This is a genomic window from Acidiferrobacter sp., from assembly GCF_054609335.1.
Genome location: NZ_JBTRWP010000022.1, coordinates 1 through 48,626, shown reverse-complemented (window position 1 = coordinate 48,626; position 48,626 = coordinate 1). Strand labels below are relative to the sequence as shown.

Sequence of the window (48,626 nt, the reverse complement as noted above, 5' to 3'; positions counted from 1 at the left end):
TTGATTTTATGGTGCCGGTGAGACGAATCGAACGCCCGACCTACTGATTACGAATCAGTTGCTCTACCGACTGAGCTACACCGGCGTGGTGGCCCGCTACTATAACCGTTGGTCCGCGGAAAATGAAGGCTTCAGCTCACCGTCTCGGCGGCGGGGCGCAACCGTACGATCACCTCCACCCCTTCCACCTCCGTCCCCTGAGGTAAGGGCGGCAGACCGTCAACCGACATCGTGTGCTCTTCGATATCAAAGAGCTCGCCGGTCTCGACGTTGTAGAAGTGGTGGTGGGGCGCGGTATTTGAGTCGTAGACCACCCGGGCCGGGTCGATCACAACCTCACGGATGAGGCCCTTTTCGGCAAACACTCCGAGCGTATTGTAGACCGTGGCCTTGGAGACATGCGAACCGTCGCGGTTCACCAGACGAAACACTTCCTCGGCCGCCATGTGTATCCGCCGATACAAAAGGAGCCGCGCGATATCGACACGCTGCGCCGTGGGGTTGATCCCACGGTCCCGCAAAAGGTCGGCCAGCTCCTGACTTGTGTGGTCCTGAAAGGCTCTCACAGGCTCATTTTAGCACAGGCGTATCCTGCGCGCCCTCTAACCGCCGGTCGAGGCGGTAGGGGGCCGGATCGAGCGTCCCGTCGCGTTCAAGAACAAGGTCGGCCGCAAGCCGCGCCGAGGCGGGCGCGAGCACGATGCCATTGCGGAAGTGCCCGGTGTTGACGATGAGCCCCCGGATCTCGGGGTGCTCCCCGATGAAGGGGACACCCTCGGGGGACGAAGGCCGCAGACCCGCCCACTGATGGGTAACCGGGTAGGCGGCAAGCTCAGGGCAGATATCGTAGGCGGCGGCAATCAAATCTTCCCGCGCCGCCTCGGTCGTCTCCTTCACAAAGCCCACGCTCTCCATGGTGCTGCCGACCAGGACCGCCCCATCGCGCCGCGGCACGAGGTAACGGGCCGCCTTCAGGATCATAGGCTTAAGAAAGCCCGCTGGCGTCTGGATGACGATCATCTGACCCCGCATGGGGCGCACGGGTAAAGCGAGCCCGTACCGCTCCAGGAGGCCACGCGTCCACGCCCCACCGCACACCACGACCTGGGAGGCGGCCACCGTCTCGCCGTTGGCCACGATGCCCGTGAGGCGCGTGCGCTCGCGCGTGATGCCCACGACCTCGGCCTCTTCATGGACGGCGACCTTGAGCGCGCGAAGCTCAGCCTCCAAGGCTTGCAGCAGGCGCGGGCTGCGCACCTGAGCTACCGCCGGCATCCAGAGGCCCGCACCATCGATACCGCGATCGGGACAAACATCAGCGAGACGATGGGACTCAAGCGGCACCGCGAAGCGCTCGGCCCAGCGCCGCGCCTCGGCCCCCTCATCCTCGCCCAGACGCATGAGACCCGAGGGCGTCCATTCCGGGTCGATGCCCGTAGCGCGCGCCAGGGACTCGCAGAGAGCCGGATAGGCCGCCATGCTGGCCTTCGCCAGATGCGTGACGGGATCCGGGTAACGCCATGGATGCAGGGGCGACAAGATGCCGCCCGCCGCCCACGAGGCCTCGCGCCCAAGGCGTCCCTGATCGAAAAGCCGGATTTCGTGACCGGCCAAGGCCAACTCGCGGGCGGTCAGGAGGCCTATGACGCCGCCCCCCACGACCACAATGGGATGGGTTCGCACAGATGTCTTCTCATATGAGAGCCCCCGCCAGATACCCTCGGGGGAATGGGGCTTTGGACCTTTGCCTTATTCCTTTGGGGTCCCCAGTCTTACGAACGACGCACGGCGACCCGCTGCAGGGCCTTGGGAAGCGAGAAGACCACGGTCTCGACGGGCCCCTCCTCTTCCTCGACCAAGTGCGCACCCCACTCCCCCAGCCGGCGTATGACCGCCTGCACGGCGTGTTCGGGGGTCGAGGCCCCCGCCGTGATGCCCACGGCGGCGCTTTGTGTAAACCACCCGCGCTCGAGCCCCTCGGCCCCGTCCACGAGATGCGCCGGGACACCCATGCCTTGGGCGAGCTCGCGCAGACGATTGGCGTTGGAGCTGTGCGCGGAACCCACGACCACCACGACATCGCAGTGGCCCGCCAAAGCGCGCACGGCGTCCTGGCGGTTTTGGGTCGCATAGCAGATATCATCGGTGCGCGGGCCGCGGGCCTGCGGGAAGCGCGCGCGCAGCGCCTCTATGAGGCGCGCGGTGTCCTCGACCGACAAGGTGGTCTGCGTCACATAGGCGACACGCTCCGGATCCTGCACCGCCACCGTGGCAAGATCGTCCTCGGTCTCGATCAGATGCACACCGTCACTGACTTGCCCTAAGGTCCCCTCGACCTCCGGATGCCCGGCGTGCCCAATCAAAAGACATTGGTAACCGGCCTGCCGCCAGCGGACGACCTCCCTGTGGACCTTGGAGACCAAGGGACAGGTGGCGTCAAACACTGTGAGCGCGCGCTCGCGGGCCTCCTCGGTCACGGCGCGAGCGACGCCGTGGGCACTGAACACCACGGGCGCGCCTGCGGGCACATCCGCCAAATCCTCGACGAACACCGCGCCTCGGGCGCGCAGACCCTCGACGACAGTCTTGTTATGAACCACCTCGTGCCGGACATACACCGGCGCCCCAAGCTCCTCCAACGCACGCTCGACCGTCGCTATGGCCCGTTCCACCCCCGCACAGAAGCCCCGTGGGTTTGCGACATAAATCCTCATACTTGCCCCTCGGGCGCTCAATGGCCCCCGACTGCTACAACATCGACATCGAATATCAGATCGTGGCCGGCCAAGGGATGACTGAAGTCAACCTCGACACCGGTCTCCGCCACCGCCACCACCTGACCCATGGCCTCATGGCCATCAGGCAGTGTAAAGCTAAACGCCATTCCGGGGATAAGATCAACGTCCGTCGGAAAATCCCCCCGTGGCAGGATCTCGCGGGCCTTGTCCTCTTTGTCCCCATAAGCGTCCGCAGCGGCCACGAAGAAGCGCCCGCGCTCGCCAGCGGCCAGCCCCAGCAGGCAGCGCTCGAGGCCCTCCGGCAGGTCGCCCTGCCCTATGACCACCTCCCACGGCGCCTCATCGGGCGCGGTGCCCTCGACGCGGGTCCCGTCGGCGAGCGCCAACTGAAACCGCAGCGCCACATGTGAGCCTAGGACAATCCGCGACATAGGCCTCTAGTTCCTGCCCGTTGTCCCGCGCCGCCCGCGCCAGGCATCGACGCCGAGCAGCAGGGCCCCGATTGTGATCGCGCTATCAGCCAGATTGAAGGTGTACCAGTGCCAGGCGCCGATGTGGAAATCGATGAAATCCACGACCTCACCCAGACGCACGCGATCGGTCAGATTGCCGAGCGCACCTCCCAAAATCAGCATGAGCGCGATCGCGGTCAGCCGGTCGCGGCGGCCACCACGGACAAGGAAGCTGATGATGCCAGCCACGATGGCCACCGCCACGGCAATGAAAAAGGCGTTTTGCCAACCATCGGCGTTGCTCAGAAAACCGAAGGCGGCGCCGCGGTTATAGATGAGTGCCAGATTCAGAAAGCCGGTGAGATGTACGGACGCCTGCGCCAGATACCGTACCGCCAAGACTTTGGTCCACTGATCGAGCGCGAACACGGCCACCGCGATCAGGAGATAGCCGAACATCTAGGCGTACCTCCGGGGCTGCCCGATACCGGTCAAGCTGGCGTGACAGCGCCCGCAGAGCTCGGGGTGATCGGCCAGGGTCCCGACCTCTGGCCTATGATGCCAACAACGCGCGCACTTGGCATGTGCTGAGGGTTGGACCACGGCGAAGAGGTCGTCCCGTTCGGTCGCGGTCGCCTCCTCCGGGCGCGCAGCAAGCGCGTGCAGCCGCGCCTCCGAGGTGATGAAGACATAGCGCAGTTCCCCGGCAAACTCGGCAAGCCGCGCATGGAGATCGGGTCCGACATAGAGATCAAGTTCGGCGTCGAGCGAGGAGCCTACGGCACCGCTCACCCGCAGCCGCTCGAGCTCCGGCCCCACCGCCTGGCGCAGGTCGAGCAGCAAGGACCAGAAGGCGAGATCATCGGCGGCTGTGGCCGGGCCCTCGAAGTCGTGCCAGGTGCTCAAGAAGACGCTTTCGGTGCGCGCGCCTGGCATGTACTGCCAGACCTCTTCGGCCGTGAAGCTCAAGACCGGCGCCATGTGGCGGACGAAGACCTCGAGCATGCGCCAGAGCACGGTCTGCGCGGAGCGGCGTTCGCGACTCCCCGCAGGCGAAGTGTAGAGCCTGTCCTTCAGGACATCGAGATAAAAGGCGCCAAGATCGACGACACAGAAATGATGCAGCCTCTGGTAGACGATATGGAACTGAAAATCTTCGTAGGCCTCGCGCACCGAACGGTCGAATTCCGCGGCCCGCGCAAGCGCCGCTCGATCGAGCACCAGCAGATCGTCGAGCCCCACGGCATCGGTGTCGGGATTGAAACCTGCGAGATTGGCGAGCAGATAGCGCGCGGTGTTCCTGAGCCTGCGATAGGCCTCGGTGACGCGCTTTAGGATCTCGGGCGAGAGCGACATCTCGGCGCGGGTATCGGTCGCCGCGATCCAAAGCCGCAGGACGTCTGCGCCCAAAGACTTGGTGATCTCCTGGGGCTCTATGCCGTTGCCCTTGGACTTCGCCATCTTCTGGCCTTGGGCATCGACCGTAAAGCCGTGGGTAAGGACCGCCTTGTAGGGGGCTTGGCCCGAGTCGGCGACCGAGGTCAGAAGCGATGACTGGAACCAGCCGCGATGCTGGTCCGAACCCTCGAGGTAGAGATCCGCGGGGCGGCGGAGTTCGGGGCGCACCGCCAGCACGCAGGCGTGCGTCGAGCCCGAGTCGAACCAGACATCGAGCACGTCGCGCAAGGCCTCATAGTCTGGGGCCTCGGGGCCCAACCAATCGGCGACCGATCGCTCGAACCACCCATCCACGCCCTCGACTTCGATGACGCGCGCCACCTCCTCCATGAGGGCATCGGTGCGCGGGTGCAGTTCGCCCGTCGTCTTGTGCAGAAAAAACGGGATGGGCACGCCCCATACGCGCTGGCGCGAGATGCACCAGTCGGGCCGCCCGGCGACCATCTGCGCGATGCGCTGCTCGCCCCATGAGGGGATCCAGCGTACCTGCGCTATCGCCGCCAAGGCATCAGACCGCAGGCCCGCCGCCTCCAGCGATATGAACCACTGGGCGGTGGCCCGGAAGATGATGGGGGTCTTGTGGCGCCAGCAGTGCGGATAGCTGTGGGTGATGGTCTCCATAGCCCAGAGCGCCTCGCGCTCGCGCAGCACATCGACCAGACGCCGTGCACCCTCGCTGACCGACAAGCCCTCCACGAAGGGCGTGCCTGGCAGGAAACGTCCATCGCCGCCGACCGGTCCTTCGACCGGCAGGCTCTCACCGCTTGCGCGCTCATAGGCGCGGGCCGCCTGGTAATCCTCTTCGCCATGGGCGGGCGCTATATGCACGAGCCCGGTACCGGCCTCCGTGGTCACGTGCGCGCCCGCGATCACAGGCACCGTGCGCTCCAGAAAGGGATGGGCGAGCCTAAGACCCGCAAGCGCCGCCCCGCGCACGGTGATATCGGTCGCCGCCTCCTGAAGTCCGTAACGCCCGGCCACAGTCGCCGCCAAATCGTCCGCCACCAGCCAATGACCGCCGTCTTTGCGCATCAGCCGATAGACAATGTCGTCGTGCATGGCGACGGCGCGGTTCGCAGGCAGCGTCCAAGGGGTGGTCGTCCAGATCGGTAGCCACACGGTCCCCGGGCGCACTGTCACCCCCAGGCGACGCCAGAAATCCGCGCCATCGATCACGGCAAACGGCACGTCGACTGCGAGCGAGCGGTGATCCGCGTAATCGACCTCGGCCTCGGCCAGGGCCGACCGGCAGTCGATACACCAATGCACGGGCTTTTCACTCCGATAGACATGTCCGCGCGCCCGGATGCGGGCAAGCTCGCGCACGATATCTGCCTCGATGGCATAGTCCATGGTGAGATAGGGATGCACGAAATCCCCGAGCACGCCCAGCCGAATGAAGTCGTCCCTTTGCGCTGCGACCTGGCGGGTCGCGTAGTCGCGGCAGGCCTTGCGGAAGGCGCGCGCATCGACGTCGCGCCCGCAGCGCCCGACGGTCTTCTCCACAGCCAGCTCAATCGGCAGCCCGTGACAGTCCCAACCCGGGACATAGGGGGCATCGAAACCGGCAAAGCCCTTGGCCTTGACGATGATGTCCTTCAGGACCTTGTTCACCGCATGCCCGAGATGGATGCTGCCGTTCGCGTACGGGGGGCCGTCGTGCAGGACGTAACGCGGATGACCGGCATGGAAGGCGCGCACCCGCTCATAGAGACCGAGTCGCTCCCAGGCCTTCACCTGTTCAGGCTCGCGCGTAGGCAAGCCCCCGCGCATCGGAAAGTCCGTATGCGGCAGATTGAGCGTGTTCTTGTAGTCCGCCGTCATGATCCCCGTATTCCCCGTTTGGCAAAAAAGCTTTGCGCCGACACTCGGTCTTGATCGATCTGCGCTGCAAGCGCCGCAAGCGACGGGAACTTACGCTCTTCGCGCAGTCGCTCGAGGAACCGCACATCCAGGCGCCGTCCGTAGAGATCACCCGCGAAATCGAGCAGATGGACCTCGAGCAATACCCGCCCCCCGCCCACCGTCGGCCGGCGCCCGGCATTAGCGACACCGGCATATTCCCGCCCGTCATCGGTACGCGCCACGACTGCGAACACCCCGCTCACGGCCGGCGGGTCGGGCATCAGGATATTGGCGGTGGGGAAACCAAGCAGCCGCCCGCGGGCATCCCCGGCCACCACCCGCCCCTGCCATCCGTAGGGTTCCCCGATTAGCCGCTCGGCCTCGGGCATGTCGCCGCGCGCGAGCGCCTCCCGCAGGCGCGTACTGCTCACCCTCTGCCCGGTCTCGGTGAAGGTGGCCGTCGACTCGACAAAGAAGCCATGGCGCCGGCCCGCATCCTTCAGGAGTGCGAAATCCCCGGTACGACCGGCTCCGAAACGAAAATCGTCGCCGATGACGAGCCCGCGCACGCGCAAGGCCCCCACCACGACGTTCTCCACAAAATCGATCGCCGAGAGATCCGCAAGCAATTCATCGAAGCGCAACACCATCACGAGATCAATACCTGCATCCCGGAACGCCCGAAGCTTTGCGGACAGGCGCATGAGGCGCGGGCGCACCGTCGCACGCGCGAAATACTCTTGCGGTTGCGGCTCGAAGAGCATGAGGAGCGAAGGCGCGCCGCACTCCCGGGCGCGCGCCTTCAGGAGCCCGACCAGCTGCCGGTGACCCTGATGAAAGCCGTCGAAATTGCCAATGGTGACGACCGCCCCACAATGACGGGGATGGACGTTGTATAGCCCCCGAATACACTCCATGCCGACGCTAACCGAAAGCGAAAAAGCTTAACGTATCGCGGAGAACGGGTCCAGACAGGCGGCGCACAGATGACCCGCCCGCAGCCCTGCGCACCCCCACCTCCTGCCCACCGACGGAATTCACGGCCGCCCGCCAAGGCGGCGGCTCAACAGGCCCAATCCGGGTCCATCTCCTCGATCACCTCGCGCAAGGGGCGGCGCGTGGCGTAATCCTCGCAATAGCTGTGGTAATACGCGAGGCGCAATTCCGGGAAACGCCAGCAGAGATAACCGTCGCCGGTATCGAAATCGACGAGCCAGAGACCCTTCACGACCGCCCCCAAGCGGGTCATCTTGCCCACCCAGCGCTTCACGACGCACGCGTAATCCTCCTCCACCTCATAGAGCGCGCCACTCCCCGGGGGGAGCGTCGACAACAAGCGGCGCAGAGGCTCGAGCTCCCGGTAGGTGCCGTAGGTGATGCGCCGCACCAAAGGAAAAAGCTCCTCGGCCTCGGCGAGGGTAAAGACGCGCGAATCTCCGGGTGACCCGATCTGCCAAATCGCCGCTGTCATACGTCGTCCGCACCTATCGACTGCAACCGTAACGCCTCGGGACGAACCCCCAAAAGCCACATCACTGTAGCATAGACGGCAAGTCCCGCCGCAATCCACGCGCCCAACATCGCCGCCCGCATCGCGCCCGAGGCCGCCTCGTAGACCTGCGGGGCGCGGTTGGCAAAGCTCAGCACAGCCCCCATGATGGCGCTCGCCACGCTAACCTGAACCCACAGCCGCGCCCAACCGGGTGTCGGGCGATAGATGTGCCCGCGCCGCAGGCCGCGATAGAGGAGCCACGCGTTCAATAGGCCTGACAAGGAGGTCGCCAACGCAAGTCCGGCGTGCTTCAAAGGCCAGATCAGAATCAGATTGAAGGCCATATTGGCGACCAGCGCGATCGTGCCGATCTTGACGGGCGTGCGGGTATCCTGCCTGGCGTAATATCCGGGCGCCAAGACCTTAATGAGGACGAAGGCCGGCAGACCGATGGCAAAGGCCACAAGCGCGCGGCCCGTCATGGCCGCATCGAAGGCGCTGAACGCACCATAGCGATACAGGGTAAAGATTATCGGCATGGCCAGCACGATCAGGGCGACCGCGGCCGGCACGGCGATCACAATGACCCAGCGCAAGGCCCAGTCCAGGGTATGCCCGAAATCCTCCCCCGAGGCCTTGGCGTGCTTGGCGGAGAGGTGGGGAAGGATCACCGTGCCCAAAGCCACACCGAATATCCCCAAGGGGAACTCGAGCAGACGATTGGCGTAGTAGAGCCATGAGACGCTGCCTGTCACAAGAAACGAAGCGAGCATGGTGTCGACGACGAGATTGATCTGGGCGATGGAGGAGCCGAAGATACCCGGCAGCATGAGCGCGAAGACGCGACGCACCCCTGGGTGCAGAAACGAGAAGCGAAGGCGGGGCAGAAAACCCGCCCGGCGCAGAAACGGGATCTGAAAAAGGAGCTGCAAGACACCGCCTATGAAGACCCCCCAAGCGACCGTGACCGCGGGGCTTGGCGTACCGGGCGCGACGACACCGGCGGCGACGATCAGGCTTAGGTTCAGGATCACAGGGGTAAAGGCGGCGGCCGCGAAGCGTCCCCGGGTATTCAAGATGCCGGCGGCCATGGCCACCAACGAGATAAAGAAAAGATAGGGGAAGGTGATACGCAGAAGCCGCACCGCCAAATGGTATTTGGCGGGCTCAGCCAAGAAGCCGGGGGCCAGCACCCAGATAATGACGGGTGCGGCCAGCACCCCGATCGCCGTCACCCCCATGAGCACCAAGGCGAAGCTTCCGGCCATATGGTTTATGAAGTCGCGCGCCTCGGCGTCGTTCGTCGCGGTGTCCTTATTGAGGTGGGCGGCGAACACCGGCACGAAGGCCTGCGAGAACGCCCCCTCGCCGAACACCCTGCGCAAAAAACTTGGTATGCGGAAGGCCACGAAGAAAGCGTCGGCCAAGGCCGTGGTCCCAAGCAGGCGCGCCAGCAGGATATCGCGCACAAAACCCGTGACCCGCGAGACGAGTGTCATGCCTCCAGTGGCGAAAAGCGAACGAATGAGGCGGTTGGCCACCCGTTTCCTCTCCTTCAAGAATCCCGGCCGCGCCCGCAGGCGCAAAGCCCGCGAGTATAACGCCCCGCGCCGGTCCCACAAGCCACACGCCCCAAGATGCTAGGCGGATCGCAGCCGGCGCGGGAGAAAAACCCGGTCGCGACCCCGAGCCCCACGCCAGCCGCATTGACAAGCCCCCGGTGGCGCGGCATAGTGTGCCGCTTTTCAAACCCCTCTTCCCAGGAGCAGGCTTTTGGCGAACACAGTTCAGGCAAAGAAACGGGCACGGCAGGCCGAGATCCACAGGCAGCGTAACGTTGCGTTCCGCTCGCAGATGCGCACCGCCATCAAGAAGGTCCTGAAGGCGGCGCAAGACAAGGATACCGCGGGCGGCCAGGTCGCGTTTCGGGAGGCAAGTTCAGTGATCGACCGCGGCATCTCGCGCGGCCTCGTGCACCGCAATACCGCCGCCCGCTACAAGAGCCGCCTGAACGCCCGCCTGCACCGCGCGAGCGTAGGCTAGGAAAGAATACCGGCCCCGTTTGCGGGCCGGTTCAGACGATCACGAGGTTATCGCGATGGATGACCTCGGGCTCGCCCTGATACCCCAGTACCTGCTCGATCTCCTCGCTTGGCCGTCCTATGATGAGGCGCAGTTCCGCCGCCGCGTAATTGACGAGCCCGCGCGCCACTTCACGATCACCGGGCCCCACGCACGCCACCATCTCGCCGCGCGCGAAGCCCCCCTCGACACCCCGGACCCCGACCGGCAGCAGGCTCTTGCCGCCGTCCCGTAAGACGCGCGCGGCCCCCTCATCCACCATGAGGCGACCACACACCGACAGGCGTGCGGCAAGCCACTGTTTGCGTGCGGCAAGCCGCGTGGCGGCCGGATACAGGTAGGTCCCGAGGGGCTCGCCCTCCAGCACTCGGAGGAGCACATCGGGCTCCCGTCCGGCCACGATCACCGTAGCCGCCCCGGAGCGCGCCGCCTTTTGCGCGGCGGTGAGCTTGGTGCGCATACCGCCACGGCCCAGCTCCCCGGGATTGCCGGCCATGGCCATATAGACGGGATCGCCGGCCGGGGCCACGGACACGAGGCGCGCGGCGGGGTTGACCCGCGGATCCTCCTCGTAGAGGCCCGATTGGTCGGTGAGGATGATGAGTACATCCGCCTCAATCAGATTGGCGACGAGCGCCGCCAGGGTGTCGTTGTCGCCGAAGCGGATCTCTTCGGTCGCGACCGTATCGTTTTCGTTGATGATCGGCACCACGCGCAGCGACAGCAGCGCGCGCAAGGCGCTCCGGGCGTTCAGGTAGCGCTTGCGGTCGGCCAGGTCATCATGGGTCAACAAGACCTGGGCCGCATGCTGGCCGTGCCGCGAAAACGCCGTCTCGTAGGCCTCGACGAGCCCCATCTGGCCGAGCGCCGCCAGGGCCTGCAGCTCGTGGAGCGCGCGTGGGCGTTTCTTGACCCCAAGGCGCTGCATACCGCAGGCCACCGCCCCAGACGACACCAGCACCACGTCCCGCCCTTGGGCACGCAGCCGGGCCAGCTGTGCCACCCAGCCTTCGAGGGCCGCCCGATCAAGCCCGGCGCCGTGGTTGGTGAGCAGACTGCTGCCAATCTTCACCACCAGTCGCCGCGCGGGCTTCAAATCGCTACGCATCCTCGGACTCCGCCCCTGCGGCCTCACCGTCCGGGTCCAGCGCTACAGGCCCCAGGGCCTCGAGGCGCTGCATCAGTCGACCCATGAGCGCCGAGCACCCGAGTCCCTTGATGGCCGATACCGCCGCATAAGGGCCATCCCAGCCGAGCGCCGCGCGCAAGGCCTCGACGCGCGCGTCGCGCTCGGCCGCTGGCCACAGATCCACCTTATTGAAGACCAGCCAGCGCTCCTTGCCACCGAGATCGTCACGGAAAAGCCGCAACTCCTCCTCGATGACGCCCACGTCCGCGGCCACATCAGCCGCGGGGTCGAGAGGGGCTACATCGATAAGATGCAAAAGCAGCCGCGTGCGCGATAGATGGCGCAAAAACTGTGTGCCAAGCCCCGCACCCTCGTGGGCACCTTCGATGAGCCCCGGGATATCGGCGATCACAAAGCTGCGCTGGCGCTCGACGGTCACGACGCCGAGTTCCGGGTGCAAGGTGGTGAATGGGTAATCGGCAACCTTGGGCCGCGCCTCGGAGACGGCGCGCAAAAAGGTCGACTTGCCGGCGTTCGGCAGGCCCACGAGGCCCACGTCGGCCAGCACTTGAAGTTCCAGGAAGAGTTCGCGGGCCTGCCCCGGGGCACCGGGGATAGTCCGGCGCGGGGCGCGATTGGTGCTGCTTTTGAAGCGCGTATTACCGACCCCGCCGCGACCGCCTTGGGCCACACAGAGTCGCGCGCCATCGCGGGTCAGATCACCCAGGAGCTCGCCGGTCTCGGTATCGCGCACGAGCGTGCCGATAGGGACTGCGACCAACAGATCGGACCCGCTGCGACCCGAGCGCTGACGCCCCGACCCGCCCTCACCGTTCGGCGCACGAAACTGCCGGGTGTAGCGGAAATCCGCCAGGGTATTGAGGCCGCTGCGGGCCTCGAAATAGATACTGCCTCCGGCCCCGCCGTCCCCACCATCGGGCCCCCCGCGCGGCACGAACTTCTCGCGACGGAAGCTCAAAGCCCCATTGCCCCCATCGCCCGCATGGACATGGATGGTGGCCTCATCGACGAACTTCATGTATCCCTCCCCGAAGACGTCGGGGCCGCGGCAGTGAAGTCCTTAAGGAGCCGAGTCGACGCTGACCGTCTTGCGACGCTGCGGTCCCTTGACCTCGAACACCACGTGGCCCTCGGCACAGGCGAACAAGGTGTCGTCCTTGCCGATACGAACGTTGCGGCCAGGATAAAAGCGCGTGCCGCGCTGGCGAACGATAATATTGCCGGGATTGACCTTCTCGCCCCCGAAGCACTTGATACCCAGACGCTTCGATTCGGAGTCGCGACCGTTGCGTGAACTACCGCCTGCCTTCTTATGTGCCATGACCGCTCCTTACGCCTGCGCCGACTGTTCGCTCTTGCCCGCTATGGCCAAGATCTTCAGTTCCGTATAGTTCTGACGGTGACCGGCGTGCTTGCGGTAATGCTTGCGCCGACGGGTCTTGAAGATCCGGATCTTCTCGCCGCGGCCGTGACTCTCGACACGCGCGGTGACCGTCTCCGACAGGGCCGGGGCACCGACGCGAACGTCCGCGCCATCGGCGATCAGCAGGACCTTGCCCAAGGTCACATCCTGACCCACCTCGACAGGCAGCGTCTCGACCCGTACGGTCTCGCCCACTGCCACCCGATATTGTTTACCACCTGTCTCGATCACCGCGTACATGCGTTCAGTAACTCCCCAACCGGCTTTGTTCTTGAAGGACCGGCCGGGTAGACCGGGCGGCCCGTTAAAAGCGGCGATTCTAGTGGCTTTGAGGGAACGGGTCAATGCACCTGGGGCGCCGGCTGCCGCAATGACGGCGACCGCCGGTCAGTCGCTTGACAGCGGGCGTCGTTCCGGCAGAGCATGACGGCGCCTTATCATAGGGGATTTCATGTCTACGCCTGCGCCCGTCGGCCGCCCGACCTTTGACCTCGATGACATCCACGCGCTCATAAAAACCGAGAGCGCGGCCATGGATCGGGAGATCGGCAAGCGGCTCGACTCGGAGATCGTGCTGATCAACCAGCTCGGGCGTTATATCATCCAAAGTGGTGGGAAGCGCCTGCGGCCGGCCGTGCTTTTGCTCGCCGCCAAGGCCTGCGCCTATGAAGGTGCGGGCCATATTACCCTCGCCACGGTCATCGAGTTCATCCACACCGCGACGCTCTTGCATGACGACGTCGTGGACGGCTCGGCCATGCGCCGGGGGCAGGCAAGCGCCAATGCCGTGTTTGGCAATGAGGCGAGCGTGCTCGTGGGGGACTTCCTCTACTCCCGGGCCTTCGAGATGATGGTGGAGGTCCGGAGCCTACGGGTCATGGAGATCCTCGCCCGCGCTACGAACACCATAGCCGAAGGCGAGGTCATGCAGCTCATCAACTGCAACGACCCCGACGTCGAGGAGGCGCAGTATCTGGCCGTGATCCGCAGCAAGACCGCGAAACTCTTCGAGGCCGCCGCCGAACTCGGCGCGGTCTTGGGCGGGATGCCGACGATGGAGCCGGTCTTGGCCACCTACGGCCGCCACCTGGGGACCGCCTTTCAACTCGTCGATGACGCGTTGGATTACGGGCGACACAACGCGCGGCTTGGCAAAAACATCGGTGATGATTTGGCGGAAGGCAAGACCACACTGCCGCTCATCCACGTCCTGCGCACCGGCACTGAGGCCGAACGGGCGCTCGTCCGTTCCGCCATCGAACAAGGCGGGCTCGAGCGGATCGACGGTGTCGTGGCCGCCATTGAATCCACCCAGGCGATCGCGTACACTTGCGCGCGGGCCGAGGGCGAGGCCGATATGGCACGGGCGGCGCTCCAACCTTTGCCCGACTCCCCGTATAAACAAGCGTTGTTGGATCTGGCCCATTTCTCCGTTCATAGGGACCATTAACGGCCCTGAACGGCATATCGACGGGGTGTAGCTCAGCCTGGTAGAGCACTAGCTTCGGGAGCTAGGGGCCGGAGGTTCGAATCCTCTCACCCCGACCAATTTTAGAGAGCGTTGCCTATTCGTGAAGCTCCTGGTCGATCTTCTGGTGGCATGGGCCCTTTGGTTACTGGTCCGCCGCCTGTTCCGTTCGCAACCCCCTTTGCGTAGCACGTCACGGCCCACGCCCGTGCGACGGCGTGTGCGTGCCGCCGGCGACATGGTGGCCTGCGCCCATTGCGGCCTCTATGTACCGCGCGCAGAAAGCGTCTCCGGGGGCCCTGAGGCGACCTTTTGTTGTCTCGAGCATAAAGAAGCCGCCGCTCGGCGCTGAGACTTTGCTATAGTGGCCAAACTATGCTAATTCAGAGGCTATGAGCGCTACTCATAATGCCCTGGATCTGGCCGCAGACGGCGTAGAGACACCGTTGCTCGTGCGCGAACAAAACTGGCTCCTCTTGAGCTACTTCAACGGCTATCGCTTGGCGCTCGCGCTGCTTGCCTGCATCGCCGGCTTCTGGGCAGGCGCTCTCGCGCCCTTTGCCAGCACCGACCCCCAGCTCTTCCTTGTGGTGGCCCTGGTCTACGCGGCCATCTACCTCGTGGCGATCGACACCACGCGCCGTAGGCTCGCGGACTTTGAGACCCAGGCCACCGTACTCGCCTTCTGCGATGTGGTGGCGCTCATCCTGCTCATGCACGCAAGCGGCGGGGTCGGGAGCGGGACGGGCATCCTGCTCCTTGTATCGACCGCCGGAACAAGTTTCCTGCTGAACCGGCGCCTGACCATCTTTTTCGCGGCGCTCACGACCATAGGCGTGCTCCTGGAAAGGGCGTGGCCCTACCTTACGGGCTCGCAGAACGGGTTGCCGGCGAGCTACTCGCAGGTCGGCCTCTTTGGTCTCGTGCTGTTTGCAACCGCAAGCCTCGCCCATCTCGTCGCCGATCGGCTCCGCCTGACCGAGGCGTTGGCCGAGAAGCAAGAAATGAGCATCCTGCACCTTGGACGCCTGAACGAACAGATCGTGCAACACCTCCAGTCGGGCGTGCTCGTGGTCGGGTCCGCGGGCCAGATCCAGCTTGCCAACAAGACCGCCCAGACCTATCTCGGGCTTACGCCCGGTGGCGCGCAGCCACCCCTGCAGACGGTGGCCCCGGCGCTCTACGAACAATGGGACGCGCAACAGCGCGACAAGGCCAGTGGGCGCAGGCTCTTCTTGTCGTCGACCGGTTACTCGCTCCTGCCGCGATTTAAAGATTTAGGGCGCGACAAGGCGGCGGGTATGCTCATCTTCCTGGAAGATACAACGATCGTGAAGCAACAGGCGCAGCAGCTGAAAATGGCGGGGCTTGCACGGCTCACCGCGGGCATAGCCCACGAAATCCGTAATCCCTTGAGCGCCATCACGCATGCCGCGCAACTCCTGACCGAGACCCCCGATCTCCCTACCGAATCACGCAGCCTTGCGGCCATCATCGACGATCAGGGGCGACGCATGAACACCATCGTCGAGAATGTCCTGCAGCTCGGACGGCGTGACCGCACGAACGTGACGCGTTTTCCCGTCCACACGTGGCTTGCCGAGACCCTACCGGCCGTGGCCACCGCACTCAATGTCCCCGCCAAGGCGCTGAATCTCGTGATCGAACAGCCACAGGCGGTGTGCTTCGACACCGATCATCTGTTTCAGATCATCAACAACCTCTGTCACAATTCCCTGAAACACAGCCCCCCCTACAAAGACACGCCCTTCGTGAAGCTCCTGGTCGGTGTCGACGGCGAGGGCCACAGCGTACTCGATGTCATAGACTGGGGCGAAGGGATCAAGGAGGCAGTGGCTGAACGCATCTTCGACCCGTTTTTCACCACCACGGCGCGCGGTACGGGGCTTGGCCTCTATATCGGGCGCGAGCTCGCCGAGGCCAACGGCGCGCGTCTCGAGTACCGGCCGACAGCCACGGGCTGCCAGTTCCGCCTGACCTTTGGGCGCCTCAACGACTGCACGGACGCGGTGTTCACCTCATGAGCTTACCTCAAGTCCTTATTATTGATGACGAAGCGGATATCCGCGCACTGCTCGAATTGACGCTGGGCCGCATGAATATCGAGACGCGCTCCGCCGGAGACGTCGCGTCAGCCTTCGCGCTGCTCGAAGAATACCGCTTCGACCTCTGTCTCACGGACATGCGCCTGCCCGATGGCGACGGCCTCGACATCGTCCGCCACATCGAAGAGCACCACCGTGGGCTCCCGGTTGCGGTCATCACGGCCCACGGCAGCATGGAGACGGCCATCGCCGCCTTGAAGGGCGGGGCGTTCGACTTCGTCTGTAAACCCCTTAATATCAACGAGTTGCGGGCGCTCGTGCGCAGCGCCCTGAACCTCTCTAAACATGCCCCAAGCGATGGCTCGAACGCCGCCGCCAAGCTCCTCGGCGACTCCCAGACTATGAAGGGCGTGCGCGCCCTCATCGAGCGGCTCGCACGCGGTCAGGCGCCGGTCTATATCACAGGCGAGTCAGGCACCGGGAAGGAACTTGCAGCGCGCCTCATCCATGACCTCGGGCCGCGTGCCGGCCGGCCCTTCGTGGCCGTGAACTGCGGGGCCATCCCCGAGCAGCTCATGGAGAGCGAATTCTTCGGGCATAAGAAGGGCAGCTTCACCGGCGCCTTCAGCGACAAAGACGGGCTTTTCAAGACCGCGAGCGGTGGCACCCTGTTCCTGGACGAGGTCGGCGACCTGCCCGTGCCGATGCAGGTCAAACTGCTGCGCGCCATCCAGGAGAAGGCCGTGCGGCCGGTCGGAAGCCAACAGGAAATGGCCGTCGACGTGCGTATCCTGTCGGCGACCCACAAGAACCTCCATGACCTCGTGCGCACGGGCGCCTTTCGCCAAGACCTCTATTACCGGCTGAACGTCATCGAACTCGTCATCCCGCCCTTGCGCGAACGCGTCGAGGACATCCCGACCCTGGCAGCACACTTGGCCTCCAAGCTGTCCACGGGACGCTCGTTGCCGCTCACGCCCCAGGCCCTGGCGGCACTCACGAAATACGCCTTCCCAGGCAACGTCCGTGAGCTTGAGAACATCATGGAGCGGGCGCTCACCTTATGCGAAGGCGACGAGATCGGCGTCTCGGATCTGCGACTGCCGGGCCAGACAGACTTCGACCCAACCGAAGAGGCGATGCAAGGACCCATGCTCTTCGAGGGCTCGGACTACACGGGCGAGCAGTCCCTGGACGAGCACCTCGCCCAGGTCGAGCGTGCGGCCATCGAAAAGGCCTTGCGCGATACCCATCAAAACAAGACCGCGGCCGCCCGGGAACTTGGCATCACCTTCAGGGCGCTACGCTATAAGCTCGAGAAGCTCGGCATCGAATAAGACCAGTGTCGACGGGCCCTTCCGGCCCAATATCGCAAAACTATCGCGCGCCACCCCTGTTCTGCGAAGCCGACCGGGACAGCTTCGATCCACCCCGATCTCCAGGCGCCCCCAACTCGACAACCACGCGCTGCACCGCGGTTACGTGATTCGCTAGCTCAGGCCCCGAAAGAGGTCTGAGCTCGTCCCCGGCGCCATCAGAAGAGCTGGCGCCAACCCGCCGGTCCCTCGGCGGGCGGTCCGCTCGCGAACACAGGCGGCGGCTGCGTAAGCTTATGCGGGGGCGGCGTACCACCGCCGCCTGTCCCCCCTGTGCCGCTCCCACTCGTGCCCGAGGGTGGCGAGTCGCCGAGCGACGAGGCCATCTGAATGCGCATGGTACCGTCGAACAGCGCGAGCGCCGGCGTGTAAGCCGTGCCATAGCCCACGAGAATGGGGCCCGTCACAAAATTGCCCTGCGCATCCTGGAAGGTATCCGACGGGAACTGGCCCGAGCCCAGCTGGTATAGGTAGAGGTAGGCCTTGGGCTCAGCGCAGGGATCCGACGACGTACTGCTCGGCGGCACGGTGACAGGCAGCATGACCGCGCCGTTTACGACCAGGGCGCTGGCGGTGATCGCCGATCCCGTAGGCAGGCCTGCGATATTGGCGTCGGCCGTGTAAGCCCCATTGGTCGCATTCCACACATCGCCGCCTGCGCTTGGATTCGTGCTCACCATGGTGGTCCACGCCGGCTGCCAGCCTGAGGAACCCTCTTGCAAGAGCGTAAAGCGTGTGGCCGACTGCAGGCGGAGATACTCGACACCGTTGTAGAACACACCGCCTATGGACGTAAGCCCGGATGTCCCGCCCGAGGTGGTGGCCGAGGTCCCGAAGTTGGCCGCCACTGAGGCATTGCTCGAAGCATCATTCAGTGCGGTCCAGGTGCGGCTCGACCCGAAGTTCGAGAGACCGCCTCCGCTTGCAAAGGTCGACGCCTCCCAGACATTGGACGATCCATCACCCACGAACATATTCCCGTTGGGGTCTATATAGGGCTGCGTGGTCGCCGAAAACGGCAGGGTGTAACTGGAGCTCACCCCCGTGCCGACATCCGTCACCACCATACTACTCGTGACCGTGCTTCCGCTCGTGACCGTGAGCACGGTCGCCATGTAGGCTGTGCTCGACGACGGCATCGACCGGAACACGGTCGGGGTAATTCCTGGGTTCGGTTCGGTCGCGTTGCTCGTATCGACCTCCCAGGCCTCGCTATTCAGTGTCGCCGCAGTGGTGGTACCGGACGCTGTGCCAGAAGGCGCGTTCGTGAGCTGCAGAGCGTATTGGACCAGCCCCTGTCCGGCGACACCTACGATATAGGTGTGCCAATTGTTGTTTGCGTCCTTGGCATCCACAACGCGGACGCCGCCACTCATGTTCGAGTTCTGCCAGAACGACGCATAGTTCTGCAGATCCTGCAGCATGATGCGTGGCATCCAACCCCACACCAAGGCCCCCGTGGTGGCGTCGGCGGCATACACAAAGCCGTCGTTGTCGCCAAACAACACGACGGGCTCGCGTCCCTGCTCGTTTTGCGCGTAGGCCACATAGCTCGAGTCGCTCAAGAGGCCGCCGCTGTCGGGTGCCCCCAGATAGAGCGCCGGGACCGACGCGGTCATGCCCCAGTACCAAGCAGCACCCCGCCCTCCCAGATAGCTGTCATTGTTGTAGGATGGGTTGATCGTGTAATTGATAATATCGCTGACCGTGAGCCCGGCCGGCAAAGTACCGAAGGCACTTGCGTTCGCGTTATTGTTCATCGCGCTCAACTGCGTGATCGGCCCCAGGGTAGCCGGAGCGACCGCAGGCCCCGTCGAGTAGAGCGCCGAGGACCGCTGAGCGCCATTTTGCGCGGTGGTCGTGGTCGTCCCGAGCTGACCCTCGATATCCCACGAGGGTGTTGTTGCAACGCTGCCGTTCGCTTGGATCGCGTAGGCGAGCAGATCACCCTCGCCGAGCTTCGGCGTGCTTGTGACCATGTATTCGAAAGAGTTCGTCCCGACACTCGTGCTCGATCCCCCGTTGGCGGCGTATACCTGCGCCTCGATACTGTTCAAAATCGCAGCGAAGGCCTGCTGGAATTGCGCCGGACTCTGGGCGCTGTAGGGCAGCACCGGATTGCTCGCAGTCCCGCCCTGTCCGGCGGTTGCCAGTTGCTCAAGGACATTATAGCCCGCCCGCGCCTCAGCCGAGCACGACGGACCGGCCGAGGGCGGACAGTTGATATTGGGCCCTATGCCGAGGACATAAGTCTTGATGCGCCCGACCCCGTTGCTCGAGTTGTTGTAGAGCTTCTGGACGGCGGTGATGGCCTCGTTGACGGCGTTGTCGTTACTCTGCTGCTCCCCATACAGGCTCGCGGCCGCGCTGCCCAGGGGCGGGTAGACGTGACCATGCAGACCCATGGTGGGCTGGCCATCGGTGATCAGGATCACATACTTGGGTGCGCATGCGGGCTGGGGACCACTGGTGCCCGTAAAATACTGAAGGGCGCTCTGCAAGGTCCCCGCCATCGGCGCATACTCGGAATCCGCGACGATGCTCGAGCCGGCCGGGAACTCCTCGGGTGCCAGATCCGTATTGAACTGGCTCAAGACGCTCGAAAACGATCCCACCGACACCAGCAGATCGCCCTGCCCCATCTGCTCGACTCCGGTGTAGCCTCCATAGGGGTTAGTGGTCGGCGCCGTATTGGCGTCGGTCACGGGCGGCGCGTCGTAGGCCTTGCCCCGCTGGCCATACCAGACCTCGCCGCTGTAGGGCGCGTAGCCGGCACTCGTGGGCGCGGTCGCGCGAATGCCGCCCGTCGAGCGCGAATAGACCTCATAGAGGGGCGCGGAGTTGACGATCTGATCTTCGTATTCCGTCAGGGTATAGTTCGGCGGGTCCGGCTGCGGGCCTAGGTAGGTCAGGATGTTGCTCGGATATCCCGCAGGGGCATACAGAACGTCGTTGATCTCCGGATCGTCAGACGTCGTGGCGATGTAAAGATACTGGCTATTCGCGAGATTCCGCCCCATGACCGACTCGATGTTCCGGCAGGCACCCGTGGTCACGCCGTAACAGGGGTTGTAGGCCGAGACCGGATCGACGGTCGACGGCGAAGACAGCGTATTGCCATAGCCGAAGGCCCCGTACTGCGTGACGTTGCCGTTGCTATCCAGGGTGTTATTGTTGCTCATGTAATACACCCAGGTGTCGTAAAGACTCGGCGCCTGGGCGGTCGCGTAATCCATGAGCCCCACCTGGAAGGCGTTGCTGTTCGAAGGGTTGTTGAACTCCGACCACAGGCTCTGCTCGGCGATATTGATCATCGACTCCGAGTTGTCCTGCAACGCGCTGCCCGCATTCACGGTATAGGGTGCCGAGCCCGACGGGCAGGTATCGCCATTGCTCGCGGTCGTGTTCACGTTCTGGCCCACCTTAGAACGAGGACTGTAGCCGCTCGGGATCGGATAACACACGGGCGAGGGCCATGCGAGCGGTGGAGTCGCCGTGGGCGCCAGGGGTCCGGCGTTGGCCGCCACCGTGCCGGACCCGGACATGATGGCCCCTTGCAGATTGCCCGCCATTCCCTGTGAATTATCCAGGATGATCAGGATCTGAGGCTCCTGACCCGCGGTGAGTATCCGCGCGGAGACAGTGACGGGCAAGAGACTCACAGTATAGCCAAGGCCGCAAAGAACCAAGGTCCTCATGGCCGTCCGGGCTCGACTCATAAACCCATCTAGGCTGCGCATATCAACCCCCCTCTTTGCGTATCCCGGCCTCGATCAATGTGCCGTTCAGAACGGTCTGTGTGCCGGGACGATCGCGAAATACATAAACATAGGCGTCATACAGACGATAAGGTGTGGCGGGCGAGCCCGCCTCATAACCATTCAAAAGCTGTTGACCGAGCCCCGTCGGCTCCACGACATACTCCACCGTAAAAGTCTGGCCCCCGAAGGGCACGCCATTCGCATGACCGTTCCAGCCCGTCACCACGCCGCAAGTCCTCGGGGCACACCCTTGCCAGAAGCTCACAGGCGGCCGCACGGGCTTAATCGCCGTCGACCCGGAGCTGCCGTTCACCGGCGGGTTATACCACCATGGATAGGGCGTCATGTTCAGGGTTTCGGGAAAGGCCGGCAACGCATCAAGGGACTGGCTTGCGGCGGCGAGGCCCACGTCGCTTGCCTGCAAGGCAGCGGCGGTCTGGGCGGCGTTCGAGGAGACGTCGTTGTCGAAGCCCGTGAAATCCATGAGACCCAGGCCTATGAATCCCAGGGTCAAGAGCACGAGTATGGACAAGAGCAGCGTGATGCCCCCTTGGCGCCCGCCACCATATCCTCGTCTCGCATTCATGGCTATTGATCCCATATCACATTGCGCACTGGTATAACCGTCTTCATGACGCGGTACAGATAATGTGAGCAGTCCCCGTTGAGACAGCCTGTGGTCTTGTTGGCGGGGAGCGCCTGCGGAATAGTGTAGGTCACCGCAGGCACGGCGTTCGCGAAGATTGGAATAATGTTCCCAGCGCGCGTGCCGGCGTTCGGGAGTACGCGGGTGTCGCGCACTACGAGCGCCACCTTCACGGCATCGACATTGCGGCCGGGCTGCGATGGATTGGGCGGTCCCCACGACGTGACTGAGCCCCGCGTGCCATAGCCAAACTCCACCTGCATATCCACGACACCCCGGGCAACGAGCTCGGGGGGCGGCGCCGTTCCCTGGTTATTGGCGGTCGTATACTGCTGCATATACAGGGAAGGGACGCTGTTGTAATCGTAGCTGCCAGAGACGGTGTTATATCGGTAGCCGACATAGAAATTGTCAACGGCAAAACCCGCCTGCCCGAGATCGATGAAGCCCGCGCGCTGAATCTGGGTGGGTGTGACCGTGGGGTCGATGGCAGAGAAACCACCGTGGATATTGAAGCTCGAGCCACGCGCACCGGAATTGAAGGTCACGCTCGGGGATTGGGGAGTCGTGGTGGTGATCTGGCCCAGCATACAACTCGCGTTCGGGAGTGCGACCAGAAAGATATCGCTGGTCAACAAGGACAGGCTACTGGCGACCTGCACCTGCGCTGCGTTTACGCTTGACACGTTACTGATGTAAGTCACAGGCGCGGAACCGTAGCTACCCCCGCCTGTCACCGTCTGGAGTTCGTAGGTCGACACACCGGCGTTGATCGGAGATAGGCCCGGATCGTAGGGATTGAGGGTCGCAGGCGTCGGGGTCTGAGCGCTCACCGGGGCGAGCGACAAGAGGCCGCCGCCCTGCGACTGGAAGTTGTTGGAGTAGATCTGCGTGCAATTGACCATGGGTAGACCGTAACCGGCCGATTCCACGGCCTGCGTGATCACGGTGATGGCCGTGCGCGCCTGCTGCCAGGCATTGCCCTCGGCCTTGGTCTGGGTGAAGGCGTTCGACGTGCTGATGAAGCCCTCATAGATCCCTGCGGCGGCAAGCGCTGACACCACGAGCGCGACCAAGAGCTCGATGAGCGTAAAGCCCGCGCTACCAAGCTTAGTAGCCGACCATCGTCTCGACGACATAGCTCTTGCGCCCCCCAGCCCATGTAATAGTGATCTTGGCGTCACACGGACAGGACCCCGGCGGTACGCCAGCCGCCGCTTTGATCGAGATCCGGCCGTAGCCCCCGGCGGCCGTGCCCGACCCCGGAAGCTTTTTCAGCGACTGCATCCAGGTCGCCACATTTTTGCCGGCCACTGAGGAACTCGACGGCAGGCTCGACGGGTTGCTCGTGTCGACGTCGGTATATTGGGAAATATCGACAGTATCCGCCCGCATCATGCTCACGATCTCTTGCATGGCCACGTAGGCCTGGGTCAGGCTCTGGCTCGTCCGAGAAAGGCCCATACCCGCAAGCAAAGTATAGACGACCCCCATCATCCCAATCGCGAAGATCGCCAGGGCGACCATGTTTTCGATCAAAGTGAACCCGGGCGCGCGCCCGCCGCGCACCCCGTGAGAACCGCGTTTTTTTATTGGTTTGCGCATACCGCCGTCTGCTGCGCACCGAGTGGCGCCATGATGCAGGAACGCAACTCTCCTGCCCCATAGTACTTCACAAGCCAAGTGGCGAATTTGGCGGTATCGCTCACAGTGGCGAAGGCAAGATAACCGTTCGTAATAACCGGCGCCCCTCCGTTGGGGGGCGGCGCCATGACGGTGCCATCGGGCATCAGTACCAAAGGAAATGTGGCACCCACACCCGCCGAGCAAGAAATACCACCGAAACGCTTCTTGTACGTCAGGGTCGTCATTAACGGGGCCCCGACCACGCTGCCCCCAGCCGGCGCCAGCGTGAAGCTCCAGGTGCATCCGGCTGCGCCCAACGCAGTCACGTTCATATCAAGCTGCTGGTCGGACTTCAAGGCGTAGGCCCGACCCCACTGGAGGTTCTCTTGAAACAAACCGGCCGCGTCGCGGGTGCGGGCATTCACGAACCAAGTCGAGAGATCGGGTACGGCCACGGCGGTCGCAATGGCGATCAACGCGATCACGACCATGACCTCCACCAGCGTGAAGCCGCGCCCGCCACTTCGAAAACCCCGCACAGGCGACTGCCGTAGGGGGCCGGTCCGCCAGCTCGTTGCGACAGGCACAGCCTCTCCCTCAGGGTCGGCACCACCGGCACACACCCCCGGACGACCAGCTTTTGTGGACACGCTAGACGCGCACCTTCGACTGACCATTATCCGCCCGTGATTCATGCCACTCGCGCCCAATCCGGCGCCTCTTGCTGCCCGCTAATAGGTTTAGCATAAGGACTAGGCCATACAAGCGCGCGACCGACAGACGGCGCCCCGATCCCAAAGGGCTGGCGCGGCCCCTAGAGAAATGGCGGATGTCCGCGCCTCGCGGTCCGCCGCAGACTCCAGGCTATGCGACCGTTCATCGGATTTTGCCGGTCGCAGGCCTGCCTCCTACGGCCCTTCAGTCGCGGCCAAGATCATCCCCCGTGGGTTACGACCGCTCCAAGCTCGAATATCGGCATATACATGGCGACGACCAGCGTGCCTACGATGATGCCCAATATGACCATGATGAGCGGTTCCATGAGCGTCGACATACGCGCCACAGTCTCGCTCACCTCCCCTTCATAGAAGTCCGCGACCTTCTCCGCCATGACCTCGATCGCCCCGGTTTGTTCGCCGATCGCGAGCATATGCACAGCCATCGCCGGAAACACTGCGCTTTCCTTCAGGGAGTCTGTGATGAAGCCGCCCTCCAAGACCCTCTCGCGCGCGGCGTTCACTGCGCGTTCGATAATGACGTTGTTGGAGATGCGCGACAGGGTCTCCAGGGCCTCATTGATCGGGACGCCCGCGGCCTGCATGGTGGCGAGCGTACGCATGAAGCGGGCCACCGAACCCTTCAAGATGATATCGCCCATGATGGGGAGCTTAAGCGAGACGCGATCCACCTGGGTCCGAAAACCCAGGCTCTTGCGGTAGGCCATGATGAACGCCCAGATAGCGACGATGGGCGCGAAGACCACGATATACCAGTGCCCACGCATCCAGTTCGAGATGTTGATGACAGCCTGGGTGAGCGCCGGCAGGGTCGCACCGAAGCTGTCGAAGAGATGGGCGAACACCGGAATCACAAAGATCATGAGGATCGCGGTGACAAGCAGCATCACCGTGAGGATGGACGCCGGATAGATCATCGCCGAGCGGATCTTCTTTTGCAGGGCAAGCGACTTCTCGCGATAGTCGGCAAGCCGCAGAAGAATGGTATCCAGGATACCGCCCTGGTCGCCGGCGGCGAGCAATGACACGAACAGGCGATTGAAATACTTCGGGTAGCGATTGAACGCGTCGGCTATGCGCTCGCCATCTTTGATCGGCGTGAGGATGCCTTCGAGCATCACCTTCATGCCCTTGCTGTCACTCGCAGTCGCCAATAGTTCGAAGGCCTGCACCATGGGGACGCCGGCGTTGATCATGGTCGACAACTGCCGGATCATGACCACGATCTGGGCCTCCTTGACCCCGCCTGCCCCGCTGAAGAGGGGTTTGGGCTTTTTCTTGACCGACACGACATCGAGGCCGCGCTTGCGCAGAGTGACACGCACGATGGCGGCCGATGCAGCCTCCATTTCCCCCTTCTGCGTCGCCCCCTTGGCATCCCCCCGCGGCCGCGCCTGCCACTGGAAAACCGTAACCTTGGGGCCGGCCTTTTTCTTGGCCGGCGGGGCTTCGCCGCCCGCCTTCACTGCTGTCGCCATGATGCCTTCCTCGCTGTCGCCCCAAGCGGGCGTCGTGCCGGCGCCATGCGCAAAACGGCCCTCCGGCCCGGCCGGGGGGCGCCTTTCGCGCTCAGCGATTGCGATCTCATTGCAACTTACGGTAGACGCTCGCAGCCCATACAGCAAGGTCGGACGTCGCCCCGATGGCGCAAATCCACACTCGAGCGCCCTGCGGATGAGAGGACCCGACAATCCGCCGTAATGGCCCGGACAGCCTTGTGCATCCCGCGTTTTTCAGGTCCACTAGGAACTGGCGGCCGCCCGCGCAAATACCCTTACCGAGACCCAGTGGACCCATGCTCTTCATAGAACCTCAAGCCGGCGTAGCGCCGGTTGTCCGATTCATACACCATGCCCATAAGCGCCTCGACATCAACACCTACCTCTTGACCGATCGCGTGATCCTGCGTGCAGTGCACTCGGCCGTGCGCCACGGGGTACGCGTACGCATCATCATTGCCCGCCACCCCTATGGCCGCAGGCCACGTGGGGAAATCGCGCGCCTGCGCGCAACCGGCGCCCAGGTCCGCTATGCCCCGCGGCGCTTCTCACGCCGCTATGTCTTCGACCACGCAAAATACATGGTCTCGGGCGAGCGCGGCGAGATCGGGACTGCGAACATGACTTGGTCGGCCTTCCGCAAGAACCGCGAGTACCTCTGGATCGGCCATAACCCGCGCGTCGCTCTGGCCCTGCGCACCGTCTTCCAGGCCGACTGGTCACGCAGGCCTGCGGGGCGCGGTCCGCGCGAGACCCTGATCCTCTCCCCCGGCGCGACCGCCGATCTCGTACATACCCTGCGGATGCCGGGCCGCGTGTGCATAGAATCCGAGGAGCTCGGACGCGACCGGCCGGTGCTCGCTGCCTTGCGCGCCAAGGGGCGCTCCGCCGACCTACTGCTGCCTTCGCGCCTGAACCGCTATGACCGCAGGGTCGCACGCTCTCTCGCCTCGTCCGGCGTTCAGGTCCGCTTCCTGCGCCATCCCTATCTGCATGCCAAGCTGATCGCAGGCCCCGACCGCGCCTTCATAGGCTCGGAGAACCTGAGTCCATCGAGCCTCAAGCACAATCGCGAGGTGGGTCTCGTTTTGCGGGGTCACGATGCGCGCACACTCTTCGATCAGTGCCAACGCGACTTCGGGCGCGGCGCAAGACGGTGAGATAGGAGGCTTCGGTAGCGCCACGGTCATCCCGCGCAAGCGGCTCCAGACTCTCCGAGATGGCGCGGGTCCGCGTAAAGGCTGGGTGTCAAAAGCGTGGGGCGTGTCCTGCATGACCTTACGACACCGAACAGGCGATCGGCGACTGGTCGTGAAACGTACGGCAGGCCGTCCCCACCGTTACGATTCGGGCAAGAATACCTTCCACAAGAACTGTTACAGGGCCTCTCGGGCGCGCGGACAGCGGGTTGCAAGGACCATATCGAGCCGCTCTCTTACGCAAGCTCTGCCGCCGCCTGGGCGTCCCGCCCGGCACGAGCGATGCGCTGCTCGCCCAACTTTGCCCACGCTATGACCTGACTTTGCGCACCGCCGACCTCGGCTTCACACGCGCGGCCGTCCCTTGCCCCCTCAATATCTGGGGCGCCACACACTAAAAACACCCGCGCCCGGAGGCCCCCGCCTGCCTGCACGTCAGGCCCCGCCCTGGCGTGCGCCGGCCGCCGCTAGCACCGTCGTAAGCCACTGATTGCTGAGTCGCTCGGAGAGACGATTCTGTCCCTGTCGGGCGGCTAGATTCTCGAGATCCACCCAGGCGAGCGGCTGATCCTGCTCGGCGCACGAAAACACGGCACGCGTGCGCAGTCCCGTGGCCGGATCGATCTGCCACTGCAGACATTGGGCGCAGACCCCCTTCATCATGCACTGCATGGGGCTACCGACGGTCGCTATGGCCTTCACGTCTGGCTTGAAGAGCGGCTGCAAAACGCCCTTCAAGGCCCCCTGGAAGGCCTTCAGAAGCCCCGTGGAGCCCATAACGAGAATGCGGTCGACTGCCCCCAGGGGGGTGGCGTCCGTGGGCAGATCAAGCCCACCTGCGGCGTACTGGCCGAGCAAGGCCACCATGTCGGTGGCCTCCACCGACCGATCCTGCGGACGGCGCGCCTCGATGCGCGGGCCTTGCGCCGTGCACCACACGATCTGATCAGCGGCCGCCTCGAGCCCGTTCTGGTTATCGAGCTCGGAGGCCCGAGCGAAGGCCGCCACGTAGACGACACGGTTGCCGGCAGCGCGTAGGGCCGGCCCTATATCGAGCATGACCGCCGCCCCCCAGCGCCCTGCCACCACCAGGATGGTCTGGCCCGACGGGATGTCAGTCGGCGCCCCCGTGGGGCCCATGAGGATGAGGGAATCGCCGACCTTGAGGGCACCGGCGACGCGCGCGCCCGCGCCCCATTGAAGGATCATGAGTCGCACGCGGTCGTCCTCGACGCCTGTGCCGCTCACCGTGATCACGGGCACTTGCAAGCGGGTATTGGCGACCACCGCACTGCGCGATTCGAAGGTCTGGAGCCTGAAAAACTGACCCGGCTTAAAGTTCCGGGCCGCCATGGGTGCTTTGATCCAGACCTCCGCCACCGCCGGGTTCGACTTGTCGATCGCCACCACCTGCGGCTCCAGGAGCGCGCGCATGCGCGCGAGGAAGGCGGCCGCAGACTCGTCGCTTGCGGGCCTCTGCATGGCCCCCAGGACCGCCATCACCTGCGGGAACGCGACCTTCCCCGAGGCCACGGCCTTCACCACGCTGCCGTGGAAAGCGGCGTGGGTGTCACCCAGGAAGCTCACCCGGTAGCCGTCCTGCGCGTAGGAGGTGAAGGGGCCGGTCTCCGGGGCCTTGCAGTGTGCCGCCACCTGCACCGCCTGCAGATGATCCCCGTGGGCGACGTGGCCCTCGAAATGATTGCCGTCGAGCAGGAAGGTGCCCGGATATTCACGCTCATAGATGGTGTTGGGGACCGTCCCTGCGGCCACCAGCACGGTACGCGCTGGCAGCCTCACCTCCTGATCGCTCCCCACCCAGCGACCTTCCACCTCGCGCATGCGGTGCAGGACGAGTGTCTGGACATGACCGTAGGCGTCCAGGTCCGCGCGCAGCGGGTCTAGGCCCTCGGCGTAGTAGAGCCCTTCCTGCAAGGCCTTGGTCAATTCCTCGTGGTTACGCGTATAAGCCGGCGAATTGTTCATGCCTTTGCGATAGGCGAGCGTGACCCCGCCCCACGACCGCAAGAGCGGTATGAAATTCGGCGTCTCGCCCGCCACCCGGGCGCGCTCACGCTCGGCGCGCACCGCCCGGCCATGGGCCAGGAATTCATCGAGGATCCCTTCATCCTCGGGCGGCAAGCCCTTGCGGACCGCCTCGACGCCCAGCTCCTCGACCATGATCTCGTAACGGGCCAGGATCTTGGTCACCTGTTTGATATAGTAGGTCTGAACCTCAGTTGCGGTATCGACCGCCGTCAGTCCCCCGCCTATGACGACCGCCGGGAGCCGCACCTGCAGATTGGCAAGGCTCGTCTCCTTGCCGGCGCCCGTAAGCTGCAGGGCCATCAGAAAATCACTCGCCTGACGCATGCCGCGCGCGAGACTATTCGTCATGGGAACGACGCGCGGGAGACCGGCACCCGTGGCGATACAGATATGATCGAAACCGAGCTCCCAAGCATCCTCGACCCGGATCGTCCCGCCGAAACGCACGCCGCCTGTGACCCGCATACGCGGCCGGCGCGCGAGACTCAGGTAGATGAGCTTCAGGAAGTTCTTGTCCCAACGGACCGTGATGCCGTACTCGGCGACGCCGCCGAACCCGAGCAGGATACGTTCGTCGAGGTCCTCGGCGAGATCCTTCCACGCAAACACCGGGCCCGATACGATCGCCTCCGGTAAGGGTTCGATCTTCAGGCCGTCGATACCGAGCACGGCACAGCCGGCGCGACTCAGGTAATGGGCCATGGTGAAGCCCGCAGGACCCATGCCCGCGACTAGGACCTTGCGGCCGTTGTCGGCCCCCGGAAGATAGTCGTACTGCAAAAGAGGATTCCAACGCAGCAGCAGGTCGTAGATCTCGACACCCCACGGCAGGTCGAGGACATCGGTCAGTACACGGGTCTCGATCTGCGGGATATTGACCGGGTCCTGCTTCTGATAAATGCAGCCCTTCATGCAGTCGTTGCAGATGCGATGCCCGGTGGCCGGCACCATGGGGTTGTCGATCATGACCATCGCGAGCGCGGCAATGTTCAGACCGTCGCGCCGCAGGAGATTCATCTCAGAGATCTTTTCCTCGAGAGGACAGCCGGTGAGCGTGACGCCCAAGGGGTCGACCTTGAGGCCGAGCTCCGGGACACCCTTCTTCTCCGGGAAGCCCTTGGAGCAGAAGTCGCCGTCGTGGTCGTGACAATAGAGACAGTAGTGCGTCTCGCTCTGCACGTGGCGCGCATCCATGCGCAGATCGGTCAGATGAAAACCGTCGCGCCGGCGGAACTCCGCCTGCGGACCCTCAGCCATCTCCGTCCCGTAACGTTCAACGCGATTGACGGGTACGAGGTGGGTGTGGTCGACGCGTTCGGGCAACACAAAGCTCGCCCAATCCGGGAACTGCGCGCGGATATCGCCGTCATTCAACACCATCGCGCACCACTGCGTAAGCCTTGTTACCTCGGCCTCGTGCGCCTTCTCGTCAGACAGCCACTCCTCCCCGAGCCGCGCGATTGCCCACTCGCGGTCGACAAGCGGCAAACCACGCCTGCGCGCCTCATCATCGAGCCACGCATCGAGATCCGCGAAGCTCTGCGGAAAGTCGCCCCGATAACGCCGGGCACGACGCTGCACGAATTGCTTCTTGAACTGCATGACGCCATCGTGGCTTACCGTGCCCTTGTGGAGAGCGGCGACTTCGGCGTCGATGCCGAAGAGCCCGGCTATGAAGCTTTCAATATGGGGCGCCACCGCCAGCAGGAAGGTACTGCGGGCAAGCGGACTCTCGGGATCGGCGCCTGCACGGAAGGCGCGCAGCCGCGCGGCCAGATCCGCGTCGCGCGCGACCAAGTGGTCCAGAAACTCGCCATCCAGACGCTCTAGGCCCTGCCGGGGGAACAGGTCCTCATAACGCCACCCGCGGGCCAGGCGCAGCGTGGGGGAGGCGGTTTGCTGTGTTTTCTCATCGACTGACATGATTCGGTCCCGAAGTGGCTGTGCAATGCGCGTAAGCGCCTGATCGAGCGCGCAGGGGAGCCCATGCCCCTGCCCGGCTCCGCTAGTCTATTACCGGCCGCGTCCCAGCGTCTTGATCTGATCCCGACGGCGCCGCCGATACCCCGTAAGATAACCCGAAACGCCACGCGCGTCACAAAGGCCGGGGGTAGAGGACGGGCGCCGACCGGTCGCGAGCGACTCCGGTTTCGTGGATCAAGAGCATACGAGGAAACACAGGGGGCAATCGCGCCACACGAGACATCCCTGCGCCGAATCGGTAGCATGGGCGGTTGTGGCTCATGACAGGTCCGCGCGCAAGCGCGCCTAGGCCGCCCGCTCACCCGCTTGCGGATACCGATACCCCCATGTTACGACTCCTGGAAGTCCGACTCCCCCTGGATCACAGCGAGGATGCCCTGCACGATGCGATCTGCCGGGCCTTGCGCATCCCCGCCTCCGAACTCCTGTCGTACGCCGTTGCACGGCGCGGTTATGACGCGCGCCACCCGGACCGCATCGCGCTCATCTATACGCTTGACGTGGCGACGCGTGACGACGAACGACTCCTCACGCGCCATCACAAGAACCCACATATCATCCGACGCCCTGACAGCCGCTACGAACCGCCCTTTCACACGACGAATCCGCCGCATCTGAGGCCCGTAGTCGTGGGCTTCGGGCCGGCCGGGCTTTTCGCGGGACTCATGCTTGCGCAAATGGGCCTGCGGCCCCTCATCCTCGAGCGCGGCAAGCCGGTACGCGAGCGCACCCAGGATACGTTCGCCCTCTGGCGGCGCAAGATTCTGAATCCCGAGTCCAACGTCCAGTTCGGCGAGGGCGGCGCCGGCACGTTTTCGGACGGCAAGCTGCACAGCCAGATCAGCGACCCCCATCACTACGGGCGCAAAGTGTTGGAGGAGTTCGTCCGCGCCGGGGCGCCCCCCGAGATTCTCACCATCAGCAAACCCCATATCGGCACCTTCCGCCTAGTGGGCATCATCGAACGCATGCGGGCCACCATAGAGGCACTCGGCGGGAGTGTGCAGTTCGAGAGTCGCGTAGTCGATATCGACCGCTCCGGGGGCGTGATGCAGGGCCTCACGCTCGCCTCCGGCCGCACCCTGGAGGCCCGCCATGTCGTGCTCGCCATAGGCCATAGCGCGCGTGACACCTTCACCATGTTGCGCGATCGCGGGGTATTCCTCGAACCCAAGTCCTTCTCGATCGGCCTGCGCATCGAACACCCGCAGTCGCTCGTCGACCACTGTCGCTTCGGGCGCCACGCGGGGCACCCCCTACTCGGCGCCGCCGACTACAAGCTCGCCCATCACGCCACTAACGGCCGCTCGGTCTACAGCTTCTGCATGTGCCCGGGCGGCACGGTCGTGGCCGCCGCCTCAGAGCCGGGGCGGGTCGTCACCAATGGCATGAGCCAGTACTCGCGCAACGAGCGCAATGCCAATAGCGCGCTCGTAGTCGGCGTGACACCCGCGGACTTTTCAAGTGATGACGTCTTGGCCGGGGTCACCTTTCAGCGCCACTGGGAGGAACGCGCCTTCGAGCTGGGCGGTGCTAGCTACGAGGCGCCCGCGCAGCGCCTGGAGGATTTCCTGGCGGCACGGGCAAGCGTCGGGCCCGGCGAGGTCATTCCCTCCTACCAGCCTGGCGTGCGGTGGGGTGATCTGAGCGAGGCCCTGCCTGCCTACGCCATCGACGCCCTACGTGAGGCCCTACCGGCATTCGCGCGCAAGATCGCGGGCTTCACGCTCCCGGATGCGGTCTTGACCGGGGTTGAGACCCGTACATCGGCGCCGATCCGCATCACCCGCGATGAGGATCGACAGAGCCGCAACACCCGCGGCCTCTACCCCACCGGCGAGGGCGCAGGCTACGCGGGCGGCATCTTGTCGGCGGCGGTCGATGGCATCAAGACCGCCGAGGCCATCGCGCGGGCTTTGCTAGACTAAGACACCGCTTCAAGCCCCAAATCCACCCAGTTCGCTCCACGCGAGACCAAGGCGGAGCGCGAGTACGCCGGGACTAGAATGTCATATGAAAATCGACCCGACGTCCCCCATGAGCATCCGGGACCCCGATGCTTTGCACGAGACCGCCTAGGCGCAGACCATGGCTGCGCACGTCGCCCGTGAACGAAAGGGCGCCGTCTGCAAACCCATAGCGCCCACGGCCTCGCACGACCAACACACCGCTCAGAGTCTGGATGCGATAGACCACCCCCGGCGCGGCCAGTACGAAACGAGCGTCATAAGTCCCCAGGGGATTGACGGGCGCGCTCACGAGCGCGGCGTCGCGCCAGGTTAAAGTCCCCTGGCCCGAGGGGTGCGGCCCCCACACGAGAGTGCGGGCATGCAGCGTGAGCTTGCCGCCGGGCCCAAAGTCTTGCGCGGCCGGGACCAAGGACGCAAGCACACCAGCGGGCGCGCTCAAGGCCACATTGGAGAACTCCTGCACCTGCGAAGCGAAGGCCGTCTGCATATGGCCCTGCACGGGCCCTGTAAGCCGCAGAGCATAGCCGATCCGCCCCCGGAAGAGGGGCGAGGCCATAAAGGTAAATCGCACACGGCTCAAGGCCTCGCGCCCGGTGGCCGTGGTCAAGATGAGGTCTACGCGTCCGCCCCAGATCGTGCCGTGCACGGCCGTGACACCCACCATGGGAGGCAATCCCTGAGTGAGATAGGGCAACACCACCCGCGCGGGCGCGGTCGCGAGCAGAAAGACCGCATAGGCCAGGATCGCGAGCAGGATATAGCGAAGTTTGCGCATCGTCAGTGGACGACCAGAATCACAGACCCGCTCACAAGCCCCACGCCCGCGGGCGTGAGCTCGACGTGCGCGGGCTCCACCCCGCGGGCGCCAAGCCCCGCGAGGAAGCGCACCAACCCATTGAACGGCACCTTACTGAATACCGCCTCGGCCTTGTGCGATCCGCGCGGCGACAACTCGCTCAGCATGCCGCCAATTGCCCCCAGCTGCGCCTGCTGTTCGATCAGACTCAAAAGCGCGGTGCCCGTGGGGGCATGGCCCACATGTGCGCGTAGCGAGTGCACCAAGGCCGCCTCGTGGCGCATGACCGACAGCGTTGCGCGTTGTTTTGGGAGCACGTGCTGCCAATGGGCCACGCGCGCGGCCAAGGGTATCCACAAAAGCATGTAGAAAAAGAGCGGCAGCGCAATCAGAGCCGCCAACAAGACCACTCGGCGCTCCTTCTCGCTGCGTGCAAGCCATGCCGACTGGATACGTGACACCACCAAAGGAACCGTCTTCATGGCGACCTCCTCGTCATAGTCACCAAGGCCTGCACGCCGCCCTGATGGCTCATGACATGCGTGATCTGCACCGAGAGCCCGTTGCGCATAAGGTGATGCTTCAAGGCCGTCAGTGCATCGAAATTGGCAAGGCGCACGGCACAGCGCACCGCCCCATGCCGATACTCGAGACGCGTCAAGGCCCCTTGGGCGAGACCCGCGAGCGCGGGGCCGGCGTCGGTCAAGACCGCGAGAAAGCCTTGGCCAGCACCGCCCGCTCGTGCCGCAAGCTTCGCCACCCCCTGTCGCATCTGCCGCGCCGGGTCGAGCACCGGCGCATTCGGGAAGTTCGCCGTGAAGATCGATGTCATCTCGGCGTTAACGCGCGCCTCCTCGTGCGAGAGCCGCACCCAATCAAATACCGTGCGCGCGAATCCGAGCGCGAGCACCAAGGCGAGCGCTACGAGGGCCGGTCGCAATGCGCGCAGCGCGGCAAGCCCGCTGGCACTCACCGCCCCGCCCGTCTCCCCCAGACGAAAACCGGGCGTCTCCCCCTCCCCTATCGGTCGCGCATCCGCGATGACAGAGAGGCCCGACTCGCGCGCGATCAAAGCACGCAGGGCCTCGTCGCCCCCAAACAGGGTGATCGAATCGGGCACGGCCTTTGCCTTGACGGCCTCGGTGAGCGCCTGCCGGAAGGCAGCCGGAATCTGCGTCAAAAGGCCCGCGGCGCCAAAACCGCTATAGGGGCCAGTGCGTACCGCCCACTGGCCATCGGCGAAGCGACACGACCAGGTTCGGGGACGCCATGGAAGGGCCAGGGTCACGGGACAAAAGGTGACGTCGAGCCGCTCCTCCTCCATGACCGCCCGCCACGCCGAGAGCCGCTCCTTGGCGGTCACCGCCACGAAAATGCCGGCCTCCGTATCGCGATGGGAAAAGGCTAAGGTTTCCGGATCGGCCAACAACTGCTCTTCGAGCAGATAGGGCAAGGCCTGCGCCAAGCGTCCGCGCCCACGCCCAGGCCACTGCGCGACTGTGAGCAAAGTCTCTATGGCGGGCGTCCATACGCGGATCGAGGCGCGCCGCGCCGCCTCGGGCAATTCGCTCAAGGGCCCGCGACCTGCCTCAGCTCCGGGGCCCCGCCACTCGACGGTCTGAGTCTCCGGGAAATCCGGCGGCAGAAAGATATTCCAGGGGGCCGCACCCGGCGCCCGCACCCAGGCCTCCATACGGTCTTTCCACTTCGCAAGATTCTCACCTGACAGGCTGTGACCCCCTATACCGAGGCGCATAAAGCCCCTTATGTGTGTTTGGCCGTGACCCGATGGTGTTCCCATAACGCCTCCTGCCACAATATGACGGTCGCCTGGCCGCGCGCCGCCCGATACAAAAGCGCACGCCTGCGCGCGACGATCCCCCCGAAGCGCGCGGTCACATGGACCAGGAAATAATGCGTCTGCACGTCGGCCTGATAGCTGGGACTTACCCCTTGCGGCAAGGCCTGCTGAAATGCCGCCGCGCTCATAAACGGCGTGCGTAGCGCCTCTTGCCCCAAGGTCTGCGCCTCCTTCAGCGTAAGACCCGGACACAAGGCTGCGAGCACCAGGGCCGGTGCCGTATTCACATTGATCGGCGTCGCAAGCGGCAAGGCCGTCAAATAAGGGCGTAATTTCCGTACGATCTTGGCACTGAAGCCCTGCACCAGCCGCAGCTCGCTCACCCCGCTCATGGGTTGGCGCCCGGCTCTATAAGGCGTGCGCCGCCCGAGATAGACGGCGTCGAAACCGCCGCCGGCGGAACCAGGAGGCATCTCCCAGGCCACGACCGCCTGCGCAAGTGAGGGGTTCAGACCCGCCAGCTGCAAAAGCCGCGTGAACACCGCCACCGCCCCCGGTACCTCCTTGCCCGCCACCACAAGGTCATTCAGGTTGAAGCGTCCCTCCGGGTCCAGGACCCACGCGTGCACCGTGCCGCCGCCTACCGGGAAGCGCGGCAGGGGCTGGGCCCAGCGCTCGGCCAGATCGTCAACCTGATCATGACGCCCTTGATGAGTCACTTCCACAGCCGCGAGGCGGAAGGCCCCGTCCATGGCCGCGTGTGCCTGCGCCAGAGCGCGCACATTCCCACTCTCCTTGAACCATAGCAATTCGCCGCGCATAAGATCCGCGGCAATGGTCGCCGTGAGCGCCACCACCAACAGGGCCACGATGAGGGCAAGTCCCCGCTCGCGCCTCATCGGCCGACCGGGAACAGCCAACGGATATGCCGGCCGTCCTTCAGTGTCAGGGTCACCTTGACGGCATTGGGGTCTGCGGCCGGCTGGCCGGCGAGCGGCCAGGTGCGCACATAGAGCCCGTTGGACGCCAAAAGCCGCACCCGGAGGCGACGCACGCCGCGCATCAGCACCTCGTGCGCCCGGTGCTCGCCCGGAGCGCGATCCAGAACCGCCCACCGCCGCCATATCAGACGCCCATGCATCACCGTGTAATCCACCCGCCGCAGATCGCTTGCCGGACGCAACCGGAAAGGCGGCGTTCCGCCGGTCGTAAAATTCAGACGTACGCCACGCCCCATGCGCCGCACCACGAAGGCTGGCACCAAGGTCCCGGCGCCGTCGCGCACCGGCCGGCCACGCGCCTGACTCAAATCCTCGGCCAAGCGGTAGTAGGCAAGCTCGCGTTCCTGCCAACGCACGCGCACGGCCTTAAGGTGCGCGCGGATGGCCATGGCACGGTCGAGCCCGGTGTAGGCGATCGCGCCCACGACCGCGAAAATGGCGATGGCCACTAACATCTCGAGCAGCGTGAACCCCTTGCTGCGCATCATGGCTTGCGCACGAAGCCCACGAGCCGCATCAAGACATGCCCGCGGTGGGCCCGACGGACCGTGATGCGCACGCGACGGATCTCCGGCAACGCCGTGGCACGCACACGCGTCACCACCCGAAAACGCCGCCCATCCTCGCGCGCACTCGTCTGATGCCTGCCTGTGGGCGGCCAATGGATCACGGCCTCCACGCGCGCGAGTCGGTTCTCGGCCACCCATAGCGCGAGCGTACGATCCCGAAGCGCGCCTGCGGTCGTGATCGCCTGCGTCAGATTGCGCATCACAGCCGCGAGCGCAATCGCCAGAATGAAGAGGGCAATTAGCACCTCCAGCAGCGTGAAGCCGCCACACTCAGCTCTTTGCCGCACCCTTGACGCGCCCATTGTTATCTCCCGACAACAGGAACCGTCCGTGGGACGTCACCACCTCGAGCCGAAACGCGCGGCCAAGCCCGCTTGGCGTAAAGATCACCGCATGCGTTTTTCCGAGGTCCCGAATCACGGCCCCCGCGGGCAGGTGCCGGGGGCGAAACAGGGCGCCCTTCACCTGCGAGAAACGGCCGTGACCATTCAATGTCAAGAACTCGTAACCATGGGCCCCGAAATTCACGCGGTAAGGCCTGCCGGTCACGATCGCCTGGGTGCGGGCCGCGCGCAGGAGCGCCAGAAGCCGCAGACCTTCGCTGCGCGCCGACACCCCAATACCCCGTCCAAGCCGCGGTACGAGCACGCCCAGCATGATGCCGATCAAGGCCAGTACGACCAGGATCTCGAATAAGGTAAAGCCGCGCTCACCCCCTAGAGCTGCCATGACCCTATGACGTCCTTCATACCATGGCCCTTGCCGTGCGGTCCGTAACTGAAAACGTCCACGCCCCCGTGGATGCCGGGATTCAAATACTGATAGGGTTGTCCCCACGGATCGACGGGCAGCCGCGGCAAATATCCCCCACTACGCCAGTCGGGCGCGGCCGGCCCCGAAGTGGGCTTCTGCACCAGAGCCTTCAGGCCCTGCTGCTGGGTCGGATATCGGCCGTTGTCGAGCCGGTAGAGCTTGAGGGCGCTTATGATCGAGCGGATGTCGTTCTTGGCCGCCACGATCCGCGCCTCATTCGGCCGGTTCATGATTTTAGGGACGATCACAGCCGCCAGGATCCCTATGATCACCATGACGACCATGACCTCGATGAGGGTAAAACCACGCGATCGCTGCATCTTGAACATAAGGCTCACTTGATAAGTTGGTTCATATCGAAAATCGGCAGCAGGATGGCAAGCACGATGAACAGCACCATCCCCCCCATGACGAGAATCAACACAGGTTCGATCAGACTCGTAAGCGCAGTCACGAAGCCCTCGAGCTCACGCGTCTGTGCCTCGGCGGCGCGCGAGAGCATGGTATCCAAGGAGCCGCTCGCCTCGCCGCTACTGATCAAATGGATGACAAGCGGCGGGAAGAGCTTTGCGCGACCGAGCGAGCGGGCAAGCGAACCACCCTCGCGCACCTCCTGCCTGGCCTCCTCGACTGCCATCTGCATCGGCAAGTTGGTAACCACCTGCATGGCCGTTTCGAGCGCGAGCAGCAGCGGGATCCCAGAGCTCGTGAGGATGCCCAAGGTGCTCGCAAGCCGCGCCGCGTTCAGGCCCCTTATGAGCCGCCCCAAAAGCGGCACGCGCAGAAGCAGCCTCTGCCATGCGATGCGCCGCTCGCGCTTGCGCAAAAAGAGCCGCCCCGCGACCAGAATCGCAAGAAAGCCAATAGGCCACGCGACCCCGCCCTCCTTGGCAATATGGCTTATGGCGATCAAGGCCCGTGTCGCCCAGGGGAGCGGCGCACCGCTATCGACGAAGACCTGAGCGATCTGGGGCACAACGTACACGAGCAGGCCGCCCACGATGGCCACTGCCACTATCGTTACCAGCGCCGGATACAGAAAGGCCACCCACACCTTTTGCGTCAAGGCCTGGCGCTGCTCAGTGTAATCGGCAAGCCGCTCCAGGATTACCGGGAGTTTCCCGGATTGTTCGCCGGCCTCCACGAGATGACGATAGAGCGGCGGGAAGGACCCCGGGAAATCCCCGAGGGCGCCCGCGAGGGACTGCCCTTCGCGGACCTTGGTGCGCACCGCCGCAAGGATCTTGCGGGCGCGCGCGGACTCGCTCTGCTCCGTCAAAGCCTGCAGACTCTCCTCAATGGGCAGGCCCGCGCGCACCAAAGTCGCAAATTGGCGGGTCAGGAGCGACAGCTCCGCGGTCTTGAGGCCGGTCTGCCAACGAAACGCCCGTCGCTCGGCGCGCTCCTTTTCGATGGGCGCGACCTTGATCGGAATGAACCCCTTTTCGCGCAGGAGGACGCGGACACGCCGCTCCCCGTCACCCTCCATGACGCCTTTTATAGCGCGTCCGTCGCTGTCTAGCGCCTCATACTCAAATGCCGCCATAATCAGTCACGGGAAACCCGCATTACCTCTTCCATGCTCGTGCGCCCCTCGGCGACGACCCGCAGGCCATCCTGATAGAGCGTGCGCAACCCTTGCGCAAGCGCGACTTCTCGCAACCGGGCCTCGGCGGCCCGGTCATGGATCAATGCCTTCAACTCGTCACTTACCGTCAAGAGTTCGTAAAGCCCCGTGCGCCCCTGATAGCCGGTCGATCCACAGGCCGGGCAGGTCACACCGACCGCCTGTGCGTGCCCCTGACAGGTGCCACATAAAGTGCGCACGAGGCGTTGCGCCAAGATCCCAAGGAGGGTCGAAGCAACCAGGAAGGGCTCTATGCCCATATCGACCAAACGTGTCACGGCACCCACCGCGTCATTCGTATGCAAGGTCGCCAAAACCAGATGGCCCGTGAGGCTTGCCTGCACGGCGATCTGGGCGGTCTCAAGGTCGCGGATCTCGCCGATCATGACGATGTCCGGATCCTGTCGCAGAATGGAACGTAATGCCCGCGCGAACGTCAGGTCAATTTTGGGGTTCACCTGAATCTGCCCCACACCATCCAGTTCATACTCGACCGGATCCTCGACCGTCATGATGTTCGACGTGTGCGTATTGAGCTCGCCCAGCGCCGAATAGAGGGTCGTCGTCTTCCCCGAGCCCGTGGGGCCCGTGACGAGAAAGATCCCGTGAGGTTGATGGATGAGGTTGTGCAGTATGGTGAGCGTGTCGGCCGGCATCCCGAGTGCGCCCAGATTCAGGCGGCCGGCCTGCTTGTCCAGAAGGCGCATCACCACGCGCTCGCCGTGCGCCGTGGGTACCGTCGAGACGCGAACATCGATGGGTCGCCCGGCCAGACGCAAGGTGATACGCCCGTCCTGCGGGAGCCGCTTTTCGGCAATGTCGAGCCGCGACATGATTTTGATCCGCGAAACCAGTATCCCGTGCGCGGCCTTCTGCGGCTCTATGATGTCGCGCAATACCCCATCGACGCGGAAACGCACCAGGGACCGGGTTTCAAAGGCCTCTATATGGATATCCGAGGCCTTTTCGCGTACCGCCTGCGTGAGCAGCGCATTGATCAGGCGCACCACCGGCGCGTCACCCTCGCTCTCCAGCAGATCCTGGGTCTTCGGCAGGTGCTGGGCGAGTTCGGCCAAGTCCAGCTTTTCATCGAGGGCGCCCATGATCTGCTGGGCATGCGACATGTCGCGCGCGTACCCCGTATTAAGGGCCGCCTGGAAGGCCTCTTCACCCACAGTCGTAAGGTGCAGCGGCCTGCGCAGCACCCGCTCGAGCTCCGCGAGAACCGGGCCCGGCACGTCCTCCCTCTGCCACACCTCCACCTCATCACCGACCAGCCCCACACTCATCACGCCGTAGCGTTTCGCGAAGTGGTAAGGAAGTCTGCTGATCCACTCCTTATCCAGGGGACGCTCGATCATTTCAACCATGCGTTCCACCCGGCGCCACCGCCTTCGGGGCAGGAGGCACGCTGGGCGCGGTCTTGCCCTCTTGCAACGGCGCCATATGGGGCTGATGATAATTCGGTAACACATAAGAATGCGAGAAGCGCACCGCATCCTCCTCGGCCCGCATCATAGCGTAGCGCGAGGCCGTGAATCCCTCGCTCTGTTCGCTATTGCGCACGATCACAGGTTTCAAGAACACCATGAGGTTGGTCTTCTTCTTCACGCGCTGACGATAGCGAAAGAGATTTCCGATCAAGGGGATGCTGTCTAAGAGCGGCACGCCCTGCCAATTATTCTCCACCTCATCGCTTATGAGGCCCCCCAGCACTATCGTCTTGCCGTTGGCCACAATCACTGTGGTCTTCAGTTCGCGTTTGTTCGTTATGAGGTCGACTGCACCCGACAGGCTCGGCGCTATGCTCGACACGTCTTCGTAGATCTGCATTTTTATGTTGTTGCCGGCAGTGATCTGCGGCTTGATTTTCAACGTGAGGCCCACGTTCTTACGCTCAACGGTCTGAAACGGATTCACAGCCGCCGTACCGACCGTCCCGGCGGTGGAATAGCTGCCGGTAATGAATGGCACGTTCTGTCCAACCATGATTTTTGCTTCCGTGTTGTCGAGCGTGAGGAGATCGGGCGTCGACAAGACGTTCACGCCCGAGACCGACTGCAAGGCGCGGGCGAACGCCGAAAGACCGACAACGGTCTGACCGCCCGCGAGCGTCACGGTGCCGCTTATGAACCCGAGCGCAAGCCCCGCTTCGTTCGCCAAATTCGAGGGGGCCGCCGCTGTCGAGACTATCCCTGAACCGGTCACGGGGAAGTTCGTCACGCCGGCCACCGCGCCACTGCCAGCAGGAGCCGCGCCGGCCCACTGCACGCCGAGCTCAGCCTGATTGTCGACCGTGACCTCGGCTATGAGCGCCTTCACAAATACCTGAGCTCGCCGTATGTCCAGCTTAGAAATGACCGCACGCAGACTATCATACACGGCATTCGGCGCATTGATAATAAGTGCGTTAATGGAAGGATCGGCCTGAACAACAGACGATTTTATGGCGTGGGCCGAAACTTTTCCTGAAACAGGCGGCTGCCCCGCCATGGCGACAGGCTGGACCGCCGCGACCACGCGCTTGCTCGCCCCCTTAGCCTCCCCCTGCAAAAGACCCCGCAAGATCTTCGCGATCCGGCTTGCCCGCGCGTTGCGCAGATACACGACATGCGTGGTACCACCGCTCTCGCCCTGGATATCGAGCTTATTCACGAGGGCCTCTATGAATCGCAGCTTCCTTCGGCTTGCGGTACGGACGAGCAGACTATTGGAGCGCGTATCCGGCACGATGTAGACGGGGCTATAGTTGCCCACCAGTGTCCCGGAAGCGCTCGGCAACTGGGCCTCCCCCAAGCGCACAAGGAGATTTGCCATATCCACAGCCGAGGCGTAATGGACGGGGATGATTACGACCGGCGATCGGACCTCGGCCTCAAGGCCATAGACGATGCGCATGAGCCTGCGGACATTATCGGCATCATCTGTGACGATCAGGGTATTGGTAGGGGCGTACACCGAAATGATGCCCGCGCTCGACATGAGGGGGCGCAAAAGCGGCATGATCTGCGAGGCCTGACCCGCGTCTATGGGGATTACCTGGGTGACCAATTCATCACCACCCGCGGGCCAATGCGCACTCACGGGCGCCGCCTGGCGGGCGTTGGCCTGGGGAAGAATCTTCACGACATGCCCGGGCCCTGGGACGGCCGTAAAACCTTGCGCCTTCAGGGCGCCCAGAAAGATCTGGTAGGCGGCCTGCAGCGATACTGGCGCGGCCGACACGATAGTGACCTTGCCCTGTACGCGCGGATCGATCAGAAAGTTCTTGCCCGTAAGCTCGGCGACGGCACGAATCACCGCGCGGATATTCGCGTTGTCAAAATTAAACAACATCTTACCTGGCGGGACCTTGTCGGACGTGCTCACGACAGTGGAGCCACCGGTTGCCACCGCTGGTGCGGCCCCGGCGCTTAATACGGGGTGCGATGCGGGCTTAGGCGTCAGGGGCGTATGCGCGCCTACGACGGGGTGATCGTTCAATGCAACGCCGGCCTTGTCGTCTCCAAAAGCTGGATATCGCGCACTCGAGAAGACCAGCGTTAGAAGCAACCCCGCACATAAGCGACTACGCGCCCATTCACCCATCGGTATTCTGTCCTTAGAAAGGGTATCCACAACACGAACTGACTCACGGGCCTTGCATGCTGTACGTGAAGGCTTTCATGTGCCCGTCGCGCGCTACATCCACTGTAACGTCACCGTTTTTCGCCCCGGCCATATAGGCACTGACCGCGGCACCCAAGGAGTTCACGGGCCGTCCGTTCACCTCCTCGATAATGTCACCCTTGCGCAAGCCAAGACTTGCAAAGGCCTGTCCTGGAGCCTCTTTTACAAGCACGCCGCCCGCGGGGCCGGGCGTAAGCCACGATTTCAAGGTTACGTTCGACACACTGCCGAACGCCGCCACGACCGACGGCTCGACCGGAACCGTGACGGGATGACTGATGCCCAGGCTGGCCTGTGGCACCGCCACCGGCGCCGGTGGCGCGAGCGTCGCCGTGCTGGACGGCGCGCCTGCGCTTGTCGCGCTGGGCGGGTACAACAAGAGGCTCTGAAGCCGCCCATTGTGTTTCAGAATCGCCCGATCAGAGGCGACTGCCGCCAGCACCACGCCCGTCGATATGGTCGCCCCGACGATATACGGGCGGACACCCTGTCCGGGCTTACCGATCAATGCAACGCCAGGCTTTCCCGCTACAAGCCCGGACAAGGTCAGCGCGAGATGGCTCACCGGGATCGCCGCCAGCGTCGTTGTCGCCGACCGGCCAAACAGATGGCTTCTCAACAAAACCGATAGAGGCGCCTGCGTGGAATGCTCCACCGTGACCTGCGGCGCCGCCGATTGCCCTGGGGGCGATAGCGCGCCCCATGTCCAGCTCGCCAAAAGCGCCGCCACGACGACCGCAGCGCCCGTGTTAATCACTCGCGCGGTACGTGGTTTGGAGGCTGTCGCAAGCAACCGTCCACCGAGAGCCTGCCAAGACATGCCGCTCTGTTCCCATGGCTTTATTTGCATCGGCGCATTATAACCATCCGCCACGCGCGCCCCCATCCGGGTTTTCGAGGCCCCCGGGCCGAGCTCATCCTGGCAAACGCTTTCCCCGCGCGCCTCTGCCGCGTTTAGAACCCTGGTCGCACTCGGACAAAAGGTCGCAAAAGGCCGGCCGATGGTGGTCGCATGAGACGGTCAAAGCCACGCGTGCGCCGAAAAAGCCCGTCCTGCGTCGCTCGACAGCTCATCCTTGAATCTCACCAAATGCACGCCGATATCCGGCGCCATGCGCATCAGGGCCTGGCGCAGCGTCCGAGACTTCTCGGGCACAACAAGGCTAAACCCCGTCGCGAACCTCCTAAGACCATGGAAGGCTACGGCGCGATACGGCCTACGACCGAGCCAAGCATTGGACCAGAGCGCTGGAGGTGCCGCATTTGCAGTAAGAACGATACGGTTAGCCCCGGCACCGGCACCGGACGCAATATGACCCTTAGTCCAAAAGATCAAGGCCATGGTGGTTCCGATCAGGCCTGCCGTCGCGAAGGCCCCGAGAGTCCATGTCAGGCCGTGGCGAGAAGACCAAAGAACACTGCTTTCAGCTTCCACGTGCCCCCCGAGGCATCGCGACAGCCGTCTCGTTATTTTCATGTCTCTCTCCTTATGCGCTGCATGCGAAACCATCCTACAGAACTCTTGAGCCCGCATAAGTCGGACCTAAGTAGGATGAACGCAGTCACCCCGGAAAAAGGGGGTTGCGATCATGACAGATGAGCTCCTTTTATTCAAGAAATGGGCTCTTCCAACATCGAACGATGTCTGACTTCCGATGAGGTTCCCCTCACGACAGGGAGATCGCCACCGGCATGAATGTTGGTAATCTGACCCTATCGACGCGATCAGCTGACTTCGATATCTGTCTAGCGCGCCTTTCCGTTCTCGTTTAAACGAACTCCGACAGGCCGTGCGTTACTCGCAAAAACCGCAAAAAAAGGGGGATAGGGCACTCGCACCAGGGGCCGTGAGCGTGCAGCCCCGCCGCCCGATGCGCACGTCGCCCACACGAGCACGGAAGAGTCACGCGTTCACTGAGCACAAAAAACGTGCCTACGGAGCATCGCCGGATGCAGCCGCTCTAGCGCCTCGGCAGACGCGATCGCGCCGCGCTTAGGCGGCGGGCGCTCTGCCGACAGGTGAGTATCCCGCAAGCGCCTACGGACTAATAGCCGCCCTTGCGCATGCTTTCAGGAAGACCCGCAATGCGGCCTGCCTGCTTCGAGGGATTTCCGGGGAAAAGATCGAAAAGTGTCTTGTTGTCGACCTTGCGGTCCGACCAGACCTCCTGCATACCCTTCAGAATATGGCGGTTGTTCGGCAGCTCGCCGTTGTGGTTGAGGTACTGATCGCGCAGATACTCGATCACATCCCAATGGTCCTGACTCAGATCCACACCCTCGGTCCTGGCAATTTCCATGGCCACCGCCTTGTCCCAGTCCGCCTGATTCACGAGATATCCCGTCTCCGTGCTTTCCACCGCCTTGCCGTTGACTTGATAGGCCATCGCGCTCACAACCCCCTTGGTGACTTGGTGCTGTTAGACTTTTCTTGCATCATCTTTCCATCTATCCATCGAGGTCTTTTTACCAAACCCGCGCGGGGTTGTCTAACACGCGCATTCCAAAAACCCGCATTTTCCTTGACAACTATCTCTTCATGGGTATAACCGGGCCGCTTTCAACGGGCGCAAGGCCCGGAGGCCGGTTTCTTGCGAAGGGGGAAGGGCAAAACACCCGGTTTTGCACCCCGATTGAGCTTCTTGCCGTCACCCCGGGCGAACCTTGGGCGACGGGAGCCTAACGCGCTCAGGGACCGCCTCGAAGTCGCAAGCGCCATAGGCAGACAAAGGTGAGATGGGCCGATCGCGCCGGGGAGGGCGAAGCGCCGAACGGATTCTTCGCAAGACGGGGACTCGGTAAAAGGCAGACCTTGGCCGATGCCCCTTCAAGCCGCGAGCGGCGCCGGGAGGCCGCTCACGGCAGACATGACAGGCGCTTTCGCAAATACAATGATGACCGGTCATGCCGCACAATGGTGCGGGAAGGCTTTCGTCACGGGCGCACGATGGGCGGGTGTCGGCGCGGTAGGCTGCGTCGTGGAGACATTACGCGCTTTAGCGCAAAGGCGTGCCGGGTCTGGGAATCACTTCGGCTGCTCACCACAGACTAGGCAAGCATGAAAAGGATGGAGCAGATCGAACCTAAGGAAATGCCGGCGTGCCAGAAGGCGGGCTTGTCTCGGCGTAACACCGCAAGAGAGAAGGCCGGGACCTATCGGCAGCCGTAGGGCCTACATACCGCGTAAGTCTTTGATTTTGTGGTGCGGAGGAGGATCGAACTCCCGACCTTCGCATTGCGAACGCGAGTTTTGCCATTTGAACCGACGCAGAATACACCCAAGCCAAACAATAAGTTACACGCAACACACTGATATGCCACGGTTTATCGGCATTGATGCCCGCGCACTGTCTATCATCGGATAGCATCCCCTATCATCCATTTTTGTTTCCCGTTACAGCATAATTACAGCACGGCAAGACTCGAAATGTGCAATAACATGCGTATGTTATGCTGTATCAATCCGTATATGATTCAATGGGTTGCGCTATTCTGTTGAGTTTGCTAGGATGTTCTTGTCACTCCTCTTTATTGCTGATGGTGTCATGGAGTGTGATCGACTGGCCCGACCATTCCGCTGGGGCGCGGGGGCCAGTTGCGGGGAAACCCGCGGGCGCGACCAGCCCACGAATCGCAAATTCTTGGCCGCGTTGTTGCCAGGCCCGACGGGCAGCGGACATCGCGACCCCCTGGCGTACGGACTTAGTTCCCCTTGGGGAGTACGCGTAGGGCACCCACCGTATTTTGATTTACGCCACACACAAGGCAGCTGGCGTACCTGCGAGGGTACGTCATGCCTACTGCACAGAAAGACTCCATTCATCTCGCCATCTTGCGAGAGATGTTCCCAAAACAATTAAACCTATTCATTCCTGACACGGCGGCGGTCATTGGCTGGGCGTCCGGCTCGCTGCGCAACAATTTGCGGTCGTCGCGACCGATTCTACGGGCAGTCAAAGTCGGGCGAAGGCGGATGGTCCCCCTGGTCACTCTGGCCGCATATCTCGACGGACTCACTGATGTGGCGGCAGATACGAAGCCCATGGGCCGCCCCCGTAAATCCGGGGGTGCCCAATGAGCATGAAATCCCAATCCCGAAAGCACCGCGGGGTCGTAGTGGGGTTCATAGATGATTTATTCCCTGAGAACTGGAATGACTTTTTAGACATTCCGCGCTGGCCTGAAACCTCATCCCCAATCGTGTGCGGACTTTCCCCACGTCGGTGGGGGCAGCTTATTCGGTTTACCCGGACCCACCAGGAACGCGCTGTGTGCAAACTTTTGTCAGAGGGCCGCAACGCGCGGGAGATCGGGGCGGTGCTGTGGCCCCCAGTCACGCCCACCCGCGTCCGGCAAATTGCGACTGACGTTTTCAAGCGGGTGGCAAGCGCAAGCGGGTCGCAGCCAGACGATCCCCAGGGCGACATGTTCGACAACGATAACGGGGGTGACCTATGAACCACCCATTCTGGACCCGGGAAAAACTTGCGGCGCTGGTCGCCGCAGTCGCGCGGGATCTCGCGAACGGCGGGGATTGCGGCGCGATAGGGGTAGACATGTGGTCGGGGTCCAGCTTAGGCGCGGACCTCTCGGCCGCGGCCTTTCTGATTGAGGATAGGGACCCTGCGGCGCGGCCGGTCCGCATCGCGCTGGATCTAATTAACTACAGGCGCACAAAGGGGCACATCTCAGAAAAACAGATCGCCCTTTGCTTCCGCCTGGCCGAGGAATTGCGACAGACCGCTACGCCAGACCAGATGGAGGGCACGGCATGAGCATCGATTTTTGCAAGTATCGGGTCGACATCCTGGAGGCGTTCAACAACGAGCCCGTGCCTCTCGATTTTATCTGGCCTGGTTTTTTGGCCGGTACCGTGGGGACGCTCTTCGCCCCAGGTGCCACCTCCAAATCGTTTTGGGCGATTCAAGCCAGCATCGCCGTGGCCGGTGGTGGCGACACGGTGGGGGTCGAGCCTGGAGGGTTTGGGAGAGTTGTCTACCTGGCCGCGGAAGATCCGCAGCCGGTCCTCCAGCACCGGTTGTACGCCATCGGCGCGCGGCTGTCTCCCGAGGACCGCGCCATCGCCGCGGAGCGAGTGGACCTGCTCTCTGTGGTCGGCGCCGGACTCGACGCGGGAGACAAAGAACAACGCGGCGGGCTGGTAGAGTTTTGCCTGGGAGCGCGACTTGTCATTATCGACACGATTTCCCGGGCGCATCGACTGGATGAGAACTCGAATGGGGAAATGGCGCGACTACTGATGTGGCTGGAGGTGATCGCGCGCCAAACAGGCGCCGCGATCTTATTCCTCCACCACATCTCCAAGTTTG

At 63.7% G+C, this 48,626-nt stretch carries 43 protein-coding genes and 3 tRNA genes; 10 read left to right on the top strand and 36 right to left on the bottom strand.

The annotated features are described in order from the left end of the window. Positions 1 to 9: 9 nt before the first annotated feature. From ACYCTF_RS07695 to murJ, 10 genes are all read right to left on the bottom strand, one after another. Positions 10 to 85: transfer RNA gene (locus tag ACYCTF_RS07695), tRNA-Thr, on the bottom strand. A 46-nt stretch (positions 86 to 131) separates the two neighbouring features. Beyond that, on the bottom strand, positions 132 to 566 hold the full coding sequence (locus ACYCTF_RS07690) for a Fur family transcriptional regulator (RefSeq protein WP_461282381.1): 435 nt from the start codon (positions 564 to 566) through the stop codon (positions 132 to 134). Positions 567 to 570: 4 nt separating this feature from the next. Beyond that, the gene (gene thiO, locus ACYCTF_RS07685) at positions 571 to 1,683 is read right to left on the bottom strand and encodes a glycine oxidase ThiO (RefSeq protein WP_461282380.1); all 1,113 of its coding nucleotides are present in this window, start codon (positions 1,681 to 1,683) and stop codon (positions 571 to 573) included. An 89-nt stretch (positions 1,684 to 1,772) separates the two neighbouring features. Next, on the bottom strand, positions 1,773 to 2,714 hold the full coding sequence (ispH, locus tag ACYCTF_RS07680) for a 4-hydroxy-3-methylbut-2-enyl diphosphate reductase (protein ID WP_461282379.1): 942 nt from the start codon (positions 2,712 to 2,714) through the stop codon (positions 1,773 to 1,775). A gap of 17 nt (positions 2,715 to 2,731) precedes the next feature. Next, complete coding sequence (locus tag ACYCTF_RS07675) at positions 2,732 to 3,169, bottom strand: FKBP-type peptidyl-prolyl cis-trans isomerase (RefSeq protein ID WP_461282378.1); 438 nt, start codon at positions 3,167 to 3,169, stop codon at positions 2,732 to 2,734. A gap of 6 nt (positions 3,170 to 3,175) precedes the next feature. Then, positions 3,176 to 3,649 carry a signal peptidase II gene (gene lspA / locus ACYCTF_RS07670; protein ID WP_461282377.1) on the bottom strand — a complete coding sequence of 158 codons (474 nt, stop codon included), beginning with the start codon at positions 3,647 to 3,649 and terminating at the stop codon, positions 3,176 to 3,178. Further along, positions 3,650 to 6,472: an isoleucine--tRNA ligase gene (ileS, locus tag ACYCTF_RS07665; protein WP_461284764.1), complete on the bottom strand. Its 2,823-nt coding sequence runs from the start codon at positions 6,470 to 6,472 to the stop codon at positions 3,650 to 3,652. It lies immediately after the preceding gene. Continuing rightward, entirely contained in the window at positions 6,469 to 7,410 is a 942-nt protein-coding gene (gene ribF, locus ACYCTF_RS07660; protein ID WP_461282375.1) for a bifunctional riboflavin kinase/FAD synthetase, read from the bottom strand. Before ribF ends, ileS begins: the two co-directional genes overlap by 4 nt. A gap of 146 nt (positions 7,411 to 7,556) precedes the next feature. Further along, positions 7,557 to 7,964 carry a DUF2203 family protein gene (locus ACYCTF_RS07655; protein WP_461282374.1) on the bottom strand — a complete coding sequence of 136 codons (408 nt, stop codon included), beginning with the start codon at positions 7,962 to 7,964 and terminating at the stop codon, positions 7,557 to 7,559. Continuing rightward, positions 7,961 to 9,526 carry a murein biosynthesis integral membrane protein MurJ gene (murJ, locus tag ACYCTF_RS07650; protein WP_461282373.1) on the bottom strand — a complete coding sequence of 522 codons (1,566 nt, stop codon included), beginning with the start codon at positions 9,524 to 9,526 and terminating at the stop codon, positions 7,961 to 7,963. The genes ACYCTF_RS07655 and murJ overlap by 4 nt, the downstream gene beginning before the upstream one ends. Before the next feature lie 232 nt (positions 9,527 to 9,758). Here murJ and rpsT point away from each other — a divergent pair, with 232 nt between their 5' ends. Beyond that, positions 9,759 to 10,028, top strand: coding sequence for a 30S ribosomal protein S20 (rpsT, locus tag ACYCTF_RS07645; RefSeq protein ID WP_461282372.1), 270 nt, complete (start codon positions 9,759 to 9,761; stop codon positions 10,026 to 10,028). Between the two features lie 31 nt (positions 10,029 to 10,059). On the opposite strand, the gene proB is transcribed toward rpsT, so the two are convergent. From proB to rplU, 4 genes are read right to left on the bottom strand one after another with little or no spacing between them, the layout of a single operon-like run. Further along, positions 10,060 to 11,175, bottom strand: coding sequence for a glutamate 5-kinase (gene proB / locus ACYCTF_RS07640; protein ID WP_461282371.1), 1,116 nt, complete (start codon positions 11,173 to 11,175; stop codon positions 10,060 to 10,062). Further along, the gene (gene cgtA / locus ACYCTF_RS07635) at positions 11,168 to 12,235 is read right to left on the bottom strand and encodes an Obg family GTPase CgtA (RefSeq protein WP_461282370.1); all 1,068 of its coding nucleotides are present in this window, start codon (positions 12,233 to 12,235) and stop codon (positions 11,168 to 11,170) included. The genes proB and cgtA overlap by 8 nt, the downstream gene beginning before the upstream one ends. Positions 12,236 to 12,277: 42 nt before the next feature. Next, complete coding sequence (gene rpmA, locus ACYCTF_RS07630; protein WP_461282369.1) at positions 12,278 to 12,538, bottom strand: 50S ribosomal protein L27; 261 nt, start codon at positions 12,536 to 12,538, stop codon at positions 12,278 to 12,280. Positions 12,539 to 12,547: 9 nt separating this feature from the next. Next, positions 12,548 to 12,880: a 50S ribosomal protein L21 gene (gene rplU, locus ACYCTF_RS07625; protein WP_461282368.1), complete on the bottom strand. Its 333-nt coding sequence runs from the start codon at positions 12,878 to 12,880 to the stop codon at positions 12,548 to 12,550. A 211-nt stretch (positions 12,881 to 13,091) separates the two neighbouring features. Here rplU and ispB point away from each other — a divergent pair, with 211 nt between their 5' ends. From ispB to ACYCTF_RS07600, 5 genes are all read left to right on the top strand, one after another. Beyond that, positions 13,092 to 14,090, top strand: coding sequence for an octaprenyl diphosphate synthase (gene ispB, locus ACYCTF_RS07620; protein ID WP_461282367.1), 999 nt, complete (start codon positions 13,092 to 13,094; stop codon positions 14,088 to 14,090). 21 nt (positions 14,091 to 14,111) lie between these two features. Further along, a tRNA-Pro gene (locus ACYCTF_RS07615) sits at positions 14,112 to 14,188 on the top strand. A 23-nt stretch (positions 14,189 to 14,211) separates the two neighbouring features. Further along, positions 14,212 to 14,460, top strand: a complete 249-nt coding sequence (locus ACYCTF_RS07610) for a PP0621 family protein (RefSeq protein ID WP_461282366.1) — start codon at positions 14,212 to 14,214, stop codon at positions 14,458 to 14,460. 40 nt (positions 14,461 to 14,500) lie between these two features. Beyond that, entirely contained in the window at positions 14,501 to 16,153 is a 1,653-nt protein-coding gene (locus ACYCTF_RS07605) for a sensor histidine kinase (protein WP_461282365.1), read from the top strand. Beyond that, positions 16,150 to 17,511 carry a sigma-54-dependent transcriptional regulator gene (locus tag ACYCTF_RS07600; RefSeq protein ID WP_461282364.1) on the top strand — a complete coding sequence of 454 codons (1,362 nt, stop codon included), beginning with the start codon at positions 16,150 to 16,152 and terminating at the stop codon, positions 17,509 to 17,511. Before ACYCTF_RS07605 ends, ACYCTF_RS07600 begins: the two co-directional genes overlap by 4 nt. Before the next feature lie 197 nt (positions 17,512 to 17,708). Here ACYCTF_RS07600 and ACYCTF_RS07595 read toward each other — a convergent pair whose 3' ends face one another. The 6 genes from ACYCTF_RS07595 to ACYCTF_RS07570 all read right to left on the bottom strand — a co-directional run bounded on the left by ACYCTF_RS07595 (position 17,709) and on the right by ACYCTF_RS07570 (position 25,798). Next, complete coding sequence (locus ACYCTF_RS07595) at positions 17,709 to 21,269, bottom strand: pilus assembly protein (RefSeq protein ID WP_461282363.1); 3,561 nt, start codon at positions 21,267 to 21,269, stop codon at positions 17,709 to 17,711. A 22-nt stretch (positions 21,270 to 21,291) separates the two neighbouring features. Further along, positions 21,292 to 21,897, bottom strand: a complete 606-nt coding sequence (locus ACYCTF_RS07590; RefSeq protein ID WP_461282362.1) for a hypothetical protein — start codon at positions 21,895 to 21,897, stop codon at positions 21,292 to 21,294. 2 nt (positions 21,898 to 21,899) lie between these two features. Beyond that, positions 21,900 to 23,096 carry a PilW family protein gene (locus ACYCTF_RS07585; RefSeq protein ID WP_461282361.1) on the bottom strand — a complete coding sequence of 399 codons (1,197 nt, stop codon included), beginning with the start codon at positions 23,094 to 23,096 and terminating at the stop codon, positions 21,900 to 21,902. Then, positions 23,068 to 23,562 (bottom strand): type IV pilus modification PilV family protein, encoded by a 495-nt coding sequence (locus ACYCTF_RS07580; RefSeq protein ID WP_461282360.1) that lies wholly within the window; start codon positions 23,560 to 23,562, stop codon positions 23,068 to 23,070. Before ACYCTF_RS07580 ends, ACYCTF_RS07585 begins: the two co-directional genes overlap by 29 nt. Further along, positions 23,547 to 24,170 carry a pilus assembly FimT family protein gene (locus ACYCTF_RS07575; RefSeq protein ID WP_461282359.1) on the bottom strand — a complete coding sequence of 208 codons (624 nt, stop codon included), beginning with the start codon at positions 24,168 to 24,170 and terminating at the stop codon, positions 23,547 to 23,549. Before ACYCTF_RS07575 ends, ACYCTF_RS07580 begins: the two co-directional genes overlap by 16 nt. A 347-nt stretch (positions 24,171 to 24,517) precedes the next feature. Beyond that, positions 24,518 to 25,798 carry a type II secretion system F family protein gene (locus tag ACYCTF_RS07570; protein WP_461282358.1) on the bottom strand — a complete coding sequence of 427 codons (1,281 nt, stop codon included), beginning with the start codon at positions 25,796 to 25,798 and terminating at the stop codon, positions 24,518 to 24,520. A 317-nt stretch (positions 25,799 to 26,115) separates the two neighbouring features. On the opposite strand from ACYCTF_RS07570, the gene ACYCTF_RS07565 reads away from it, so the two are divergent. Beyond that, positions 26,116 to 26,979 (top strand): phospholipase D-like domain-containing protein, encoded by an 864-nt coding sequence (locus ACYCTF_RS07565; RefSeq protein ID WP_461282357.1) that lies wholly within the window; start codon positions 26,116 to 26,118, stop codon positions 26,977 to 26,979. A 474-nt stretch (positions 26,980 to 27,453) separates the two neighbouring features. Here ACYCTF_RS07565 and ACYCTF_RS07560 read toward each other — a convergent pair whose 3' ends face one another. Next, the gene (locus ACYCTF_RS07560; RefSeq protein WP_461282356.1) at positions 27,454 to 30,990 is read right to left on the bottom strand and encodes an FAD-dependent oxidoreductase; all 3,537 of its coding nucleotides are present in this window, start codon (positions 30,988 to 30,990) and stop codon (positions 27,454 to 27,456) included. Positions 30,991 to 31,376: 386 nt separating this feature from the next. On the opposite strand from ACYCTF_RS07560, the gene ACYCTF_RS07555 reads away from it, so the two are divergent. Beyond that, on the top strand, positions 31,377 to 32,978 hold the full coding sequence (locus tag ACYCTF_RS07555) for an NAD(P)/FAD-dependent oxidoreductase (protein WP_461282413.1): 1,602 nt from the start codon (positions 31,377 to 31,379) through the stop codon (positions 32,976 to 32,978). A 73-nt stretch (positions 32,979 to 33,051) separates the two neighbouring features. Here ACYCTF_RS07555 and gspN read toward each other — a convergent pair whose 3' ends face one another. From gspN to ACYCTF_RS07480, 15 genes are all read right to left on the bottom strand, one after another. Further along, a complete protein-coding gene (gspN, locus tag ACYCTF_RS07550) occupies positions 33,052 to 33,795 on the bottom strand; it encodes a type II secretion system protein N (protein ID WP_461282355.1) in 744 nt (247 codons plus the stop codon). A 2-nt stretch (positions 33,796 to 33,797) separates the two neighbouring features. Then, positions 33,798 to 34,298, bottom strand: coding sequence for a type II secretion system protein GspM (gene gspM, locus ACYCTF_RS07545; protein ID WP_461282354.1), 501 nt, complete (start codon positions 34,296 to 34,298; stop codon positions 33,798 to 33,800). Next, positions 34,295 to 35,617: a type II secretion system protein GspL gene (gene gspL / locus ACYCTF_RS07540; RefSeq protein WP_461282353.1), complete on the bottom strand. Its 1,323-nt coding sequence runs from the start codon at positions 35,615 to 35,617 to the stop codon at positions 34,295 to 34,297. Before gspL ends, gspM begins: the two co-directional genes overlap by 4 nt. Then, positions 35,581 to 36,516, bottom strand: a complete 936-nt coding sequence (gene gspK, locus ACYCTF_RS07535) for a type II secretion system minor pseudopilin GspK (protein WP_461282352.1) — start codon at positions 36,514 to 36,516, stop codon at positions 35,581 to 35,583. The genes gspL and gspK overlap by 37 nt, the downstream gene beginning before the upstream one ends. After that, positions 36,513 to 37,106, bottom strand: a complete 594-nt coding sequence (gspJ, locus tag ACYCTF_RS07530) for a type II secretion system minor pseudopilin GspJ (RefSeq protein ID WP_461282351.1) — start codon at positions 37,104 to 37,106, stop codon at positions 36,513 to 36,515. The genes gspK and gspJ overlap by 4 nt, the downstream gene beginning before the upstream one ends. Then, positions 37,103 to 37,489: a type II secretion system minor pseudopilin GspI gene (gene gspI, locus ACYCTF_RS07525; RefSeq protein WP_461282350.1), complete on the bottom strand. Its 387-nt coding sequence runs from the start codon at positions 37,487 to 37,489 to the stop codon at positions 37,103 to 37,105. Before gspI ends, gspJ begins: the two co-directional genes overlap by 4 nt. Next, on the bottom strand, positions 37,458 to 37,916 hold the full coding sequence (locus ACYCTF_RS07520; RefSeq protein WP_461282349.1) for a GspH/FimT family pseudopilin: 459 nt from the start codon (positions 37,914 to 37,916) through the stop codon (positions 37,458 to 37,460). Before ACYCTF_RS07520 ends, gspI begins: the two co-directional genes overlap by 32 nt. Beyond that, positions 37,904 to 38,320 (bottom strand): type II secretion system major pseudopilin GspG, encoded by a 417-nt coding sequence (gene gspG / locus ACYCTF_RS07515; RefSeq protein WP_461282412.1) that lies wholly within the window; start codon positions 38,318 to 38,320, stop codon positions 37,904 to 37,906. Before gspG ends, ACYCTF_RS07520 begins: the two co-directional genes overlap by 13 nt. 14 nt (positions 38,321 to 38,334) lie before the next feature. Next, positions 38,335 to 39,546, bottom strand: a complete 1,212-nt coding sequence (gene gspF, locus ACYCTF_RS07510; RefSeq protein WP_461282348.1) for a type II secretion system inner membrane protein GspF — start codon at positions 39,544 to 39,546, stop codon at positions 38,335 to 38,337. A gap of 2 nt (positions 39,547 to 39,548) precedes the next feature. Beyond that, a complete protein-coding gene (gene gspE / locus ACYCTF_RS07505; protein WP_461282347.1) occupies positions 39,549 to 40,997 on the bottom strand; it encodes a type II secretion system ATPase GspE in 1,449 nt (482 codons plus the stop codon). Then, positions 40,990 to 42,996 carry a type II secretion system secretin GspD gene (gene gspD, locus ACYCTF_RS07500; RefSeq protein ID WP_461284763.1) on the bottom strand — a complete coding sequence of 669 codons (2,007 nt, stop codon included), beginning with the start codon at positions 42,994 to 42,996 and terminating at the stop codon, positions 40,990 to 40,992. The genes gspE and gspD overlap by 8 nt, the downstream gene beginning before the upstream one ends. 262 nt (positions 42,997 to 43,258) lie before the next feature. Continuing rightward, the gene (locus ACYCTF_RS07495) at positions 43,259 to 44,116 is read right to left on the bottom strand and encodes a type II secretion system protein N (protein WP_461282345.1); all 858 of its coding nucleotides are present in this window, start codon (positions 44,114 to 44,116) and stop codon (positions 43,259 to 43,261) included. 201 nt (positions 44,117 to 44,317) lie between these two features. Then, on the bottom strand, positions 44,318 to 44,773 hold the full coding sequence (locus ACYCTF_RS07490; protein ID WP_461282344.1) for a hypothetical protein: 456 nt from the start codon (positions 44,771 to 44,773) through the stop codon (positions 44,318 to 44,320). A 568-nt stretch (positions 44,774 to 45,341) separates the two neighbouring features. Continuing rightward, complete coding sequence (locus ACYCTF_RS07485) at positions 45,342 to 45,683, bottom strand: TusE/DsrC/DsvC family sulfur relay protein (protein WP_461282411.1); 342 nt, start codon at positions 45,681 to 45,683, stop codon at positions 45,342 to 45,344. A gap of 813 nt (positions 45,684 to 46,496) precedes the next feature. Next, a tRNA-Ala gene (locus tag ACYCTF_RS07480) sits at positions 46,497 to 46,565 on the bottom strand. 1,185 nt (positions 46,566 to 47,750) lie between these two features. Between ACYCTF_RS07480 and ACYCTF_RS07475 the strand changes: the two genes are divergently transcribed. Together ACYCTF_RS07475 and ACYCTF_RS07470 are read left to right on the top strand one after the other, a co-directional pair. Next, positions 47,751 to 48,071, top strand: a complete 321-nt coding sequence (locus ACYCTF_RS07475) for a hypothetical protein (RefSeq protein WP_461282343.1) — start codon at positions 47,751 to 47,753, stop codon at positions 48,069 to 48,071. Beyond that, positions 48,068 to 48,626, top strand: a 559-nt coding sequence (locus ACYCTF_RS07470; RefSeq protein WP_461284762.1) for an AAA family ATPase, incomplete at its 3' end; no start/stop codon positions are given. The genes ACYCTF_RS07475 and ACYCTF_RS07470, both read left to right, overlap by 4 nt.

Coding starts and splice junctions, on each gene's coding strand:
- ispH (WP_461282379.1), bottom strand. CDS start 2,714: ATGAGGATTTATGTCGCAAACCCACGGGGCTTCTGTGCGGGGGTGGAA.
- ACYCTF_RS07605 (WP_461282365.1), top strand. CDS start 14,501: ATGAGCGCTACTCATAATGCCCTGGATCTGGCCGCAGACGGCGTAGAG.
- lspA (WP_461282377.1), bottom strand. CDS start 3,649: ATGTTCGGCTATCTCCTGATCGCGGTGGCCGTGTTCGCGCTCGATCAG.
- ribF (WP_461282375.1), bottom strand. CDS start 7,410: ATGGAGTGTATTCGGGGGCTATACAACGTCCATCCCCGTCATTGTGGG.
- rplU (WP_461282368.1), bottom strand. CDS start 12,880: ATGTACGCGGTGATCGAGACAGGTGGTAAACAATATCGGGTGGCAGTG.
- ACYCTF_RS07580 (WP_461282360.1), bottom strand. CDS start 23,562: ATGCGCAAACCAATAAAAAAACGCGGTTCTCACGGGGTGCGCGGCGGG.
- ACYCTF_RS07475 (WP_461282343.1), top strand. CDS start 47,751: ATGAACCACCCATTCTGGACCCGGGAAAAACTTGCGGCGCTGGTCGCC.
- gspN (WP_461282355.1), bottom strand. CDS start 33,795: ATGCGCAAACTTCGCTATATCCTGCTCGCGATCCTGGCCTATGCGGTC.
- proB (WP_461282371.1), bottom strand. CDS start 11,175: ATGCGTAGCGATTTGAAGCCCGCGCGGCGACTGGTGGTGAAGATTGGC.
- gspM (WP_461282354.1), bottom strand. CDS start 34,298: ATGAAGACGGTTCCTTTGGTGGTGTCACGTATCCAGTCGGCATGGCTT.
- cgtA (WP_461282370.1), bottom strand. CDS start 12,235: ATGAAGTTCGTCGATGAGGCCACCATCCATGTCCATGCGGGCGATGGG.
- ACYCTF_RS07585 (WP_461282361.1), bottom strand. CDS start 23,096: ATGTCGTCGAGACGATGGTCGGCTACTAAGCTTGGTAGCGCGGGCTTT.
- ileS (WP_461284764.1), bottom strand. CDS start 6,472: ATGACGGCGGACTACAAGAACACGCTCAATCTGCCGCATACGGACTTT.
- ACYCTF_RS07555 (WP_461282413.1), top strand. CDS start 31,377: ATGTTACGACTCCTGGAAGTCCGACTCCCCCTGGATCACAGCGAGGAT.
- ACYCTF_RS07520 (WP_461282349.1), bottom strand. CDS start 37,916: ATGGCAGCTCTAGGGGGTGAGCGCGGCTTTACCTTATTCGAGATCCTG.
- ACYCTF_RS07490 (WP_461282344.1), bottom strand. CDS start 44,773: ATGAAAATAACGAGACGGCTGTCGCGATGCCTCGGGGGGCACGTGGAA.
- ACYCTF_RS07655 (WP_461282374.1), bottom strand. CDS start 7,964: ATGACAGCGGCGATTTGGCAGATCGGGTCACCCGGAGATTCGCGCGTC.
- gspK (WP_461282352.1), bottom strand. CDS start 36,516: ATGAGGCGCGAGCGGGGACTTGCCCTCATCGTGGCCCTGTTGGTGGTG.
- gspL (WP_461282353.1), bottom strand. CDS start 35,617: ATGGGAACACCATCGGGTCACGGCCAAACACACATAAGGGGCTTTATG.
- ACYCTF_RS07590 (WP_461282362.1), bottom strand. CDS start 21,897: ATGAATGCGAGACGAGGATATGGTGGCGGGCGCCAAGGGGGCATCACG.
- rpmA (WP_461282369.1), bottom strand. CDS start 12,538: ATGGCACATAAGAAGGCAGGCGGTAGTTCACGCAACGGTCGCGACTCC.
- ACYCTF_RS07565 (WP_461282357.1), top strand. CDS start 26,116: ATGCTCTTCATAGAACCTCAAGCCGGCGTAGCGCCGGTTGTCCGATTC.
- gspI (WP_461282350.1), bottom strand. CDS start 37,489: ATGGGCGCGTCAAGGGTGCGGCAAAGAGCTGAGTGTGGCGGCTTCACG.
- ACYCTF_RS07495 (WP_461282345.1), bottom strand. CDS start 44,116: ATGTCTTGGCAGGCTCTCGGTGGACGGTTGCTTGCGACAGCCTCCAAA.
- ispB (WP_461282367.1), top strand. CDS start 13,092: ATGTCTACGCCTGCGCCCGTCGGCCGCCCGACCTTTGACCTCGATGAC.
- ACYCTF_RS07675 (WP_461282378.1), bottom strand. CDS start 3,169: ATGTCGCGGATTGTCCTAGGCTCACATGTGGCGCTGCGGTTTCAGTTG.
- ACYCTF_RS07560 (WP_461282356.1), bottom strand. CDS start 30,990: ATGTCAGTCGATGAGAAAACACAGCAAACCGCCTCCCCCACGCTGCGC.
- gspE (WP_461282347.1), bottom strand. CDS start 40,997: ATGGTTGAAATGATCGAGCGTCCCCTGGATAAGGAGTGGATCAGCAGA.
- gspG (WP_461282412.1), bottom strand. CDS start 38,320: ATGCAGCGATCGCGTGGTTTTACCCTCATCGAGGTCATGGTCGTCATG.
- ACYCTF_RS07595 (WP_461282363.1), bottom strand. CDS start 21,269: ATGAGTCGAGCCCGGACGGCCATGAGGACCTTGGTTCTTTGCGGCCTT.
- ACYCTF_RS07600 (WP_461282364.1), top strand. CDS start 16,150: ATGAGCTTACCTCAAGTCCTTATTATTGATGACGAAGCGGATATCCGC.
- gspF (WP_461282348.1), bottom strand. CDS start 39,546: ATGGCGGCATTTGAGTATGAGGCGCTAGACAGCGACGGACGCGCTATA.
- ACYCTF_RS07485 (WP_461282411.1), bottom strand. CDS start 45,683: ATGGCCTATCAAGTCAACGGCAAGGCGGTGGAAAGCACGGAGACGGGA.
- gspJ (WP_461282351.1), bottom strand. CDS start 37,106: ATGATGCGCAGCAAGGGGTTCACGCTGCTCGAGATGTTAGTGGCCATC.
- ACYCTF_RS07570 (WP_461282358.1), bottom strand. CDS start 25,798: ATGGCGACAGCAGTGAAGGCGGGCGGCGAAGCCCCGCCGGCCAAGAAA.